Raw genomic sequence first — 55,059 nt, forward strand, 5'->3', positions numbered from 1 at the left:
GATTATCGAAGGCAGGCGGGCCACGCACCCGCTCCATTCTGGCCGGCCGCCAATGAAGAAAAATAGCCGCCGGTCGCCAACAGAGAGGATCAAAATGCGCATCTCCACTCGTCTTTTCGCCGCTGCATCGCTTGCCGCGATGTCGCTTTTCGCCGGGGCAGCGCTTGCTGACGGCGATTCGATCGTCATCGGCACCGACGCAACCTATCCGCCGTTCGAATCGCTCGACGCCGCCGGCAAATTCGTCGGCTTCGACATCGATATAGCCAATGCGCTTTGCGATCAGATGAAGGTCAAGTGCACCTTCGTGAACCAGGATTTCGACGGCATCATTCCGGCTCTGCAGGCCAAGAAGTTCGACGCCATCGTATCGTCCATGTCGATCACGCCGGAGCGTCAAAAGACCATCGACTTCACCAACAAATACTACAATACGCCGCCGGCCATCGCCGTGCCGAAGGATTCGACCATAACCGAAGCAACCGATGCGGCCCTGAAGGGCAAGACCATCGGCGCGCAGTCCTCGACCACGCACGCAAACTACGCCACCGCGCATCTGAAGGATGCCGAGCTGAAGCTCTATCCGTCGCCGGATGAATATAAGCTCGACCTCGCTAACGGCCGTATCGACGCTGTCATCGACGACGTCGTGGTTCTCTCCGAATGGGTCAAGTCCGATGCCGGCAATTGCTGCAAGATGCTCGGCACGCTGAAGGTCGATCCGGAAATCAACGGCGTCGGCGCCGGCATTGGCCTCCGCAAGGGTGACACCGCCCTTAAGGACAAGTTAAACGCCGCGATTGCCGCGATCCGTGCCGACGGCACCTACAAGAAGATCCAGGACAAGTATTTCGACTTCGACGTCTACGGCGAGTGATCGCCGTCGATTCCTTGGGAAAAGACGACGGCGGAAGCTTGCTCTTCCGCCGTTTTTGTTTGACATATAATATAAGAATAAGAGAAACGCGGCAAAAGCTGCGAGGGGAAATACGGTATGGGCGGATTGTTTTCCGCGTTTGGTTCCTTGTGGGCCTGGATAGATAACGCTTTCGATCCGCTGTGCGGCCCCGTCGGGCTCTTCACCGTGTTCTTCCAGAACACCTCTATTGCCTGTGGAGACACCGGCTGGGGCGACGAGATTGCCGGCGGCCTCAAAGTCACGATAACAGTAGCCGTCCTGACATTGCCGCTCGGCTTGGTCGTCGGCTTTCTGGTGGCGCTGGCACAGCAATCCGAAGAAAAGTCGCTGCGGCTGGCAGCCGGCGTGTTCACCACCATCTTTCGCGGCCTGCCGGAGCTCCTGACGCTGTTCATCATCTATTACGGCATACAGATTCTGCTGCAAACGGCCCTCGCTTACGTGGGCTACACCGGACAGGTCGAGATCAACGCCTTCGTCGCCGGCATGGTCGCCCTGTCGATCGTTTTTTCCGCCTATTGCTCGGAAGTTTTGCTGTCGGCCTTCAGGGCGATTCCCAAGGGCCAGTATGAAGCGGGCGACGCTCTTGGCTTTCACCGGGCCCGCACCATGCGTCTGATCATCCTGCCGCAATTGATCCGCATCTCGCTTCCCAATCTTGGGAACCTCTGGATGAACTTGCTGAAGGATACATCCTACGTTTCCGTCATCGGACTCGCTGACATCATCCGCCAAACGGGCCTTGCCGTGCGCGCGACCAAGGAACCATTCTTCTTCTATTTGGTTGCCTGCGGACTCTATTTGACGCTCGCCGTCATCTCCTCGGCCGGGTTGTCTTACCTCGACCGTTGGGCCAAACGCGCGGAGTTTCGCCGATGAGCTATGCAGAAGTCTTGATCCCCGCGCAGCCGGCACCACCGGAGACGATGAAGCGCCTCTCCAAGGCCCGCATTGCCGGTTATTTCTTCCTGGCCCTCTGGGCGCTGCTAGGCATCGCGCTGATCACGATGATGATCACCAATTGGGACAACGCAAAATTCTTCAAGTTCGGTCCACGCTTTCTGCACGGCCTCTGGATCACGGTGAAGCTGGTCGGGCTTTCCTTCATCCTTGGCGGGATACTCTCCGTTCCGCTCGCCTTTGCGAGAATGTCGAAGAACCGGATTTTGAAGAGCCTGACCTATGGCTATGTCTATCTCTTCCGCGGCACGCCGCTGCTGGCGCAGATCTTCATGGTCTACTACGGCTTTCCGCAGGCGCGCGGCTTCATTGACAGCATCGGTCTCTGGTGGTTCTTCCGCGATCCCTTCAATTGCGGTCTGTTTGCCATGACGCTAAACACGGCGGCCTATCAGACCGAGATTGTCCGCGGCGCCATCCAGAGCGTCCATCACGGCCAAAGCGAGGCTGCGGCCTCGCTCGGCCTTCATAAGCTCGTCACCTTCTACAAGATCATCTTGCCGCAAGCGTTGATCGTGGCGCTGCGGCCTTACGGCAACGAGATCATTCTCCTGATCAAGAGCTCGGCGACCGTATCGATCATCACCGTCTACGATCTGATGGGTGAGACGCGCTATGCCTTCTCGCAGACCTACGACTACCAGACCTATCTCTGGGCAGCGATCTTCTATCTTTCCATCGTCGAGCTGATGCGTAACCGCTGGGCTTGGATCGAGGGCTACCTGACGCGCCATCTGAAGCGTTGACCCTTGCCATGGCAGGCGTCTCCTTGCGCCTGCCGCCTGCACCTTGGCAGCACTCACCTATAGAGGCTGCTATCATATTGATTTTCGAAAAGAAATTTCTTTTTTGCAACACTTTTGTAAAGCTTGGGTTTACCATGAGGTGTTTCCATTTTCCTGTGACATCCGCGTCACGAAGAACAATGGGAACAGAAAGAGAGACCTCATGCACAATGACATGCAAAAGCAGTTGCAAGGCTATGGGCTCACTACGGCGCAGATCCTCTATCGCCTGCCCGATCATCCGCAATTTCTGCAGACCTACATCTGGCAGGACTATGATCTCGCCCCGAATTTCCCGGAGATGCGCGGCTTCCTGAAATTCTGGCAGGAGAAGCTCGACGGGCCGTTACATTCGGTGCGCTATGTTCACCGTCGGCTGATCTCGGCGACCGAGTGGCGGGCAGTGAAGGGAGAGTTCATCCTGCACTAAAACGCATCGCGATCTCTGGGATTCGCTCCTTGCGTTTTAGGCCCTTGATTTTGCGCGTGTCGTTATCGCAAAACCGCTGCGCACTTTTGCGCGACATGCTTTAGTCTGGCTTTGCCAAACGATCAGACATGCGCTTCGCCATGGGTGAAATCGCCGTCATCCGGCCCGCGACGTAATGCGCTATAGAGAATGACGGCATAGAACACGGCCACGATTGCGATCACCGGCCAACCGGGGATCGGTCCGAGCGTTGCATTGTCGGCAATATAGCTCCACGAATGCGCCAGTTCTTGCGGCGCACCATTCGCTTGCAGTTTCGGCGTCGAGATCTTCAAAACCCAGGCCAGCAGCAGGATCACATACATCCAGCAATAATTCCGCCGCAGGCGTCGCTGCATCGCTTCGGAATAATTGAGCAGAAAACGCGGTGCGCGCAGGCTTTTGGCAATCGACACCGCCCAATCGGGATTGAGATTGGCTTCGGGCGCCAAGATCTGCGCAAAATAGCTGCGTTCCAATTGCCGCACCCGCGCCCGATAGACGTCGAAGAAGCGATAGCGCCGCGCCTCGATCATCAGCAGCAAGGTGATCAGCATCATACCAAACAGCAACACGCCATGATGCGACGTCGGCGTCGACAGCGATACGGAAAGCAACGCCGCAACGACGGTGATCGCCCAGTTTGACGTCCGGTCGATGCGATCGCGCCAACTGGTCATCCGCGCGAGCTCGCCGCGGTAGTAATGGGTCAACGTGTTGGTGATCTCCCCCGTCGTCGAAGGCATAGGCGGCGGCTTCCGATCCGTAGCGCTGTTGATGAGATGCGACGTGGTGAGCTCGGTGGCCATGGTTTTTTCCTCCATTTCTCTTTTTTTGCGCAACGGCCTTATGGCCCGCCGCTGCCGCAGACGAATATTTTGCTCCTTCAACGCAGCCATTGCAAAAGCCATTCAAGCGCCTTAATGCCTCCTTGACGAATGAAGGACTGATCGCTCATGGCAAAGAAAAAGATAGACGAAGACGCGCTGGCGGACGCCTACAACCGCGCCCTTGCGCTCGAAAAAGCCGGCGATATCGACGCCGCGGTCAAGGCCTATGAGGATGTGCTGGCGATCGATCCCGAGGATCATGGCGGCGCAGCCGTGCGCATCGCCTCGATGGGCCGCGGCGAAACGCCGGTTAAGGCGCCGGACGCCTATGTCGAAACCCTGTTCGATCAGCATGCTGAAGTTTTCGAAGACGTGCTTGTCGAGCAGCTCGGCTATCATGTTCCGGTTCTCGTGCGTCAGCGGCTGCAGGCACTTGGTCTCGGCCCCTTCAAGCGCATGCTTGATCTCGGCTGCGGCACGGGCCTGACCGGCGGTACGCTGCGAGACATCGCCGAGGACATTACGGGTATCGATATTTCCGAAAACATGGTCGAAGTCGCCCATGAGAAGGATCTGTATGAAACGCTGTTCGTCGCCGAGGTTGAGGATTTCCTCGACGATAATGACGAAGAGCCGTTCGACCTGATCACCGCCACCGATGTGCTGCCCTATCTCGGCGCGCTGGAGCCGTTGTTCTTCGGCGCCGCTGAAAACATGACGCCGGGCGGCCTCTTCATCTTCTCCTCGGAAACCCTGCCCGACAGCGCTATGGCAGGCCGCGCCTACATGGTCGGTCCGCACCAGCGTTTCGCCCATTCGGAAAGCTACGTGCGCGAACGCCTGACCGCGACCGGCTTCGAGCTGATCGAAATCACCGACATCAATGTCCGCATGGAAGAGGGTCATCCGACCCCGGGCCATCTGGTTATCGCGCGCCTTGCGTCGTGATCTGATTTCTCCTGCAGCCAATCCGAATAGTTACCCAATTGGGTAACTATTCATTGCATTCGCTGGCACGATCTGTTACTTAGCCATTTAGGTAAGTTTTGGCATCGCCTCGATGTAGGAAAGGTCGCTGTATGTCTCTCATCCTTTATCAGCATCCCCTCGCCTCCTTCTGCCATAAGGTCCTGATGGCGCTTTATGAGAACGGTACGCCCTTCGAAAGCCGGGTCATCGATCTCGGCAATGAAGAGTCCCGCGCATCGCTGCTGCGCCTCTGGCCGATCGGCAAATTCCCTGTCCTGCGCGACGAGGCGCTCGATAGCACCGTTCCCGAAACCAGCATCATCATCGAATATCTCGACCGGCATTATCCCGGCGCGACGCCGCTGTTGCCGCTCGATCCGACGGATGCGCTCTGCGTCCGCCTCTGGGATCGCTTCTTCGATCTCTACGTTCAGGAACCGATGCAGGCGATCGTTGCTGACATTCGCCGTCCGGAAGATGAGCGCAACCCCAAAGCCGTCGCGCAGGCGCAGGCATTGTTGCGCACCGCCTACGGCATGATCGAGCAGCAACTGGGCGAAAAGCTCTGGATCGCCGGTGACGCCCTGACGATGGCGGATTGCGCCGCCGCCCCGGCATTGTTCTACGCCGAAACGCTCGTGCCCTTTGGAGAACAGCAAGTCCGGCTGCAGCAATATTATCAACGCCTGCTCGATCGTCCGTCCTTTGCACGCGTGCTCGAAGAGGCGATGCCCTACTTCCATTTCTATCCCTATAGCCAGAAGCTGCCCGCCCGTTTCCGCCCGGAACGATCGGATGGTTGAGGATTCCATAGCGCTCGACCGAATGTTCCAGGCCCTGTCGGACCAAAGCCGCCGCGGCATGATCGACCGCCTCGGCCGCGGTCCCGCCTCGGTGATGGAACTGGCCCAGCCGTTCGCCATGGCACTGCCGACCGTGATGAAACATCTGCATGTTTTGGAAACCAGCGGTCTGGTGCGCTCGGAAAAGATCGGCCGGGTGCGGACTTACCAGCTACGGAAAGAAGCGCTGGAGCAGGTCGAACGCTGGATCGCCGAGCGTAGGGCGGGGTGGAACAGGACCTTCGACCGGCTCGATCAGTTTCTGGCCGACAATTCCGAGGAGACGGCGGTGAAATGACCGAGAGAACGACGGAACATACGACGCTGACCATAGAGCGTCATTTCAAGGCGCCGCTGCAGCGCGTCTTCGGCGCCTGGGCGGTGGCCGAAAACAAGCGCCAATGGTTCGCCTGCCACGGGGATTGGACGCCGCTGGAATTTCAGCTCGACTTTCGTCCTGGCGGCAGCGAGAGCAACCGCGTCGCCTCGACGGATGGCGTGGTACACGCCTATCAGGCTCGCTACATCGATATCGTGCCGAACGAACGCATCATCTATGCCTTCGACATGATGCTCGCTGACAAGCGCATCTCGGTATCGCTGGCAACCGTCACCTTCGCGCCGGAGCCTAGCGGCACCACGATGCTCTTTACCGAGCAAATGGTTTTTCTCGACGGCTATGGCGACAATGGTTCCCGGTTGATGGGCACCGAAATCGGCTTCGACAACCTTCGGCTCTATGTCGAAGGCGACGAAAGCAGGCCGAACTAGCCCGCGCGAGCCAGCCAGGATCGTCGCCAACAACTGGCTTTCGAGCTCGGCCGCTACCACTCGCCGACAAATCGGTCTTTCGTCCCCCTCGCCTTTCCGCTAAGCCTTCAGGCAAATTCTTGGAAGGAGTCTCGCGAATGGCAAAGGTCGCTTTCATCGGCATGGGCGTCATGGGCTATCCCATGGCAGGGCATTTGAAGGTCAAGGGCGGTCATGACGTCACCGTCTATAACCGCACCGTCGCCAAGGCCGAAGCCTGGGCCAAACAATTCGACGGCAAGTTCGCCCCAACCCCCGCCGCTGCGGCCGAAGGCGCCGATTTCGTCTTCACCTGCGTCGGCAATGACGACGACCTGCGCGCGGTGACGATCGGCCATGACGGCGTGCTCGCCGGCATGAAGGCGGGCGCAGTCCTGATCGACAACACGACGGCAAGCGCCGAAGTCGCCCGAGAACTTTATGCCGCAGCCAAGGAAAAAGGCGTGGACTTTATCGACGCTCCCGTCTCCGGTGGCCAGGCGGGCGCGGAAAACGGTGTGCTGACCGTCATGTGCGGCGGTGACGAGGCAGTGTTCGAAAAAGCAAAGCCCGTGATCGATGCCTATGCCCGCATGGTCGGCCTGATGGGTGCCGTCGGCGCAGGCCAGCTCACCAAGATGATCAACCAGATCTGCATCGCCGGTGTGGTCCAGGGCTTGGCCGAAGGCATCCATTTCGGCAACCAGGCCGGCCTTGACATCGAAAAGGTGGTGGAAGTCATCTCCAAGGGTGCGGCCGGTTCCTGGCAGATGGAAAACCGCCACAAGACCATGAATGTCGGAAAATACGACTTCGGCTTTGCCGTCGACTGGATGCGCAAGGATCTGGACATCGTATTGTCGGAAGCCCGCCGCAACAAGGCAAAGCTGCCGCTGACCGCCTTGGTCGATCAGTTCTACGGCGACGTCCAGGCCATGGGCGGCAACCGCTGGGACACGTCGTCGCTGTTGGCGCGACTGGAGCGGAAATAATCCGTCCTAGTCCAGCTCGATGAGGGACGCCGCCGGCTCGCCAAACGAGGCGGCGCCTGCTTCCTGCAAACGATGATCGAAGGCAGTTTCACAAACCGGCAACCTTCGCTACGTTTAGCGGCATTTTGCTGCCGGCTGACAAGAACAAGCCGGTGAAAAGAGTTGCGGAGGCCTGGTGTTTCAAATTTCGGATAATTATTCCGCCTTTCCCCAACGCGATATCGTCCGACGCGACGGAGCCGGAATGACGGCATGTATCATCCAAAGCACGCGCCTGCTCTGCAAGCGCCTTGCGTCGCCTGCTCCGGGCGTGGTGCTCGTTCAAAAAGGTCAGAAGATCATTCTCGATCGGGTCGCCGACATGAAGGCTTGCGCCGGCGATCTCGTACTGATCCCCGAAGGCGCCACCTCCGATATCATCAACGAGCCCGATGGCTCTGGCGGCTATCAGGCGCTCGCCCTGCAGTTCGCGCCAAATTTGATCGCTGATTTCGCAGTCGGCGATGCCAGGCCGGTGCAGGAGATCCAGGTTCTCACCGGCATGCAGCCGGCTTTCGAAGAAGCTTATGGCAAGGCAATCGAGGCGATCCGAAGCGGCCCTCTCCTGCCGGACAGCATCGCAGCATCTCGTGTCAACGAAATCCTGTTGTGGCTCGGCGCGCTCGGCCACCGGTTTGCGCCGATCACGAACCCTGGCCCGATCGAACGCCTGCGCCGGATCATCAATTCCGATCCGGCCTACCCCTGGCGCGCTCCGGAGCTGGCGAAAACTATCGGCATGAGCGAGGCCAGTTTGCGGCGCAAGTTGGCAGCGGCGGAAACGAGCTTTTCTGAGCTTTTGGCTGATATCCGGATGACGACTGCACTCACCCTTTTGCAAACGACCGAGAAGTCCGTGACGCAAATCGCTCTGGATGTCGGCTACGACTCGGCCTCCCGCTTCACCGCACGCTTTCGGACGCGGTTCGATTTCGCGCCAAGCGAAATTCGCGGCCATCAGCGTGAAGTTGATCGAAACGGCGCAAAGACTGATCGAAACAGCGCAGCGCTCATCGCCGCAGAATGACAATCTCCCGCCGTCGACGCTGCGGACAGCGTCGCTCTAACGGAGATTGTCATGAAATATTCTATCGCCGCGGCCCTGGCTGCCACGTTGCTGGCATCGGGCCAAGCCTCAGCCTTTGAACTCGCCAGCCCCGACATGAAGGACAGCGGCACGCTCAAGATCGAACAGGTGGCCAACGTATTCGGCTGCAAGGGCGGAAACGTATCTCCCGCGCTAAGCTGGAAAGATGCACCGGAGGGAACCAAGAGCTTCGTGGTAACGCTCTATGATCCGGATGCGCCCACAGGCTCCGGCTGGTGGCATTGGACCGTATTTGATATCCCCGCATCCGCCAAGTCGCTGCCATCGGGTGCGGGATCGACTGGGGGAACCGGTCTGCCTTCCGGAGCCATCCAGGGAAGAACCGACTTCGGCACCTCTGGTTTCGGCGGCGCCTGCCCGCCTCCAGGCCCGGCGCATCGTTACAAGCTGACCGTAACCGCGTTGAAAGTCGATAAGCTCGGCCTCGACAGCAATGCCAGCGGGGCGCTCGTCGGCTATATGACGCAGGCAAACGCCCTCGCCTCCGCTTCCATCACCGCCACTTACGGCCAATGATGGCGCGCTGACAAAGACGCAACGCCCTTACTGCGAAGTTCACGCAGCGGGCGTTGCCCAAACATATCGCTTGTCGATTAATCGTCGCTCGATTTCGCGTTTTCCAGGATCATGTAATCCAGCGGTAGCTCCGTCGAATACTTGATCTGCTCCATTGCAAAGGCCGAGGAGACGTCGCGGATTTCGATCTTGGCGATCATGCGCTTGTAGAAGGCGTCATAAGCGGCGATATCCGGCACGACGACGCGCAGCAGATAATCGACATCGCCGCTCATGCGATAGAATTCAACCACTTCCGGGAAATCGGCGATCACTTCGGAGAAGCGCTTCAGCCATTCGATCGAGTGACTATTGGTGCGGATCGAGACGAAAACGGTGACCTTGGTGTTGACCTTTTCGGGGTCGAGCAGGGCGACACGACGGCGAATGACGCCATCCTCTTCCATCTTCTGGATGCGGCGCCAGCATGGTGTCGTCGACAGTCCGACCTTTTTGGCGAGATCGGCCACGGCCAGAGTGGAATCCTCCTGCAGCAGGCGCAGGATTTTGCGGTCAAGACGGTCCATTTCGAGTGCCCTTTCGAATTATATTCTCTCTATAGCGCATTTTTGCCGGAGGAAAAGAAACTTGTTTCACGAAACAAGGATTTTCACACGTTCTCGCAACACGGGCAGCAGCTCCATCTCGAACCAGGGATTGCGCTTCAGCCAGCCGCTGTTGCGCCAGCTCGGATGCGGTAACGGCAAGACGGCGGGCGACTGATTGGTAAGGAGATAACGCCGCCATTGCGAAACGGTTTCCGTCATCGATGCCATACGCGCCGGCCCGAGATGCCACGCCTGAGCATATTGCCCGACGGTAAGGACCAGCTCGATTTGCGGCATCGCGTCGATGGTCTTTTGCCGCCAGAGCGGCGCGCATTCCCGGCGCGGCGGCAAATCGCTGCCGGCGGCATCGTAGCCGGGAAAGCAGAACCCCATCGGCACGATGGCGAAATGATCTGGATTGTAGAAACTATCGCGGTCGACACCCAACCATTGCCGCAGGCGGTCGCCGGAGGCATCGTTGAACGGCAAGCCGCTCTCATGCACACGCAGCCCCGGCGCCTGCCCGGCAATCAGGATACGCGCCGTCGCCGATAACACGGCAACCGGCCGCGGCTCATGCGGCAATCGGTCCCCCTCGCCCCGCAGCGGTGTGTCCCGGCAGATACGGCAGGCGGCAATGGCCTTGCCCAGCGCCTGCAACTCTTCCTCCCACGCCATCAGCGATCCCATCCGACAAACTGTCGCAAATAATCGCCGAGCCCGGCCAACGGATCACCATTGCGAGCCATACGCTCGTCGCGCCGATAGTCGCGCGGCCGCTCGAACTCGCCCGCCCAAAGCCCTGCTTTCGCCTGACGCGCGGCCGCCTCTTCGCTCGCATAGCCACCATAAGAGACCGCCATGCCGCTGCGCACCATCGCGCCATTAATGTCAACGCCGTCGGCTTTGCAGGTCACCAGCAGCCGACCGTAACGGTCATGTTCACTTCCCCGACATTCCGCCCGACCCGTCTTCATAAATTTATCAAGGGCCTTGCGCGCCTCTTCGCCGCAGGCCCAATCCACGTGAGCGCGCTGACATTGCTGCCGATACTCCGGCGCATCGATGCCAAGCAGGCGCAAACGATCACCGTTTCGGGCGAGCGTATCGCCGTCAACGACATAAAAGTTTCCAGTTTGAATGAGTTCCGGGCGATTGTTCATCTTTAAAGCCAGCAAACCGAGCAGTGCCAGCAACGCGAATGTGGTCACGCCGTCACGAAAAAGGCGGCGGGGCCGCGTCACGCTTTTGCCTCCTTAAAGAACAAACCCTTGGCAAAGATGGCAACAAATCATTTCTGAGCAGCATCTTCTTAAGGTTTGGCCGCTAGTCTGTAGCCCTCGGCAGGCCAAATTTCAACGTATCTATGAGCACCGGCGTCAGCACATCGACAGATAAGATCATCGTCGACCGTTCGCGCAGTCACCGTAACCGGGCTGTGTCGAAGACGGTGCGGCAGACGCGCGAGCGCCTGCAATCCGGCCACAGCCGCAGCTTCGACCGCGAAGCCATGATGATGCATGTCGACAGCCTTTTGCAGGGCGCCTCAGTCATGCCGATCTTCGTCATCATCGTCGCAGCGCTCGGCGTCTATCTCGCCGGCGACGCGCAAATCTTCATCTGGGCGATCCCCACCCTGTCGGCACATGCCCTCAACATGCTGCTCGGCCGCCGCGCAAAAAAACGCGAAATGACCGCCGAAAGCGCCAGAAAATGGCGCCAAATGCTGTTGCTCGGTCAACTCCTCATCGGCTTTTGCTGGGCATACTTCGCCATGCAGAACTGTGCCACCTGCGGCGGCGATGGCTTCGCGCTCTATAAGGGCGCGACGCTGCTGGTGGGGATCTGCGTCACGGCGATGGCGAATTTCATGCTGCCGCGCGCCGTACCCTTCTCCTTCGCGCCGGCAATCGTTGCACTTGCCGTCAAAGCGGCGCTGACGCGCAATCCGGTCGATATTGCCTTAACCGCAACCGTTGCCGTGGCGGTCGTCTTCTTCACCTTCATTACCAACCGCATGTTTCAATCGAATCTGAAGATCCTTTCGTTCCAGTCGGAAAAGGACGATCTGATCGCCGAGCTGGAAGTCGCAAAATCCATGTCGGATGAAGCGCGACGGCGTGCCGAAGAGGCGAACCTCGCCAAGTCGCGCTTCCTGGCCTCGATGTCGCATGAGCTCAGAACGCCGCTCAACGCCATCCTCGGCTTCTCCGAGGTCATGTCGGCGGAGGTCATGGGGCCGCTGAACAACGCCACCTATCGCGAATACACCACCGACATCCACCGCTCCGGGCAACACCTCCTCAACCTGATCAACGAGATCCTCGATCTATCCCGCATCGAGGCCGGCAAGTATGAGCTGAGCGAGGAAGCAATCTCGCTGCTGGATGTGTCGGAGGATTGCATCGGCATGGTGCAGTTGCGCGCACGTGGCAAGAACATCTCCATTTCGTCGCAGTTCGAGCCACAGCTTCCTTCGGTCTGGGCCGATGAGAAATCCATGCGCCAGGTGATCCTCAATCTTCTCTCGAATGCGGTAAAGTTCACGCCGCAAGGCGGAGAGATCACCGTCAAGGTTGGCTGGACCGCCGGCGGTGGGCAATATGTGGCAATCAAGGACAATGGTCCGGGCATTCCCGAGGAGGAGATACCCGTCGTTCTTTCCGCCTTCGGCCAGGGCTCGATCGCCATCAAGAGCGCCGAACAGGGGACTGGTCTCGGACTGCCGATCGTTCAGGCGATCCTTGCCAAGCATGACGGCCAGTTCATGCTGAAGTCCAAGCTGCGCGAGGGAACGGAAGTCATCGCCATCCTGCCGGCCAAACGCGTGCTGCAAAGTCTGCCGGCCATCGAGGACGCGCCCTTGGTCGAGCGTCGCAAGAAGAGCTTTGCCTGACGCTCAGGCCATACGGCGCTTCAGCGGAAAAACAGATGGCTGGCGATCGTATAAAGAAGATAGAGGCCGGAAGCGACCAGCATGCAGAGGACAGCGAAGGAGCCGAGATCCTTGGCATGCTTGCCGACGTTGGAAATCTCGGGCGAAATCCGGTCAATGACTTCCTCGACCGCCGTATTCATCGCCTCTACGGCGAAAACGCCGAGAAACAGCACGACGGCAATCATGATTTCCGCAAGGGTTGCCCCGACGACGACGAGCAGGATCAATCCGGCGGCTGCGAACAACAGCTCTTGCCGGAAGGCCGATTCTTGCAGCAGGCGTTGAAAGCCACCCCAGGAATAACCGGCGGCGGCAAAGAAATGCCGGATCCCCGTTTCCTTGGTTACCGCTGATTTCGAAAACTCGGCCATTCCTGCCCCGCTTGCAACGTCTTAACCGCAAAATTAGCAGCCTTGCGAATACCGTTTCGCTATTCCCAAGGCAAGCCGACAACCGCGTCGGCCAAAGAAATCATTACAGTTTTATGACATAGGTCGAAAGTCGGTCGGAATTTTGAAGGCGGGGCGCTTAATCGCGGCGCTCCGCCGTTTTATCCGTCAATGCTTGTTAGCGACGCCGGCGCTCTCGAAGGTCGCCATGCCGGAATGGCAGGCAGCGGCGGCCTTGACGATGCCAGCAGCGAGCGCTGCACCCGTGCCTTCGCCGAGCCGCATGCCGAGCGCCAGCAGCGGCGTCTTGCCGAGCTTATCGATCGCCTTGAGATGCCCCGGCTCAGCCGAGACGTGACCGATCAGACAATGATCGAGAGCGGAGGGGTTGGCAGCCTTGAGGATCGAAGCGGCGGCAGTTGCGACATAGCCATCGATAATCACAGGGATGCGCTCCATACGGGCGGCGAGGATGGCGCCGGCCATGGCCGCGATCTCACGGCCGCCGAGGCGGCGCAGCACTTCCAGCGGATCCGAAAGATGGTCGCGATGCAGCGCCACAGCCTTTTCGACGGCAGCGATCTTGCGCTGCAGCATCTCGCCTTCCGAACCTGTGCCGGGTCCAACCCACTCCGCCGCTGTGCCGCCATAGAGCGCATAGTGGATGGCAGCCGCGATCGTCGTGTTGCCGATACCCATTTCGCCAACGCAGAGCAGATCCGTCCCGCCGGCAATGGCTTCCATGCCGAAGGCCATGGTTGCGGCGCAATCGCGTTCGCTGAGAGCCGGCTCTTCGGTGATGTCGGCGGTCGGGAAATCCAATGCCAGATCGAAAACCTTCAGGCCGAGATCGTAGGCTACACAAATCTGGTTGATCGCAGCGCCGCCGGCGGCGAAATTCTCCACCATCTGCTGCGTCACGGCCGGCGGAAATGGCGTGATGCCCTGCTTGGTAACGCCGTGGTTGCCGGCAAAGATCGCCACGAGCGGCCGGTTGACGGCCGGCTGACGGCCGGTCCAGGCGGCGAGCCAGAAGGCAATCTCTTCCAGACGGCCGAGAGCGCCCGGCGGCTTGGTGAGCTGGGCGTCACGCTCGCGAGCGGCGACAAGCGCTCGGGAATCCGGACCGGGAAGGTCGCGCAGCAGCGTGCGGAAATCGTCGAATGGCAGGCCGGTAACGCTCATGAATGCCGTTCCTTGTCTTTTGGTCTCAAATCAGGTTCTTTGCGTGCGACTCTATTAGTCTTCGGCACAGGCGCGAACAACTCCAAAAACGCCCGATGCTGTCGCAGGAATATCGGGGAGAGGATGAATATTCGGGAATACACAGGCGACACCGCGCGCGCCGTTGCTTTCTTGAGCCGCATTCCCGTGCCGCCGTCCTTCTTTGAGAGCTATGACGGCAAGCTTGCCCGCGTCTCGCGTACCTTCCCCCTCGCCGGCCTGCTGATTGCCCTGCCCGCCGCCATCGTCTTCGGCGTGCTGCTTGCCTTCCACGCCGACCCATTGATGGCGGCGCTGTTGGTACTTGCTGTCCAGACGATGACGACAGGCGCTCTGCATGAGGATGGTCTGAGCGACATGGCAGATGGCCTTGGCGGCGGCAAGGATCGCGACAAGGCGCTCGCGATCATGAAGGATAGCCGCATCGGCACCTACGGCGCGGTGGCGCTGATCCTCTCTTTCGGACTACGCGCCGCAGCGCTTGCCGCCATCGCCCGTGGCCTTACGCCCTTTGCCGCAGCCCTTGCCCTACCGGCTTCCGCCGCGCTCAGCCGCGGCGCCATGGTCTGGCACTGGTATATCCTGCCCCCCGCGAAGCAGGACGGCGTTGCCGCCTCGGCCGGCAAACCGGATTACAGCGCAATGCAAATAGCGCTCATCACCGCGCTGGTGCTTTCTGCTCTTCTGCTCTGGCCGGGCCTCAGGCTTCCCGCCTTTATCCTGTACCTCTTTGTCACCGCAGCCGCGGCATTTCTCCTCACCCGCCGCGTACGCCAAAGGCTTTCCGGTCACACCGGCGACACCATCGGTGCGACGCAGCAGATTTGCGAGATCGCCGCCCTCTGTACCCTTGCCATGTGCGTTTGAAGCATCGATATATGCCCTTATGCTAACACCCTGCATTCTTGTCTGCTCCATTGATATGAATACCGGCTATTGCTTCGGCTGCGGACGCACGCGCGAAGAAATTGGCGCATGGACGTCCTACAGCGATGATGAGCGCCGCGAGATCATGCAGGTTCTGCCGGAGCGCCTCGCCACCGTCGAACGCAAGCCGCGCCGCGAAACCCGTCGCCAGCGGCTGGCGCGGGAGCGCGGCGCAGTATGAACCGCCTGAACGTCGCCCTCGCCATTATCGGCATCGGTCTCGCGCTCCTCGTCTTCAACAATAGCAGCGGCACGACCTTCGGAATCGACAATGACGACTTTGCCGGCATCGTCTATCTGGTGCCGCTCGCACTGGTCATGGCGGCAGGCATTTGGGCGAGCCGCCATACGGCGAGCCAGTCATTGCGCAATCTGCTGATCTGGCTAGTCATCATCATGGCGCTGGCGACTGGCTACATTTACCGCCGCGATGCCCAGCAGGTTGGCGACCGGTTGATGGCCGGCCTTGTGCCCGGACACGCCGTCGTCGTCACGACAAGCGAAGGTGGCCAGGAAGTCATTCTCCACAAGCTGCTGAACAGCCATTTCGAGGCACAGGTGATGATCAACGGCCAGCCTATCGACATGCTCGTCGATACCGGCGCCAGCACCATCGCATTGTCGCAAAAGGACGCCGAGCGCGTCGGCATCAATCCGGAAAACCTCACCTATTCCATGACGGTCATCACCGCCAACGGCAGGGCCAGGGCCGCTCCCGTCGAACTCGGCTCCGTCGCCATCGGTCCGATCCTGCGCCGCGATGTCCAAGCAACCGTCGCCGAAGATGACAAGCTCGATCAGAGCCTGCTCGGCATGAGCTTTCTGGAAACGCTGGGCTCAATGCAGATGCAGACGGATGAGCTGCGGCTGCGGGATTGAAGGCTTTACATCAACAACGACAAATCGTCCCAAACGAAGATGATGTTGTCCGATCGCCAAACCGGGCCGGGATCGACGTAACGGCCTGATATCCGTCCGCCCAGCGACCGGTAAAATGCGATTGCCGGATCGTTGCCGACAACAACGCCGAGGGCAGCGCCGGGATAGTGGAGATCGGCAAGATGGCGCGCCAGTTCCCGCATCAGGCGACGGCCGAGACCCTGGCGTTTGAGCGAGGGATCGACGTAGAGAGATCGTATTTCCCCTCGCCCTTCGAAGACGGGCTGCGATGGCGCACCGACCGAGCCGATGCCGACCAACCGATCGCCCTGCTCCGCAAGAAGCACCAATTGATCACGACCGGGCTTCTCCAATGTCGCCGCCCATCTGGCTTGCCGATGGGCTTCGTCGAGGCTGCGAAAAGCTTCGGGAGACGCCAGCGTTCGATAGGTTTCGCGCCAGACGGTAACATGCAGATTGGCCATGGCCGCCGCATCGTCGGGAAGAGCCGATCGAATATTGATGTCCATCCTCGATCAGCCGCCCTTCAACACGACGCTTCGCAGCGCTCCGACAAGATAAAGCGACCCGGTCACCAAAACCCAGCCATTATTCCGCGACGCCATCGCGGTGGCACGGTCCAACGCCTTTCGCGCATCGGGTTCGGCTTCAGAGGCCATCCCCATGGATGATCCCAACGCTTGCAGCTCATCGGCCGGATAAAACCGGCCGGAGCCAGCCGCTTCCGTAAAAAGCGTATGGACAGCGTAGTGAGACAGCACCGTCAGGAACCCGAGCGCATCCTTGTCGGACGCCAGTGCAACAATGGCGATACACCCGCTGTCGAACTCGCGGTCGCGGCTGATATCCCGCAAAACGGCCTCGATATTGAACGGAACATGCGCGCCGTCCATCACCATTGGCACCATTCGCGGAGCCGTATTTGGCGCTGCGGGCAGTTCGAAGGTAAGCCGCTCCATCCGTCCCGGCAGATGCGCGCTATCCCTGACCGCCTGGTCAAGCAGCCATGCGCCGATCGCGACGCCTGCTCGAGCACCCTCGCGCGCACGTTCGCCATGCTGTCCCAAATAGTCGAGGACCAAGCCAGCCAACGCGGCATTCTTGTCCGCTATCGTGGCGTCATCGGGAAAGTCGGTGCGCAATACGCGACAACCGAGCTCATCTGCGCGTTGCTGCAAAACCCGGCCCGCAGCATCTGAGATCGGAAGTGTCGTCGCGATAGTTGCGCCGGACTTCAATATACCCACCTTCTCGCCCGCGATCGCCTCGCGCGTACTGCCGAGGATTTCCGTATGTTCGAGCTCGATATTCGTGACGACCGCAACTTCGCCGAAGACGACATTCGTGGAGTCCAGTCGGCCGCCAAGCCCGACTTCCACAACCACCCAGTCGAGACCGGCGTGCTGGAATACAAGAAAGGCAGCAGCCGTTATCATGTCGAACCAGGTGGCGTCTTCGCCGGCCGTCGCCTCCCGCTTTGCCGACTCGTAGCTGTCCAGCGTCTGTTCCAATGCCCTTGCCAGCGCCTCGTCTTCGACCGCTTGGCCTGAAACGCTGATCCGCTCATTCACACGATCGACATGCGGCGAGCCATAACGACCGGTCCCCAGCCCCGCCTGCAGCAAGGCCGCTTCGATCAGCGCAGAAACGGAACCCTTGCCCTTGGTACCGGCGACATGGATGACACGGAAGCTTCGATGAGGATTGCCGAGCCGCTGCATGAGATCGAGCATCGGATCGAGGCCGACACGCATCTCTCCGCGAGGCTTGCGCTCCCAATTGGTTAGCAGGTCAAGGCGCGACAGGACATCGGACAGTGAACGAGGCTGAGGAACTGTGGGCATGAAACACCTGCAACAAGGCTCGGGTCGGTCGCCCAGACGCGCGGCTTGATCGTCATCTCACCCGCGCTTCCCCATGGCTTGCAATTTGCTTGGCCGGGGGGCGTGGACATCGAATGTATGAACCGCAGGGAGAGCGATTGCAACCGGTGTATTTGCGGGAAAGTGCCAGCCAATCAGTTCCTTAACCGATATCCGGCCTTGAAAATCCACGCGAGGGTCCCAAGGCAGATCAAGAGGAAAAGCGTGATCATCGCGAGGCTCAGCGCCGGGTTGACGTCGGCGATGCCATAGAAGCTCCAGCGGAAGCCGCTGACAAGATAAAGGACCGGATTGAGGTGACTGACGGCCTGCCAGAAGGGCGGCAACATGTTGATGGAATAGAAGCTGCCACCAAGGAAGGTCAGCGGCGGCACCACCAGCATGGGAATGAGGTTGAGCTGCTCGAAATTCCCCGCCCAGATGCCGATCATGAAGCCGAACAGGCTGAAGGTCACCGCCGTCAACACGAAGAACAGGATCATCATGAAGGGATGTTCGATGGTGATATGCACAAAGAAATTCGCCGTCAGCAGGATGATCAGCCCGATCAGCATGCCCTTGGTCGCGGCAGCGCCGACATAGCCGAGAACGATTTCCGTCATGGCGACGGGTGCAGAAAGAACCTCGTAGATCGTGCCAGTAAACTTCGGGAAATAGATGCCGAAGGAACCGTTACTGATGCACTGCCCAAGCAGCGTCAGCATGATCAGGCCCGGCGTGATGAACGCGCCGTAGGAAACGCCTTCCACCAGTTGGATGCGCGAGCCGATGGCGGCGCCGAAGACGATGAAATAAAGCGAGGTGGAAATGACCGGCGAGACGACGCTCTGCAGCAGCGTGCGGCGCGTACGCGCCATCTCGAACGCATAGATGGATTTGATCGCCTCGAAGTTCATTTATTTTCTCCTACCAGCGATACGAAGATGTCTTCGAGCGAGCTCTGCCGCGTCGACAGGTCCTTGAAGTGAATGCCCTCGGCGGCCAGACGCGACAAAAGGGCCGCGATGCTCGACTGCTCGTGCTCGGCGTCATAATCGTAGATCAACGTCGTGCCATTCGGCCCCAGCGACAGGCCATTGCCGTCGAGAGAATGCGGAACGGCGTTCAGCGGCTGCAGCAGGTCGAGGATGAGCTGTTTGCGGCCGAGCTTGGCCATCAACGCCTTCTTCTTCTCCACCAGCAGCAGCTTGCCGTCATTGATGACACCAACGCGGTCGGCGATTTCCTCGGCCTCTTCGATGTAATGCGTCGTCAGGATGATGGTGACGCCGGAAGCCCGCAGCCGCTCAACGACATGCCACATATCTTTCCGCAACGTCACGTCGACGCCCGCCGTCGGCTCGTCCAGGAAGAGGATCTGCGGCTCGTGCGACAGCGCCTTGGCGATCAGGACACGCCGCTTCATGCCTCCGGAGAGCTGGCGGAGCATATTGTCCCGCTTGTCCCAGAGCGACAGGTCCCGCAGCACCTGCTCGATATGCGCGGGCTTCGGTTTCTTGCCGTGCAGGCCGCGCGAAAAGCTGACCGTGTTCCACACGGTCTCGAACTGATCGGTCGTCAGCTCCTGGGGCACCAGCCCGATCATGGTGCGCGTGGCGCGAAACTCCTTGACGACGTCATGACCGCCGACGGTCACTGTACCCCCGCTCGGATTGGTGATTCCGCAAACGATGGAAATCATCGTCGTCTTGCCCGCGCCATTCGGCCCGAGCAGCGCCAGAATCTCGCCCTGCTCGACGTCGAGATCAATGCCCTTTAGTGCCTGAAACCCATTGGAATAGGTTTTGGTGAGATTACGGATAGAAATGATCGGGGCCATATGGAGGCGAAGTCCGGCTTTTCTGATTAGTTTTGCGGCGTTTGCCCGCTAATATAGTTGGTCAGCGGCTTTTACCACCCAGCCTAAATGAAACAGTGTGTTCGCCTGAGGGAAAGAAACCACACCGCAGGCTGTCATTAAACCGTGACCTTCCTCGGTCATATCTTCCCCAGGTGAGCAACGACTGTCGCACTCCGCCCAACGCCTCTTGGCGACAGCGTCGGCGCCGATGATATTTGCAGATTGATTGCCTTCACATCCATATTGCAGTGCCATTGCGACATGAAGTTTCTTTTCTGGGGCCAGCAAAGATCCCCTGTCGTTGCTGTGCCCCACTCCAGCCGGCCCCCGCGCCGGCTTTTCTTTTGCCGGCAATCGATCCCCAACTACCAGTTGCCGTTGACGCCGCAGCCTGCCGGCGGCAGCGTCTTGTTTTCGAAGCGCGCCTTCAGCATCGCACAACCCTTTTCACGGATCGCGCCCGGCATCATCGAGTTGAGGCCGATGCCGACCTCATCGAATGGATCATCGGCATAGGCAACATAGGCGTACCAACGCCCGCCGATGACGAGAACGATCGCAACGAGAGCGGCAACCAGGGCCTTCCCCAACCCTCTCTTCCTTCTCGGGGCTTCTTCCATTGAACAGCTCTCCCACCTTGGCTGGCACAGTTATAGGGAAGTACAAGAAAGCGCGTAAATGCAACTTTTTGCTCACACGATTCCGCAATGATCCATTGCATTCATTCCCGCGACGCTCCTTACGCGCTCTTTGGTTTCTTCTGAGAGCGGGCCGGGCGAGCAGCGGTATTGAGTGCCACAGCGGCGCGAATGAGTGCCTTCAATGCCTCTTCATCGATGTTGTCACCCTTATGGAAATCGATGGCGCGCCTGGTGTTGCCTTCCAGGCTGGAGTTGAAAAGGCCCGAGGGGTCCTCCAACGAGGCGCCCTTGGCGAAGGTCATCTTCACGACATTCTTGTAGGTCTCGCCGGTGCAGATGATCCCGGCATGCGACCAGACCGGAACTCCTCGCCACTTCCACTCCTCGATCACTTCAGGGTCGGCCTGCTGGATGAGAGCTCGGATCCGGGCGAGCGTCTGGCCCCGCCAATCGTTCAGCTCCTTGATTCTCCCATCTATCAGATGAGAGGCAGAGTCCTCTGTCTGCCCTTCCTTCGGCTCACTCTCGGTCATGCTTGTGTCGCTTTCTTCACGGTTATAGTTGCGCTGCACTGGCGTTCACATTCGTTCGCCGGGCAATTGGCTGGCTTGTTTTATCCAGGCGGTAAGCTGAGCTTCGTCGAGCGGATCACCTTCATGGATATTGAGATAGCGCGTGTCCTTGCTTTTGGACTCGCCAGAAGGGATTGGCTTCAGCGACGTACCACGAAAGAAGGCCACCTTGACGTACTTCGTGAAGCAGTGGATGCCCAGGAACCAGCCTTCGCCTTCCATCCCATAGAGCGGCGAGTTCCATTTGACCGCCTTGCGGACCTCGGGAACCGTGCGCACGATGAGCGCGTCAAGGCGGCGGCCGATGTCGCTTTTCCAGCCCGGCATGGCCGCGATGTAGGCTTGCACGGGAGCGTCGCCATCGCCCTTCGCGATCTGCGGGTTGCCACCCGTAAGAAGGGTCGGGGCTGCATTGCTCGGTTTGGCTCCCTTCTTTGCCACCTTCGGCGACGTGACGGGCGTCTTTTCAGCCATTGCGTTCACTCCACGGATAGACGGACAACTATCAGAATAGCTGATTTTGTGATGTCGACCTACTCCCCGGCCAACACATTGCCGCCGCTGGCGCTCGGCAAATTCGGCATCACAGGCTGCAGTAACGACGCCCGCCCCTGCGATCCCTGAGGTCGAAGTGGAAATGGTTCCAGTGCTCGGCGTTGCTGCCCGGGCCAAGCACTGTGTCGAAATAATTGCAGCTATCGCTGCGCACTGCCTTCAGCAGCCGGCCTTCACGGAAGGAGAACAGCCCCTTTTTGCGCACATCGATGACGTGGCCGTTTTTCAAAACGAAGGTGCCGACGTCGATGGCATTGCCATGGGCATGTTCCGACATCGGATTGTAGCGCTGCCGGCTATTGTTCATCCGGCGGCAGGAATAGCCACCGAGCGGCACGATCGTGCCGACGCCCGTCCAATAGCGCGTGCGAGCCGCCGGCGCCAATTCGTTCTTCACCCATTTGGCGAAGGCAAGCGTTACCTGACAGTTCAGCGTCACCGCCGGCCTGACAGCGATGTTGCCGGAAAGCCCGCTCAGGGAAACCGGATAAGGAACCTGGCAGGCCGGACCATCGTTAATCGGCGGCTTGTCGTTGTAGACGACCCCCATACGCTGCAATTCCTGCCGGCAGGCAATTTCCGAGGTAGGCATGGCGCCACCAGGCGACGATTGCGGCGCCTCCTCCTGCTGTTCGATCCGCGGCATCGGATTGCCAACGCGTGGCAACATGGCGACCTGTGTATTCGGCATCTTGCGGCGGATCGGCGACTGATTGAGTTCAGCCTGTGCGGCCGGGCGTTGAATGATGGAGCGGTTGGCCTGCACCGGCGTGTCCGAGCCGATCCCGTCGACAACGGGCTGATCGGTTTCGCCCTCCGCAATGTTCTGCCCTTCCTCCTGCGCCAGCCCGACGACCGGTCCGGACTGCGCTTCCTCGCTCGGCCCTACACCAAGTTCCGCGTCCATATTGACGCCCTGAGAAGGCACATCCGACTGCTGCGCCAAGCCCTCCTGGACATCTGTGGTCGTTACGGCCTCATTGGCACCAGCCATCGGCAGGCGGCCTTGTTTGGCGGCTGCAGAGGCAGGCATCGGCGCGGCGCTCTGCCGGCTGCCAGAGAGATTATAGCTGTTGGCGTAGTTGGCCGAGGCGGAATTAACGGGCGCTTGGTCACCCTGGTAGGTGAACTGCCTCTGCGGCATGCTGCGATGGGGCTTGATCGAACCGACGCGGGCGCTGCTGTCGATGCTCGACGGTGGTATGAGGCTATCAGCCGTGCAGGCGACCAGCGCCGACGACACGAGCAGCGGCAGGACAGCCCGCCGCAGAAAGGACAAATACGCCATACTCCAGATCCGCTCCTGCTGCCCCAGCCACGGTCGGCAACTATTACGAATCTTAAATAAAAACGGTGAATGAATGCTTACCGCCCCACGAAAGTGGGACATCCGGAATGGCCTGAAGAGGCGCGAAGTATGTCTAAAAAGCTCCTCTTCAATCGACAGAGCTGTTGTCGAATACAGACGACGTCTTTCCCATCGAGATTCGATTGCGTAGGCTGAACGCCGGAATCAAAGCCTTTATCGATTGGAGCGAGTAAATGAACGACAGCGTCAAACCAAGAGGCGAATTGACCCTGCGCACGCTGGCCATGCCCGCCGACGCCAATCCTGCCGGCGACATCTTCGGCGGCTGGGTCATGGCACAGATGGACTTGGCGAGCGGCATTCGCGCCGCCGAGCGGGCCCGCGGTCGCGTCGTCACTGCCGCCGTCAAGGAAATGGCATTCGAGCTGCCCGTGAAGATCGGCGACACGTTGAGCGTCTACACCGATATCGAACGCGTCGGCCGTACCTCGATCACGCTCATCGTCGAAGCATGGGCGCATCGTTCTCGCTATGCCAAGTTGGAGAAGGTGATAGCCGGCACATTCATCATGGTGGCGCTGGACGAGACCGGGGCCCCGAAGCCGGTTCCAGCGGAAAGCTGATCGGATGGAAGCTGCCCGTACGCCCGAGGTTTACGTCTATATCAGGACGGTCATGAGCATGGTCATCGGCCTTTCGCTCGCCCAGCTCCTGATGCGCCTCGCCGGCTTCGTGCAATCGCCTGGCAAGCACCGCGTCTATCTGGTCCATCTCGGCTGGATACTGTCGATGTTCCTCTTCATCATTCATTTCTGGTGGTGGGAATATCGATTGCAGTCGGTGGCAGAGATCAGTTTCGGCGTCTATCTTTTCCTCATCTGCTTCTGCTGCCTGTTCTATTTCCTCTGCGTGCTGCTGAACCCTCCGTCGATCGAGGATTATGGCGGCTTCGAAGAATATTTCATCTCGCGCCGGCGCTGGTTTTTCGGCCTTCTTGCCGTTACCTACGCCGTCGATCTCATCGATACGCTGTTGAAGGGCGAGACCTATTTCAGATCGCTCGGCTGGGAATATCCGATCCGCAATCTCGTTTACATCGTCCTCTGCATCGTAGCCGCCATCACTGCCAATCGCCGCTTCCAGGCGGCGTTCGTGTCGGTCGGGTTGATCTATCAGATTAGCTGGATCTTCCGGCTGTATGACGTGCTCCCGGGATAGAAACCACCAGCCATGCAGGGAGCGACGCCGATATTTTGTTGCAGACCACGCATGAAAACGGCAACGGCGTCGACCGGAACGATGTCGGTAAAACGGCTGCCATTTCCATACTGTACAACCCTTGACCAGAACTACCCCGCATTGTTCAGTGCGGCCGAATATTAGCTTGCGGACGGGAGGCGCGCTTTTGAAGATCACCAGCCTTGCATTTGGATTGGCGCTAGCTCTTTCGCTCGCTCCCTTTGCTTATGCCGATGATCCCGCGCCAGGTCCCGGCGATACCACGATCGCGCTGAAATATTGGATACAATACGCACGGGATGGCAATCCGGCCGCCCAATATGGCCTCGGCTATCGCTACGCCAACGGCCAGGGCGTCGAGCACGACGATGCGAAGGCGGTCGAATGGTACCAGAAGGCGGCGGCACAGGGGAATGCCAAGGCTGAATACGCCCTCGCCTACATGTATTCCAATGGCCGCGGCATCGACAAAGACCAGCAACAGGCAAATGCCTGGTACCGCAAAGCCGCCGAACAGGGCAATGCGGATGCGCAATATGCCATTGGCTATTCCCTCGCCAACGGCCGCGGGCTGGATGTCGACAACGAGCAGGCGGCCGGCTGGTACCAGAAATCCGCCGCACTCGGCCAACCCCAGGCGCAGTATGCCCTCGGCTATATGTATGCACACGGCATCGGCGTTCACGAGGACGATACGATGGCGCTTGCCTGGTATCGCAAGTCGGCGGATCAGGGACGCAGCGATGCACAATATGCGCTCGGCTATATGTTTGATAACGGCCTCGGCACAGCCGCAGATCAAAGCCAGGCGATAGAGTGGTATCAAAAATCAGCAGATCAGGGCGATGCCCAGGGCGAATATGCGCTCGGCTATGCCTATGCCAACGGCCACGGTGTCGATCAGGACGATGCCCAGGCCTATTCCTGGTATAAGAAATCCGCCGAGCAAGGCCGCGCCGACGCGCAATATGCGCTTGGTTACAGCTTCGCCAATGGCCTCGGTGTTCCCCAGGACTATAAGCAGGCGCTGCAATGGTACCGCAAATCGGCCTCCCAGGGTCGTGCCGATGCGCAATATGCAGTCGGCTACTTCTATGCCAATGGCCAGGGCGTTCCGGTCAATGATGACGTCGCGGTCGAATGGTATCGCAAGGCAGCCGATCAAGGCGACGCCCAAGGCGAATACGCTCTCGCCTTCATGTATGCCTGCGGTCGCGGCCTCGCGAAGGATTATGGCAAGGCCTTGCAATGGTACCGCAAGTCCGCCGATCAAGGCGGCGCGGATGCGCAATATGCGCTCGGCTATATGTACGACAATGGTCAGGGCACAGCCCCGGACAAGAGCGAGGCGGTGGCCTGGTACCGCAAAGCCGCTGACCAGGGCAATGCGGACGGCCAATATGCCCTTGCCTACCTCTATTACAATGGCGACGGTGTTCCCCAGGATTATAGCCAAGCCGCTGACCTTTTCCGCAAGGCCGCCGAGCAAGGCGACGCCCGTGCCCAATACGGGCTGGGACATATGTATTACAATGGCTACGGCGTGGCGAAGGATATGAACCAGGCCTCCGATTGGTTCCATAAGGCAGCGGATCAGGGGCTACCGGAGGCGCAACACGGCCTGGGCGACATGGCAGCCGACGGCGGTGGTCTTATCAAGGATGTTGGCCCGGAGGGTGGAGAACTCGCCAAGACGAACAGCCGGAGCGAAGCGCCGGGCTGGCTTGTCCTCCGATTGCTGACGACGCTGTTGCCATAATTTATAACTTATACGTGCAAGGCGCCTTGCGCCCTCGCCCGTCGCGCTTTTAGTATTCACACATGAAGAGATCAAAGGTTGAGGAGCAGATCGTGCGTTTCAAGAGGGTGGCCGTCGGATTGCTTTTTGCGTTGGCATCCATCGGCGTCGCGCATGCCGATCGCGGGCAGAACGCCTACGACCGAGGCGACTACAAGGCGGCGCTTGACTATTGGCGCCCGCTCGCAAACAAGGGCGACGCCGCGGCGCAACTGAAACTCGGCGAAATGTATGAGGAAGGCGACGGCGTCGCGAAGGATCTCACGCAGGCGCTGAGCTGGTATCGCAAGGCAGCCGACCAGGGTAATGCCGAGGCTGAGTTCAACGTCGGCACCATGTATGACGAAGGCCAAGGTGTCGCGACGGACGACGCCAAGGCCGCCGTCTGGTACCGCAAGGCCGCGGAACAAGGCTATCGCGATGCGCAATACAATCTCGCTTTGATGTACGACAATGGCGAGGGCGTGACGAAGGACAGCGCGCAAGCTTTCGTCTGGTACAGCAAGGCAGCCAAACAGGGCGACGCGGATGCGCAGTTCAATGTCGGGGTCATGTACGACAACGGTGACGGCGTAAATCAGGACAAGAGCGAGGCTGTTGCCTGGTACCGAAAATCCGCCGATCAGGGCAATGCCGACGCGCAATACAATCTCGCTATCATGTATGACGAAGGCGACGGCGTGCCCCGAGATGACGCCCAGGCTTTAGCCTGGTATCGCAAGTCCGCTGACCAAGGGAAAATCGAGGCGGAATACAATCTCGCCGTCATGTATCGCGACGGCGAAGGTGTGCCCAAGGACGGCAATCAAGCCGTCTCATGGTTCCGCAAGGCGGCAGACCAGGGCGATGCCGAGGCACAATATAATCTCGGCGCCATGTATGCGGACGGCGACGGAATTGCCGAAGACGACGCCGAGGCCATGGTCTGGTTCCGCAAGGCGGCGGATCAAAATGACGTCGAAGCCGAGTACAATCTCGGCGTCATGTATCGCGACGGCGAAGGCGTTGCCAAGGATGGCCGCCAAGCCGTCGATTGGTTCGAAAAGGCGGCCGCACAGAACTATGCCGACGCTGCCTTCAACCTTGGCGTCATGTATCGTGACGGCGACGGCGTGCCGGTGGATTGGGCAAAATCCTTCGAATGGTTCCGCAAGGCCAAAGCCATGGGCCGCAACGACAATGAGCCCGGTGATAATGAGGAGACGCCTCCGCAGAATAGGACCATCCCGATTTGAGATAACCGAGGCCCCTGCCTTGCGCCGACGGTCCGCTATGCTTAGCTCTTGCCCGAACGGGAATCATGGATGGGAGATCGCCGGATGCGGCTCAGACAGATAGGCTTCGGACTGGCGCTGGCACTCTCGATCGCCTTTCAGGCCCATGCCGACGACGGGCAAGCCGCCTATGACAAAGGCGATTATGCCGGTGCACTCGCCCATTGGCAGCCTTTGGCGAACAAAGGCGATGCGGCGTCGCAGGATGGCCTCGGCAGCCTCTATGCGCTCGGAAAGGGCGTTCCTCAGGATTACGCCGAGGCCATTGCCTGGTTTGCCAAAGCCGCCGATCAAGGCCTGCCCAAGGCGCAATTCCATCTCGGCTATGCTTATCTCCGCGGCGACGGCGTCACGAGAGACCGCAACATGGCGATAGGCTGGTTCCGGAAAGCCGCCGCCCAGGGCTATGCGCCGGCACAGAGCATTCTCGATCAGATGAAGTGAGCCGAGGCGCTCCTGTTTAGAGCATATCCCCCAAGCTCCAGTGATTGCCCCAGCGGACGTCGATTTCGTCCTCGACATTCTGATACCGGATGTCGGTCGACAGGCGCAGACGGCCCTTCGGATCCCGATTGGTCGTGGATGCGTGGATCATGTAGGGACTGTGCAACATGATATCGCCGGCCTCATAGTCGGCGGCGAGCCAGCGTGTCTTGAAGCGCTCCGCCATGTCAGGCAGGTCTTTGGAGACCCAGCCACCTTCGGTCATGTTCTTGTTGAAGGCGCTGATACGTTCCTCCGGCGAGAGCGAGGCGCTCTTGATCGCGAACTCCTTCTCCATATCGGCGCCGATCCGGTGCGATCCCTCGAGATAGACGAGGCCGCCCATATCGACCGGAATATCGCCGATCGGAATCCAGGCAGTGACGATGCGGTTCGTGCCACCGCGCAGATAGACAAGATCATAGTGCGCGGGCGTGACGACGCTGGTGCCCGGCCGGGTGAAACGCATGATCTTGCGCTTGTGCAGATAGGAGATGCCCTGCAGGAATTCGTCCATGAAGGAGGCCAGCCGCGGCTGGGTACAGAAGCCCTCATAGGTCACCGAACGCACCAGCGACATCAACCGCCGGTCGGCCAGCGACTTGTCGGCTTCCGCCTTGGCGGCAAGACCGACCATGGGGTCCGAGCCGGGCTGCAGAAGCCCGGTGTCCATCAGATGCGCGAACACCCAGGCGCGGAAATCGAGCACATCCTGGCGCTTCAGAAATCCCTTGAGCCAGAGATAGCCATGCTCCTGATATTGCTCGCGCAGCGTCGCAATGTCGGTCGCGGCATCGGTGGGTTCGAGATAGCCGAAACGGTCTGGCGCCATCGACAGAATCTTGCCGTTCGCCTCAAGCGGCGCCCGCCCGGGCGTCGTTTCATCCAGCACGGAATGCAGCGAACCCGACATCTCAGCCCTCCCGAAATACGCCACTCGCCGGCAGCCTCTCCTCAAAGACTGAACCGGCATGCGAATCATAGGACGAATGGCGATCGCTGCCTAGCGGCCTATGCCCGCTTCATCCCCGGAAAATGAAGGAGGCGCCGACAGCGATAAGCGCGAAACCGATGGCGTGGCCCCAGGTCAGGTTTTCGCCCAGCCAGAAGACCGAGAAGCCGGAGAACACGATCAGCGTGATCACCTCCTGCATGGTCTTCAACTGCGCCGTCGAATAATAGCCAGAGCCGAGGCGGTTGGCGGGCACGGCCAGGCAATATTCGAAAAAGGCTATGGCCCAACTGCCAAGAACGGCGATCGTGATGGCCGTGCTCTTGTGCTTGAGATGGCCATACCAGGCGAAGGTCATGAAAATATTCGATGCAAACAGCATGATGACCGGCCAGACCGCGGCCGGGTTGAGGATGGAGGGCATGGTAAATCCTTTGGCCATTATGAATCGCCCACACCTTTGACCCCTCAAGGCCCGAAAATTCAAGAGCGGAGCGCTGCGCCTAAATGCAGCAGTCACGTGAATATGGAAATGGGCCGAATTGAGGCCGGCTGGAGAGTCGTGCGTTCACATGATTGCGGGGATTGCTTCACCAGCCGGAGACATGGAAGAGTGCGCGCATATTCTCCTATTCTATCTGCCAAGGAACCGACCGCCGTGATCAAGACATCCGCTGCACTGCCCGCCTCGCTCCTTCCGTCGCTTCGCATGGGATTATTCGCCATCGCCTTCGCCGTGCCGCTGTCCCCCTTGCCCATGGCATCCGCGCAGGCCCAGAGCGCGCCCGGCTCCTGTTGGTCGCTGCTGCAGAGCAAGTTCGGTCCGCAGATCGAGAAGTCGGTGAACGAGGCCGATCCCTGCAAGAAACTGCCGGGCCTCGATCACAAGGAGAAATTCGAAGTCAAGTCGCTTGACCTCTGCAGCGCGGCCGGCGGTGTGCAGGTCAACGCCCGCGCCGATCTCGCCTGCAAGTCGCATGGCATCGTCCAGGCGACGGTCAAAGGCCAGTTGGAAGCTTCGGTGACGGTCGATGTGGGCGCCTGCAAAATCACCGATTCCCATGTCGGCGTCAGCGGCCCCATCGGCGACCTGATATCCTCGGTCGGCGGGATACAGGAGCTTGCCCGCAGCTTTGCGCAGGCGAAAATTTCCGAAATCTGCGGCAAATAGGTTGGAGGCCGGCGGCTTTGAGCCGCCGGCCGTGCTCCGGCGAGGGCGCGGCGATTAGATCGGTATCGCGCTCTGGGGTTCCTCCGTCCCCTTATCGCCGAAGCGGATATCCTTCTTTTCAAAACCGAAACCGGAAAATAGCGCCACCACGGCCGCGACGATCACCAATACAATCAACAACGCAAAAGCGTAGTCGCCGTTCCAACGTGCCGCCAGGCCCGCCTGAATCGTTGCGTTGCCGGATGCGAGCAGGTTGCCGAGCTGATAGGCGAAGCCGGGGAATGTGCCGCGCACTTCATCGGGCGACAGCTCGTTGAGATGCACCGGCACGATGCCCCAGGCGCCCTGCACGAAGAATTGCATCAGGAAGGCGCCGACAGCGAGCAGCACCGGTCCGGGCGCATAGACCCATAACGGGGCGACCGGGATTGCCAGCACCGAAGCGATGACGATCGCCCGCCGCCGCCCGATGCGCTGCGACAGGGCCCCGAAAAACAAGCCGCCAATCATCGCACCAATATTGTAAACGATAGCGATAGCGCCGACGGTATAGCTGTCATACTGCCGCTGTGTCTGGAGGAAGGTCGGGTAGAGATCCTGCGTCCCGTGGCTGAAGAAGTTGAAGGCGGTCATCAACAGCACAGCCCACAGGAACAGTGGGATATTCTCGCGCAATACGGTGACGAAAGGCCTTTGCGGCGTCGCCCGCCGCTGCACGAAGGCCGGCGATTCCTGTACGTTGCGGCGAATATAGAGCACCAGCAGCGCCGGCAGCGCACCGACCATGAACATGCCGCGCCAACCGATGATCGGGAAGAGCAGGAAGAACAAGATCGAAGCCAGCAGATAGCCGGAAGGATAGCCCGCCTGCAGAATGCCGGACACGATGCCGCGCGACTCCTCGGGCACCGTCTCCATCGTCAGCGACGCGCCGACACCCCATTCACCGCCCATGGCGATGCCGAAGAATGCCCGCAATATCAGGAACATCGTCAGCCCGGTCGAAAAGCCGGTCAGGAACTCGAAGATCGAATAGAGCAGCACGTCCGCCATTAGCGTCACGCGCCGGCCGAAGCGATCGGCGGCAAGCCCGAAGATCAGCGCCCCGAGCGCCCGCATGGCGAGCGTCAGGAAGATCGCCACCGAGACAGCGGGAACATCGGTATGAAACTCCTCGGCGATATATTTGAGAACGAAGACCAATATGAAGAAATCGAAGGCATCGAGCGTCCAGCCGAGATAGGCGGCGATGACGGTGTTGCGTTGTTGCGGGGATAAAGAGCGTAAACTATCCAATGCTGACATCATGGTCCTCCGACCGGATGGCGGCGGCGAGGCGGGCAATTCCGGATGCCGTCGAAGCAAGGGGGAGCCCGGCACCGGCCGGGCGGTTCGACGCTGCGGCGGGCTTTTCCTCCAGCGCTTACGAAATTAGCTGGCGGATGTCTGGAGCAGCGTCCCGCCAACGCCTTCGTCGCCTTTCGGTTCCATCACATTTTGTGTGATCGGAAGTAGAAAAATCGACGTCTGTTTCCCTTTTGTACTCTTTCCCCCTTCACATCGGCGCTGACTCCCTCCATATTCCGCCCATGGCAAAATCACCGAAAAATTCCTCCGCCCCGACCGGTTTCGAAGAGGCGCCGCAGGCACCGTTTGAAGGTGCGCCGTTGAGCGGCAGCGTCGCAGATTGGGTCAAGCGGCTCGAGGCGGAGGCGGAAGCCAGCAGCGTCGAGAGCCAGCGCGAAATCGCCTCCAAGGCAGGCAAGCACCGGAAGAAGGTGGAGATCGCTGCATCGAAATCGGCGCGCGGCACCTCCATGGGCGGTTCGACCGACCCGAAAACACGTGCCGCTGCCGGGCTCAATCCGGTGGCCGGCATGGACACAACGCTGGAGGAGGCCGTCAATGCCGGCACGGCCGTCACTGCCACGGTCGAAGCGCTGTCGGCGCTGATCGAGAGCGGCAATCCGCTGCACAAGAACGGCAAGATCTGGACGCCGCACCGCCCTGCTCGGCCGGAAAAATCCGAAGGCGGCATCAGCATCCGCATGGCCTCGGAATACCAGCCCGCCGGCGACCAGCCGACGGCGATCCGCGACCTCGTCGAGGGCCTGGAAAACGGCGATCGCAGCCAAGTGCTGCTCGGCGTCACCGGCTCCGGTAAGACCTTCACCATGGCGAAGGTGATCGAGGAGACCCAGCGTCCGGCCGTCATCCTGGCGCCGAACAAGACGCTGGCGGCGCAGCTCTATTCCGAGTTCAAGAACTTCTTCCCGGACAATGCGGTCGAGTATTTCGTCTCCTACTACGATTACTACCAGCCGGAAGCCTATGTGCCGCGCTCGGACACCTATATCGAGAAGGAATCCTCGATCAACGAGCAGATCGACCGCATGCGCCACTCGGCGACGCGTTCGCTGCTGGAGCGCGACGACTGTATCATCGTCGCTTCCGTCTCCTGCATCTACGGTATCGGCTCGGTCGAGACCTATACGGCCATGACCTTCCAGATGAATGTGGGCGATCGGCTGGACCAGCGCCAGCTCCTGGCCGACCTCGTGGCGCAGCAATACAAGCGCCGCGACATGGATTTCATCCGCGGCTCCTTCCGCGTGCGCGGCGACACCATCGAAATCTTCCCGGCCCACTTGGAGGATGCCGCCTGGCGCATCTCCATGTTCGGCGACGAGATCGACGCCATCACCGAATTCGATCCGTTGACCGGCCAGAAGACCGGCGACCTGAAATCGGTGAAGATCTACGCCAATTCGCACTATGTTACACCCCGGCCGACGTTGAATGGCGCCATCAAGGCGATCAAGGAAGAGTTGAAGCTCCGCCTCGCCGAGCTGGAAAAGGCCGGCCGTTTGTTGGAAGCGCAGCGCCTGGAGCAGCGCACCCGCTACGATGTCGAGATGCTGGAAGCCACCGGCTCCTGCCAGGGCATCGAGAACTATTCGCGCTATCTCACCGGCCGCAATCCCGGCGAGCCGCCGCCGACGCTGTTCGAATATATTCCCGACAACGCCATCATCTTCATCGACGAAAGCCACGTCACCGTGCCGCAGATCGGCGGCATGTACCGCGGCGACTTCCGGCGCAAGGCGACGCTCGCCGAATACGGCTTCCGCCTGCCCTCCTGCATGGACAACCGCCCGCTGCGCTTCGAGGAATGGGACGCCATGCGCCCGGACACGATCGCGGTGTCGGCAACGCCGGGCGGCTGGGAGATGGAGCAATCCGGCGGCGTCTTCGCCGAACAGGTCATCCGCCCGACCGGCCTGATCGACCCGCCGGTCGAAGTCCGCTCCGCTCGCACCCAGGTCGACGACGTGCTCGGCGAAATCCGCGAGACCGCCGCCAAGGGCTACCGTACCCTCTGCACCGTGCTGACCAAGCGCATGGCCGAGGACCTGACGGAGTATCTGCATGAACAGGGCGTGCGCGTCCGCTACATGCACTCCGATATTGACACGCTGGAGCGCATCGAGATCATCCGCGATCTGCGCCTCGGCGCCTTCGACGTGCTCGTCGGCATCAATCTGCTGCGTGAAGGCCTCGACATTCCCGAATGCGGCTTCGTCGCTATCCTCGACGCCGACAAGGAAGGGTTCCTGCGCTCGGAAACGTCGCTGATCCAGACGATCGGCCGCGCCGCGCGTAACGTCGACGGCAAGGTCATCCTCTATGCCGACACCGTTACCGGCTCGATGCAGCGGGCGATGGAGGAAACCAGCCGCCGCCGCGAAAAGCAGATGGCCTATAACGAGGAAAACGGCATCACGCCGGAATCGGTTAAGGCGAAGATTTCCGACATCCTCGACAGCGTCTACGAGAAGGACCACGTCCGCGCCGATATCGGCGGCGCCTCCGGCAAGGGCTTTGCCGATGGCGGCCATCTCGTCGGCAACAACCTGCAGGCCCATCTCAACGCGCTGGAAAAACAGATGCGCGACGCCGCCGCCGACCTCGACTTCGAAAAAGCCGCCCGCCTGCGCGACGAAATCAAACGCCTCAAAGCCGCCGAACTCGCCGTCATGGACGACCCGATGGCCCGCGAAGAGGCAAGGAACATTGAAGGCGGCAAAATTGGCCGCCCCAATCCTTCGAGGCCCCGGTCCCCTTCGACAAACTCAGGAGCCTCCGCACCTCAGGATGAGGACGGAGCAGGCGCCGCATCGGGAGGTAGAGGCAACCCTCATGGTGAGGAGGCCCGCAGGGCCGTCTCGAACCATGAGGAGGAAGCGCAGCGCTCTTATTTCGCCAAGCCCACCCTCGACGAAATGGGCCCCGGCAGCGACGCCGGCACGCCCCTCTTCCGCAAAAAAACCAGTTCGGACGCCTTGTCCGGCACAGCCGGGCAAGATAGCGAATCCGAGCAAGCAAGAACTCGAGGCTATTTCCGAAGGAATAGCCTCGACGAAATGACCGTCGGCAGGACGGAAAAGCCGGTCCTCGGCAAGGTGCCGGACAAGCCGATCATCCGCGCGAAGCCGGGCGTCGGCTCCTATGAGGATGCGGTGGATGAGAAGCAGCGGAAGGGCCGGACCAAGGGCAAGACGGGGCGGCCTGGGAGGTAAGCGGATTTCAGTTTTCCAGTGGCAACTTGCGGCTCATTGCGGTCATCGCATGGACTACCCGCAGCACTTGGCAGCAGCCGCCGATCCGCAGCAGGCCGCCACTTGAGCCTGTTCAGCCAGCCACCGGTCACGCGGCTTACAACTCGCCGCGCGGGGAACGAGTTCGACATATAGCGCACCATCGCAGATGACAGGAGTCGATGCGCAATAGAGCCGCATCGGCTGCACACCATCGCTTACCTCAAAGGTCAGCTTCGCCGAGCCATCAAGCTGAACATGCTCGGAAACCTTGCGAATGATGGCAGCGAACTTGCCCGCAAGCATATAGGTGCGGTTGCCTTCCTCGATATCCCAGAGCTGCACGAAAATCTCTGCCCATGCTTCCGGATTGGCCCCGCAGTCCAGCGCTGAAAACTGCCCCGCCTTGACTTCGGTGACATGATAGCCCGGCTTCACCGACCGGCCCTCATAGCGGAATACAAGGGGCAGATCGCGGGAAGCTGCCAATGTCTCAAGCAAAAGGCCAAGGTTGATATCCGAAGATTGGACCTTGTCGATCGCATTCATTTGAGATACCCATCGTTTCAACATTTCAAGGATTATTGAATTATGGATGAACGTCAAGCTCTCGCTTCGTTCGGTGCGCTCTCGCAGGAGACCCGACTACAGATCATCCGCATGCTCGTCGTTGCCGGTCCGGACGGCATGTCGGCAGGAACAATTGCGGAAAAGCTCGAAGTATCGCCTTCGAACATCTCGTTCCATCTTAAGGAACTGGATCGAGCCGGCCTCGTCAACCAGCAGCGTGAAGCTCGCTCCATCATCTACACCGCCAATTACGATGCGCTGAGCGGCCTCGTGCGTTTCCTGATGGAAGACTGCTGCGGGGGCAATCCCGAAATTTGTGCACCAACGGCCAAGGTTGCCGCCTGCTGCGCGCCCGCAGAGGAAAAAGTTCAATGAACGTCCCGATTTGGTCTGTGGTCTGAAGCTATGACTTTGTTTCCTCTCTCGCGCCGCCTTGCCTCGGAAGCCCTCGGCGCGGCACTTCTGGTTGCGACCGTCGTCGGTTCGGGCATCATGGCGGACAGGCTGACGACTGATACGGCGCTTGCATTGCTCGCCAACACGCTTGCGACGGGTGCGATCCTTGTCGTGCTGATTACTGTGCTGGGGCCGGTTTCCGGGGCTCACTTCAACCCGGTCGTATCGCTGGTTTTCGCGCTCCGTCGCGGACTGACCGCAATGTCGGCTCTGACCTATATCGTCGCGCAAATCCTTGGTGGCATTGTCGGAACCATTCTTGCCCATGCCATGTTCGAATTGCCCTTGCTTCAAACCTCGACCACCATCCGTGCCGGCGGCGCGCAATGGCTTTCTGAAGTAACGGCCACGTTCGGCCTCATCTTCGTGATCCTCGCTGGCCTGCGATTTCGGTCCGAAACCGTGCCCTGGCTGGTCGGTCTCTATATCACCGCCGCGTACTGGTTCACGGCTTCCACTTCATTCGCCAATCCCGCCATCGCTATCGCCCGCTCGCTGACAAACACCTTTTCGGGCATCCGTCCGGTCGATCTGCCAGGCTTTATCGTCGCGGAAGTCCTGGGCGCATTGCTGGCATCGATGCTCGCTAGCTGGCTGTTGATGGAAGCCCGCAATCCTCAAACTCCTACAGAAACGGAATCCGCCCCATGAGCATGGACGTCACCATCTATCACAACCCGCAATGCGGCACGTCGCGCAACACGCTGGCGATGATCCGGAATGCCGGCATCGAACCGACTGTCATCGAATATCTGAAAAATCCGCCGACCCGCGAACAGCTCGTCAAGATGATTGTGGATGCAGGTTTGAGCGTCCGCGAGGCAATGCGCGACAAGGGCACGCCCTACGCCGAACTCGGCCTCGACAATCCGGGCCTGACCGACGATCGGTTGCTCGATGCCATGTTGAAGGATCCGATCCTGATCAACCGCCCATTTGTCATTACGCCGATCGGCACACGCCTTGCCCGGCCTTCCGAGATCGTTCTGGATATCCTGCCCGACACCCATAAAGGCTCCTTCACCAAGGAAGACGGCGAGCAGGTACTCGATGCCCAGGGCAAACGCCTTGTCTGAACGCGTGCTGCTTCCCGCCGTGCTGGCCGTCGATGCCGTCAAGCCCTCTTCCGCAAGAACACGCTAGACGAAATCACCGTCGGCAGAACGGAGAAGCCGGTACTCGGCAAGGTGCCGGACAAGCCGATCATCCGGGCTAAGCCGGGTGCCGGGTCCTATGAGGATGCGGTGGATGAGAAGCAGCGGAAGGCCCGCACGAAGGGGAAGACGGGGCGGCCTGGGAGGTGAGCCGAGTTAAATTCAAAAAATACGCACATACGGTTTGCCGCATGCGATCAAAATTAACTTAGCTGAAGTACGTAAGGGCCTATATCAAGAACGGCTTGATTTCAATAACCCTTTGTTTTTCAAAGACTCTTTGATTTGCACGTGTCGCTTATCTGATGTCGCAGATAAACCTTTTGAAGCACGCTCATCTACAATAAGAGAAGCGTTGTTCAGACGCGCATTGCTGATTGGTAACAACATCGAAAGCTGCTGTTCCTTTTTCATTTTATATCCCCTCCTTTTCTAACACAGGCTGCAGAACCAATTGCTCGCGAGTTACAAGAGAGTCTAATGGTGGCGATGCCAGCGGCCTAGCGGTCTTAGGTATAACATTCTTTAGCTTACCTGATTCTTTACGTTCAAGCTTGCCACCAAAAACTCGCGAGAAGCTGGAAGGTGACACACCGGCATACTGCAGAAACGCAACTTTCCCTTTCTCATTGGGATTGGTAGTTATAGCATCTGAATGCAGCGTCAATGCCAAACTTTTGGGATATGGGTCGATATAAATAACCGCGTCGATCCCGCTTGCCACGATGTGACGAGCGCAATTGTGGCAAGGAAATGTTGTCGTAAATAATTTAGATCCAACGATCCCACCCTTGCCCAATCTGGCGACGGAGATAATGGCCTCCATCTCAGCATGGACCGCCCTGGAAAATTCTATAAGGTTTTTGACGTCCGTGTTTCTAAGACTTTGCCTAATGTCAGATGATTTTACGGAATTCCCAACCTTCGCACTAATTTGGTCGAAAAGTTTATTCTTATGGAAGTCATTCCAACACTGGCACGCCTTCCACTTATAGCATCGATTATCTCCGGATCCGTCGTCAATATTGTAGGTCCCACCCCCAAATTTTGGCACATCGTTAGCACCTTGACCGATTACCTCGCCCGTCTTTGACACAATTACGGCACCGACCTGCCTGGATAGGCAAGCCGAATTCAAAGAAATACCGGAAGCAACCTGCATCGCATATTCATCACGCGTAGGGGTTTGAACGCCAATTCCGAAGACCAAATTTAACAAACGATCCACTGCAATCCCGACGTTATCAGTATTATCTTCGTCATTTCGGAAGAAGACATCAGCATAGTTCATCGTTTTACGAACAGATTGGCCGAAGTCCAGACCTTCATCGTAGTCAGCGTCTTTGATCTTGGAGAGATAAGAGGAGTTTGAAACATTACTCTCCAATCTCGAAATTCTCTTATCCTCGGGAGAAAATACACCTATTAACCAAAACAAATCACCGTAGACCTTTCGCAATACTGCAACTTCCTCTGGATTCTTCAAAGAATCTATTATCGCGCAGAATCGCCTGTCCTCGCCATTTTCAACATCTTTTCTGGATTTATTTATTTGATCTATACTTAAAATGGCAAGAACGTCGTTTGAATGCTTCTCTCTAAGTTTGTTGCCGATATGTTGAAGCTTTTCAACTCTCTCCGAATCTGACGCATCAACTGTGACAGAACCGACACTCTCAGCACGTTCATTAATTATGTCGCTAATCTTTATAACGTTAGTTTGGTAAGAGAAATTCTCCTCTATTTTCTTTTTAATAAGACTTGCCACCGTCGACGCACCGGATCCGATAGGCGCAACCATAGCGAAGACAAGCTCTTGCGTTCTCCGTTGATCTAAAGTGACAGGTTCTTCTTGCTCACCGCTGGCGAATGTCACAGCGGATTCTTCAATTGCTTCGCTTTTTTTATTAAGAATAATTGCCATCTACACCACCAGAATGGTTCGTTGAGTCTATCTATGCGAGCATAGTTGCATAATGTAATTCCGCGAGACAGCTAAATCCAAGATAGAAATTTCGAATTAATAATGCGTCGTGAGCGACACAATCCGTGTTAAATTGCGATATTGGATTATTTTCTAAGCCGCTGTGGGCAAGGATTGTCGCTGAACTCACCACAACAGAAAGGCTGAGTCCTTCCCCATTTGACCCTCAGCGGACGTATGCCCCATTCTCTGCTATACTCTCAAACAACCAAGACAACTCCCAAGGCATGGCCAAACCTGATCGATAGCTGAAGCGCAGGTGCCACATGACTGACGTTCAGGAAAGGCTCCTTGAAAGCAAGATCATCGAGATCGAGCAGGCCCGGTCTTGGAGTCCGCGGATCATCTCCAAATTAGAAGCGCTGATCCGCAGCGGTGACGACTTGTCCCTCTATCGCATCAATCCCCTGGCCTTCGCTCGCGACCGTGCCATCGCGGAGGCGGAAAGTATTGATCTGTTTCTCCATGCCACCCGAAACGGATTGTTCGAGATGAGCTGGGATGTGGTGTGCCCGCAATCCGGCATGGTGCTCGACAGTTTCGGCGCGCTGCGAACGTTGAAGACCCACTATGTCTGCGGTCTGTGCGACGTCAGCGGCGAAACCAACCTAGATGACTTCATCGAGGTCACCTTCACGGTGTCGCCGCACCTCCGCCGGCTGCCCTTTCATGATCCCGGCTCGCTCTCAGTCGAGGATTTTCACTGGAAGGCGCGATTCCTGAGCGACGCGCGAATACCCGGCCAACAGGTCCGCTTTCTCGATGTCCTGCAGGGACTGGTTCGTGGACTCTCTTTTCTGCCGCCTAGCTCGGTCACGACGTTGAGGGCGGAGCTCGGTCCCGGCGCCCTGGCGGGCATCAATGTCCAGACCCAGGCGAGTTTTGCATTGCCGGTCGTAGGCGAGCCGGTAACGGAGCCGACGCGCTTGCGGATCGGATATGACGGGCAACGGTTTTCCGCTTCGCTGCCGGCAGCGCCGCCCGGCCCTGTCATCATCGACGTGCAGAACTCCGGTGCCGTGCGTGGCTCGTTGCTGCTGATCAATTGGCCGCCGGAAATCCTCGCGCAGACAATCAAGCCGGCCCTCGACTTCGATCCTTACATGTCGGGCGGGATGCTGCTGGCCCGACAGACATTTCGGCGCCTGTTCCGCTCGGAAAACGTCGATGAGAAGGAAGGTCTGGGTATCCGTCAGGTGACCCTCCTGTTCACGGACATCAAGGGGTCGACCGCCATGTATGAGCGGCTTGGCGATCTCAATGCCTATGCGCTGGTTCGCGAGCATTTCGCACTGCTCGGTGCGACGGTGCAGGAGCACTCAGGCGCGATCGTCAAGACAATCGGCGACGCCGTGATGGCTGCCTTCTCTCGTCCGGCGGATGCTGTCTCGGCTGCGCTGCACATTCTGGGGGTCATCGAGCGCTACAATGCCGCGCATGGCGACCCGAGCCCTATCCTGAAGATCGGAGCCCATTGCGGCCCCTCGATCGCCGTGAGCTTGAACGAAAACCTCGATTATTTCGGCCAGACCGTCAATGTTGCCGCACGCGTGCAGTCGCTGGCTGACGCGGGGGAAATATGCATTTCCGAAGCGCTGTTTGCGGCGCCCGGTGTCAGCCAACTCCTCGCCGGTCAAAGACTGGTCGCCTTCGAAGCTCCTCTCCGGGGCGTCGAGGGAATTGCATGCGTATACCGCGTGATGCCCAATTAGACATCGCTGGAGGCACCGCCGATACCCTAAGTCCGCCGGTCTCGCCTCCCCTCAAAACCGCAAACTGTCATCCAGCCAGACCCGGAAACCACCGCGGAAGGCGTTGTCATTGTTGCCGCGCCGGCACTTCGAGGGCAATTCCTTGAGCTTTTCGACATTGCCGCCGCCGATGACGATGTAGCTCGGCAGCAGAGCCTTGTCCAAGCGCTCGGCGACGTCGAATACCGATTTTCGCCACTTGCTCTTGCCCCGTCGCTCCAGGCCGCGTTCGCCGACATAGTCCTCGAAGGTCGCCTTTCGGTAGGGCATATGCGCCAGTTCCAGCGGCATGCAGACGTTGTCGGCGATCATGGCCGAGCCGAGGCCGGTGCCGAGACCGAGGAAGAGCATGCGGCCCGCCTCGTAGCTGCCGATCGCCTGCATCAGCGCATCGTTGACCATCCGCACGGGCTTGCCGAGCGCTGCCTCGAAATCGAAATCCTTCCATCCCGGTCCAAGATTGAACGGATCGGCTGCGGCGCGGTGGGCGACCACGGGTCCGGGGTATCCCATGGTGACGAGGTCGTAGTGCCAGTCGGATGTGAGATCGCGCAGCGCGTCCACCATCTTGGCCGCCGTCATTTTGTTCCCCGATTCGACTGCTCGCCGCTCGCCGCCGCTACTGAGTTCCACCTTCACATGCGATCCGCCGATATCGACGGCAAGCACGGTGCGGCGGGCAGGCGCCGCATGCGCCTTCGGCTTGCTGTGGTGACGTGTTTGCTCTGCTGCGGGTTCTTCCGTCATGTCATCCATGTCTAGCGCTCCTCCCTAAAGCATGCCGCGCAAAAGCGCACAGCGGTTTTGCGATAACGACATGCGCAAAATCAAAGGCCCAAAGCGCAAGGAGCGAATCCCAGAGATCGCGATGCGCTTTAGACCCTGCCCTTCGTCGCTCCCACGCCTATGGGGCGCAAGATCGGCACTCGCTGTCAAGTCCGGGGCGTATTGCGGATCGCTTAAATTCAATCCAGGATGGCTCCGAAGAGGAACGCATACTGAGCGGAGGATCGACACTTGGCCTATCCGACACTGCCACCCGGTTCCATAGACCCGCCCGGGGCCCCGGGCATCGAGCCTCGCTGGACCTCGAGCGACAAGAGCGCGGTCGGCACTGCCGTCAGCACGGCGAGCAGCGTTTGGTTCACGGCGAGCCATGGCATCCTCAACGAGATCTACGCGCCGCGGCTCGATATGGCCTGCGTCCGTGATTTCGGCTTCATCGTGACGGCCGACGGCTATTTTTCCGAGGAGAAGCGCGATGCCGATCATCGCGTGCAGGCGATCGAGGATGGCGTTCCGGCTTTCCGCCTCGTCAATACCGCCCGCGACGGTCGCTATCGCATCACCAAGACCATATTTTCGGACCCAGAGCGTGAGGTGGTGCTGCAGAAAGTCTACTTCCAGGCGCTCATCGGCGATCTCTCCGACTACCGACTGCATGCCCTCGTGGCGCCGCATCTGGTCAACGGCGGCGCGGACAACACTGGCTGGTACGGTGACTTCAAAGGCAGGCCGATGCTCTTCGCCGAGGGTTCCGGGCGGGTGCTCGCCGTCGCCGCCTCGGTGCCCTGGCTGGCGCGCTCCGTAGGTTATGTCGGCTTCTCCGACGGTTGGCAGACGTTGTCGCGCGGCCAAGGGCTGAAGGAGGAGTACCGCTACGCTGCATCCGGCAACATCGCGCTGTCGGGGACGCTCGATATCCAGGCGAACGAAGGGCGCGCGCTGATCGCCATCGGCTTCGGCACGCAGCCGGAAGAAGCTGCCTTCCGCGCTGTCCTCAGCTTGGAACAAGGCGTCGAGCCGGCGCTGAAACATTATCGCAGTGGCTGGCGGGAGTGGCAGGCCAGCCTGCTTGCCCTGGACGAACCCCACGATCCCAGCCAGCTAAACCGCTACCGCGTCAGTACCGGCGTGCTTGCCACTCACCGCGACGATGCTTCCGGCGCCATCATCGCCAGCCTTTCCATCCCCTGGGGTTTCAGCAAGAGCGACGACGACCTTGGCGGCTATCATCTGGTCTGGACGCGCGATCTCGTGGAAACGGCCGGCGGGCTGCTTGCCGCCGGCGCCAAGGCCGACGCGCGCTCCGTGCTCGACTATCTCTCGGCGATCCAAGAGGCGGATGGCCATTGGGTGCAGAATGCATGGCTCGATGGCCGGCCCTATTGGTACGGCATCCAGATGGACGAGACGGCCTTTCCCATCCTGCTCTACGACATGCTGCTGCGCGCCGGCGCGATCGACGCGTCGGAGAGCGGCCGGTACCTGCCGATGATCGAGGCGGCTGCGGCCTATATTGTCAGAAACGGCCCTGCTACCCAGCAGGATCGCTGGGAGGAGGATGCCGGCTACTCGCCGTTCACGCTCGCCGTCGAGATCGCCGGCTTGCTCGCGGCGGCCGATGCGGTGGAAGCAGCCGGCCGGCTGGCGGCGGCGCAATATCTGCGCGAGGTGGCCGATGGCTGGAACGAGCGCATCGAGGAATGGACCTATGCCACCGATACGGAACTATCGCGCAGCCTCGGCATCGAAGGCTATTACGTGCGCATCGCCTCGGTCACGGATGGCAGCTCGTCACTGAGGCGTGACTTCATCCCAATCCGCAATCGCGATGACGCCAGCGAAGTCTTGGAGGCGGACCTGCTTATCAGCCCGGACGCGCTGGCGCTGGTGCGCTTCGGCCTCAGGGCCGCCGACGATCCGCGCATCCTCGGCACCATCGCCGCGATCGATTCGGAATTGCGGCGCGACCTTCCCGCCGGACCCTACTGGTACCGCTACAATGACGACGGCTACGGCGAGCGCACCGGCGGCGCGCCCTTCGCCGGCAGCGGTGTCGGCCGCCTATGGCCGCTGCTGACGGGCGAGCGCGCGCACTATGAGCTCGCCGCCGGGCGGCCGGATGAGGCGAAGCGCCTGCTGGCGGCACTGGAAGTCTCGGCAAGCGAAGGCGGGCTCCTGCCCGAGCAGATCTGGGACAGCAAAAACGTGCCCGAACGCGAGCTTTTTCTCGGTCGCCCCTCCGGCAGCGCCATGCCTCTGGTCTGGGCCCACGCGGAACACATCAAGCTGCTGCGCTCGATCCGTGACGGCGTAGTCTTCGATATGCCGCCCCAGACCTTCGCCCGCTACGTCGGCGCCAAGCCGGCACCCGCGCCCTTCGCCTGGCGCCCGACGAACAAGCGCGCGCGTATGCCGGCAGGCCGCGCCCTGCGCATCGAACTGCCGGAACCAGCGCAGGTGCACTGGTCCACCGACGGCTGGTCCAGCTTCACCGACAGCCAATCTCACACTACGGGTTTCGGCATGCACATCTGCGACATACCGACGAAGGCGCTCGGCCCGGGCACGATCATCTTCACACTCTTCTGGACGGATACGCAGCGGTGGGAAGGCGCGGATTTCAAAATCGAAGTGGTTTGAGAGCGGCCCGGCGTGCGGAAAGCTGCGGCGCAATTGGCGAAGATGCTACCATTGAGGGACCGAGCCCGCCGGTCGTTGACAACTCATCGTTTTCCAGCCAGTTGAGGTCATCTCAATTTTCCCGACCGGTGTCCTCATGTTGCCTTTGCACTCCCTTGGCGAGCGCGTTGTCGTTGTTGGCCCTTCCAATGCGGGGAAATCGACGTTGGCGGTCGCCCTTGCTAAAAAGCTTGGTTTTCCGGCCGTCCATCTCGATCAACTTCATCATCTGCCCTATACGGATTGGCAGCCGCGCCCCGAAGCAGAGTTCGCCGCGCTTCACGATGCGGCAATTCTGGGAGAGCAGTGGGTTATGGAAGGCAACTACTCGCGCCTGATGCCGCAGCGTTTGGCCCGTGCTACCGGCGCCATTCTCCTAACGTCCAATCACTGGCTACGCTTTTCCCGCTATCTCAAGCGCACGCTGATCAACCGCTCGGACCGCGCGGGACATCTCGAAGGTGCCCAGGACAGCATCAAATGGGAAATGATTCACTGGATTCTCGTGAAGACTCGCGACAGTGGCGTCAAATATGCAAAAATTCTCCAGGAATCCGGTTTGCCAGTCGTCGAATGCCGCACAGCGGATGCGCTCAATAACCTCTATCGGGTTTGGGATTTGCCAGCGCGGCGATAATCCGCGCCATTTCATTTCGAGTGACTCATCGCAAATAGTTGTCATCGAAGCTACGTCATTGATCGGTATACGGGTAATTTTCGCCGTATTGTAGTGTCAAAATGAAACAATAACGGCCATTACCGGCATAAGCATCACCTCCCCAACCCCTTGAAATCTCCCCCCTATCCGGCCTCATTCCCGCTTCGCCCCAATATTGCCCCTTGCCTTTTGTCGCAAATCCTGTCACCCATACACCCGCTCGGGCATTTGCATGCCGGTGACTGGACTGATTTGGCAATGCCGACTGCGCGAGGCAGCCTACAGAGGTTTATCCTCTGCGTAGACGTTCTTTCCCCGTACGTGACTTCTCGACTGGTCTTTGCGTAGGGCAAAGGCTAAACCGCTCGGGGCAGCTCGGGCAGACATCAGACTGTAGGGAAAAGGACTATCCCAATGGCCACCAAGGGCATCGTAAAATTCTTCAACCAGGACAAGGGTTTTGGTTTCATCACCCCGGACGGCGGCGCTAAGGACGTTTTCGTTCACATCTCCGCTCTTCAGGCTTCTGGCATCCAGTCGCTGCGCGAAGGCCAGCAGGTCACCTTCGACACCGAGCCGGATCGCATGGGCAAGGGCCCGAAGGCTGTCAACATCAAGGCTTCCTAAGTCTTAGTTGAGAAGCCGGATAAGGTTTCGAACGGCGCGGTGAAAACCGCGCCGTTTTTTTGCGTTTGCAGGCAGATCGGGCACCCTCGTCCTTCGAGGCTACAGCCTACGGCTTCCGCATCTCAGGATGAGGGTAGAGCAGGCTTCGTAATTGTTCCCAAGATCACTTGCAATTGCCGCAAGACCCAATCGATCAGCCCTCACCTGAGGTGGGAGCATAAGCGACCCTCGAAGGACGAGGGCGGGTTGGCATATTCCCAGGGCGCTAAGCGCTCACTCGCTCGCCCTCGCCGGCAAAATCCACTGCTGCAAATGCCGCTGCAATCACCTCCGCCCCCGCCCCCGGCTTGTTGGCGTCGGTGGAGAGAATCTGACGGTAGCGGCGGGAGCCCGGTAGGCCGGTGAAGAGGCCGACCATGTGGCGGGCGACATGCTGCAGGCGGCCGCCGTTGGCAATGTGGCGCTCCGTATAGGCCATCATCCGGTCGCGCAGGTCGTTCCAATCCGGCTCGACGGACGGTTCACCATAGAAGCGATGATCGACATCGGCGAGGATAGCAGCGTTCTGATAGGCGGCGCGGCCGAGCATGACGCCGTCAACATGGGCAAGATGCGCTTCGGCCTGATCCAGCGTCTGGATGCCGCCGTTGATGCCGATGAAGACGTCCGGCCAACGCTCTTTCATCCGGTAGACGATGTCGTAATCCAGCGGCGGGATCTCGCGGTTTTCCTTCGGCGACAGGCCCTTCAGCCAGGCCTTGCGGGCATGGATCCAGATCGCATCGGCGCCGGCCTCGAGCACGCGGGTGATCAGCTCCGGCAACGCCAGCTCCGGCTCCTGCTCATCGACACCGATCCGGCATTTCACCGTCACGGGCGCCTTGGAAACCCTCTTCATCGCCACAACGCATTCCGCCACCGTCTCCGGCGTCAGCATGAGGCAGGCCCCGAACGTACCGGACTGCACGCGATCCGAAGGACAGCCGACGTTCAGATTGATCTCGTCATAATCATAAGCCCCGGCAATCTGCACCGCTTCCGAAAGCTTGGCCGGATCGGAGCCGCCGACTTGCAGCGCCACGGGATGCTCGGAGGTATCATGTCCCAGCAGCCGGTCACGCGGCCCATGGATGATCGCATCCGCCACCACCATCTCGGTATAGAGCAGCGCATGCCGGCTGATCTGCCGATGCAGATACCGGCAATGCCGATCCGTCCAGTCGATCATCGGTGCGACGGCGAAAACGGGCTTGCGGCTATAAGGGATATCCGCCGGCACTCCGGGCTTTTCTGCCGATTTTGTCATGTCTTGTCTGCTCGCATAAACTTTGTTCTGGCCCGCTCCAATCGTCTATTGCCGCGTCTAAGCGACCTTAAGCGGCGCGCAGCAACAAAATGGGGCACGATGTCGAGAGGCGATATACAGCACAGATAGGAATAAAGCGAGACGGCGTCAAAGTTCAAACGCGGCAGCAAATCTTCGTCCCGCAATGTATCGCGCTGAGATGACCAGCAACGCCACTAGCGCATTAGGGCTTTGCCGCCGCGGTTTCGGTCTTCGGCTTCAGCAGGGTGACAAGCAGCAGGCCGACGACGATGATCGCAGCGCCTTCGAGGTGATAGGACTGCAACTGTTCGCCGAGAATCAGGTAGGCGAGTATGGCGGTGAAGATTGTCTGCAGGTAGAGCATCATGCCGGCCCGGGCCGCACCCAGCGCCTCGACGCTCCGATTGAAGAGGTAATAGGTCATGGCCCCGCCGGGGATCGCCACATAGGCGAGCGCGATCAGCCCGTTGCCGTTGAGCGTCGAGCGCTCGTCGGACGCAAGCTCCCAGAGATAGAACGGCAACGCCGTAAGCACCGCGGCGCCAAGAAGCAGCACCAAAAGCGGAAGGCGCTCTATATCGAATTTCGCGCGGCGGAGCAGGACGGTGTAGAGACTGAAGCAGAAAGAGCCGGCGACGATCCACAACTCCCCTGGATTGATATCGAGGCGCATCAATGCCGCCGGGCTGCCTTTGACGACGATGGTTACGATGCCGAGGAAAGCGATGATCGATCCCGTCACCTGCCAGGTTCCCATTGGCTCCCCCAAAATCAGGCGGGCAAGGATCATCGTGAGAATGGGGATCAGAGCCATGATGATGCCGGCCGTCGTGGCATCTGCATGTTCGAGGCCGATGAAAAGCAGCCCCTGACAGATCGCGAGCCCGGTGCCGCCAATACAAAGTAATTCCAGCGGACGAGCCCGCACAAGCGCAACCATGGCGCCAAAATGCCCGCGCACGATCGGCAGCAGGATGGCCCAGGCGATCAGCACGCGCCAAAAGCAGAGCGCCCAGGGCGGCATTTCATGAGAGACCCACTTCGCGGCAATATAGACGCCGGACGACAGCACCCAGCAGAAGACGGCCACAGAATAGGCGGCTGCAAGCGAATTGCCCGACGCCTGTTCCGTCCTGACCTGATCGGTGTGGACCCCCAAGACATTTATAGCCATGGCCTAGTTATGCCACAGTTCCCATCACCTGCACAGATGAGCGAATCTAAGGCTTACGGCGGATATCCGGGCATCGCTTTCGAGAGTGCCGGTGAATACGGAAAACGCCTCCGCCCACGCTTTACACCAAAACGTTTCCATTGGTCGGTTTTCCCCTCCGCTCCATTGATGCTAGGCTGACACTGGAGTCGGAAGACAGCGTTCTTCTGGCAGCAGACGAATTTTGCGAAGAGATTGTCATGACCGAACAATTTGCCACCGTCATTCCCCTGCCCGCACCCGTCCTATTGCCGATCGAAGGCGAAACCGCATTCTTCCCCGTGCGCCGCGTCTATTGCGTCGGCCGCAACTATGCCGACCATGCGATTGAGATGGGCCACGACCCCAGCCGCGAACCGCCCTTCTTCTTCCAGAAGAACCCGGACAATCTGTTACCATCAGGCGATTTCCCCTATCCGCCGCTGTCGTCGGATGTGCATCATGAGGTCGAGCTGGTGATCGCGCTGAAAAGCGGCGGCGCCGACATTCCGGCCGAGAGAGCGCTAGACTGCATCTACGGCTATGCCGTCGGCATCGATTTCACCCGCCGCGACCGGCAGGGCGAAGCCAAGAAGCTCGGCCGCCCTTGGGAAGTCGGCAAGGCCTTCGAACACTCCGCCCCCATTTCCCCTCTCGCCCCGGCAACTAAGGTTGGTCATCCCGACAAGGGTGGCATCTGGCTGATGCGCAACGGCGAGTCGGCGCAGAGGGGTGACCTCTCGCAGATGATCTGGAAGGTACCGGAAATCATCGCCGAGCTCTCGAAGCAGTTCACGCTGGCGCCTGGGGATGTCATCATGACCGGCACGCCGGCCGGCGTCGGACCGGTGGCGCGCGGCGACAGGATCACCTGCGCCGTCGATGGCGTCGCGACGCTGGTGCTGAACGTCATTTGATCGAGGAGAAGCGAGATGCCGCTCTATGCCCTTTCCGGCTTGGTGCCGAAGACGCCAGATCCCGGCCGCTATTGGATCGCGCCCGACGCAAGTGTGATCGGCAAGGTGGAGATCGGCGAGGATGTCGGTATCTGGTTTGGCGCGGTCCTGCGCGGCGACAATGAGCCAATTGTCGTCGGCAAAGGCACCAATATTCAGGAAGGGGCGATGGTGCATACCGATCCTGCCTTCCCGACCACGATCGGTGAAGGCTGCACGATCGGTCACCATGCCATCATCCACGGCTGCACCATCGGCGACAATTCGCTGATCGGCATGGGCGCGACCGTGTTGAACGGCGCAAAGATCGGCAAGAATTGTCTGGTCGGCGCCAACGCGCTGGTGACAGAGGGCAAGGAATTTCCCGACGGCTCTTTGATCGTCGGCGCTCCCGCAAAGGCAATCCGCACACTGGACGAGGCTGCCATCGAAGGCCTGCGCCGTTCGGCCCGCAACTATGTCGCCAATTGGCAGCGTTTTGCCCGCGACCTCAAGAGGCTGGATTAGGCGGCATTTTTCAAAAGTGCGCGCGGCTTTAGAATCGCGCCACGCCGACATTCAAGCGGCACAGCTCGCGCAATGACCGCGAATCTCGATGGTCGACTTCTCGGCCTTGAACTTCTGCGATTTCAGCCAGTCCATCAGCCGGTGATCCACTTCATGATCGTGGAATTCGATCACCTGGCCGCAGCTTTCGCAGATGGCAAAGGCGACGAGGCCGTGGCTATGGCAATTCTCATCCGGATGGGCACAGGCAACGAAGGAGTTAATGCTCTCGAGACGATGGACGACACCATATTCCAAGAGCTTGTCCAACGCCCGGTAGACCTGCAGCGGTGCGCGGAAACCATGGTCACGCAGCTTGTCGAGAATGGTATAGGCGCTGAGGGGCGCCTCCGCCTTGGTCAGGACATCGAAAACGAGCGACTGGTTCTTGGTCAGTATCGGAGTGGTCATGATCCCTGTCCTCCTTGTTGCGCCGCCGGCGCGCCGGCCCTACGGGCAAGGGGCAGCAGACTGATGATAAACAGAACGAGCGCCGCCACCACGATCGACGGGCCGGAGGGCGTATCGTAACGCAGCGAGCCGAACAATCCGCCGACGACGGCAACAGCCCCAATCAGCGATGCGAAAACCGCCATCATCTCCGGCGTCGCGGCAAAGCGGCGTGCCGTGGCGGCCGGGATGATCAGCAGCGCGGTGATCAGCAGGATGCCGACGATCTTCATGGCAATGGCGATAACGACGGCCATCAGCAGCATGAAAAACAGCTTCGCCCGCTCCGGCTGCAGTCCCTCCGCCTCGGCCAACTCCGGATTGACGGTGGAGGCGAGCAGCGGCCGCCAAAGCCAGGCAATGGCCGCCAGCACCAGAATGCCGCCGCCCCAGATCAGGGCAATATCCGAACGATTGACGGCAAGAATGTCGCCGAACAGGAAAGCAATGAGGTCGATTCTTACCCAGCTCATGAAAGCGACGATCACCAGGCCGATCGCCAGCGTTGCATGCGACAGAATGCCGAGCAAGGCGTCCGCCGACAGCGCCTGACGGCGCTGCAGGAACAGGAGCAGGATCGAAACGGCCGCAGCGACAGCGAAAACGGAGAGCGTCAGATTGAGCTGGAAGAGCAATGACAGCGCCACGCCGAGCAATGCCGAATGTGAGATCGTATCGCCGAAATAGGCCATGCGCCGCCAGATGATGAAGCAGCCGAGCGGCCCGGTGGTCAGCGCCAGCCCGACGCCCGCGATGACGGCGCGCAGGAAGAAATCGTCAAACATGGCGTTCTCCTGCGGCATTATGATCATGATCGTGGTGGGCATGATCATGGTCGTGATGATCGTGATGGCCATGGCCGTGATGACCGTCATCGGCACGGCAATCATCGGTGATCGAGCCGTCGGCATGCTGCACACGGCCATCAGGCAGATGCGTATGGTCGTGATGATGACTGTAGATCGCCAGCGATTGTGCTGCCCGCGTGCCGAACAGCCTGACATATTCCGGGCTCTGGGTCACCGCCTGCGGCGTACCGCGGCAGCAGACGTGGCCATTGAGGCAAACAACGGTGTCCGTCGCGGCCATGACGACGTGCAGATCATGTGAGATCAACAGAATGCCGCAACCTTCGGAATTGCGGATCGATTTGATGAGATCGTAAAGCGCGATCTCGCCACTGAAGTCGACGCCTTGTACCGGCTCGTCCAGCACCAGCAAGTCCGGCTTGCGGGCAATCGCACGCGCCAGCAAGGCCCGCTGGAATTCGCCGCCGGAGAGATGCTGCACCTCAGCCTTGGCGAGATGGGCGATGCCCACCGCCTCCAAAGCCGCCTTCAACTCCGCTTCCGGCAAGGGTCCGGTCAATGTCATCAAACGATGCACGCTCAGCGGAAGGGTCCAGTCGATGGCAAGTTTCTGCGGGACATAACCGACCTTGAGCCCGGCGATGCGATCGACGCTGCCCTCATCCGGCTTCAACACGCCGATGGCGGTCTTGGCACTGGTGGATTTGCCGGAACCGTTCGGGCCGATCAGGGTGACGATTTCGCCGCGGCTCACCGAAAAATCGACGCCGCGCACCAGCCAACGGCCACCACGGCGGACGCCGACATCATGGAGCGACACGAGGGGCCGGCTCTTATTGTCCACGGAAGAAAGCATGAAATTTCCATTTGCGCTGTTGCGTCCTGCTATCGCACACGTTATAGCATAACGCAATTGATGTAATAACATAACAGAACCCATTCAAGGGCAATATCGCATGATCCCGCCAAAGACCCTTCTCCCCCTCGCCGCTTCCTTATTGCTCTCCGGGCTTTTCGCCGCCCCGGCATTCGCGGGCGATCCGCCGGAAGTGGTGGTGTCGATCAAGCCGGTTCATTCCCTCGTCGCCGCAATCATGCAGGGCGTCGGCACGCCGGATTTGATCGTGGAAGGCGCGGCCTCGCCGCACACCTATGCGCTGAAGCCTTCGAATGCGCGGGCGCTGGAAGGCGCCAAAGTGGTCTTCTGGGTTGGTCCCGGCATGGAGGCTTTTCTGGAAAAACCCCTCTCGGCGCTCGGCTCGAACGCCCTCGTGGTCGAACTCGACAAGGCGCCTGGCATCACTAAACTGAAATTCCGCCAGGGCGGCGCTTTCGAAGCGGATGACGACGGCGACGAACCGGCTGCGGACGCAGGTGATACACACGATCACGGCGCGTTCGATACGCATCTCTGGCTCGATCCGCACAATGCCAAGGCAATGACGGCTGAGATCACCACCACATTGGTCGCGGCCGATCCCGCCAATGCGCTAACCTACGAGGCGAACCAGAAAGCGCTGGACGACAAGCTGGACGCGCTCGACTCGGAAATCGCCTCGACCGTCGCGCCGGTAAAGAACAAGCCCTTCATCGTCTTCCACGATGCCTATCAATATTTCGAGCGCCGCTACGGCGTGCATGTCGCGGGTTCGATCACGGTCAGCCCGGAAAGCATCCCCGGCGCGGAGCGGGTGGCGGAAATCCACGGCAAGGTCGCCGGTCTCGGCGCAACCTGCGTCTTCGCCGAGCCGCAATTCGAACCAAAGCTGGTCAATGTCGTCATCGAGGGCACATCCGCCAAATCGGGCGTGCTCGATCCGGAAGCGGCGACGCTGACGCAAGGACCGGATCTCTATTTCGACCTGATGCGCAGCATCGCCAATTCCCTGAAAACCTGCCTTTCCTGAAGCGGCAATAGATCGACGAAGAGAGCGAGCCATTTGCTCGCTGTCACGGCTTTCGACGATGGTAGGGAAAAGACAAACGAATTACGCCCGCACAATGCGGGCGTTATCGAAAGATTATCGTTTGGAACCAAAACGGCCGATCAGGCCACCAGCATGTTCGCCGGAACGACGCTGACTTCATGCACCACCACCAGCGCGCCGATTACTTCGCCTCTCGACTTGGTGGCGCGTAGCGGCGTCATTCGGCAATGCAAGGTCTTGTTGGCCTCCTTCGGACGATAGGCCGGATAGAGGCAATCGACTGTCTCGCCGGCAAAGCAGGCATCCAGCTTGGTCTTGAAGGTGCTTTCAAACAATTCGGAACCGGTGAATTCTGCAATATGCCGGCCGACCAGCTCGATCGGCTTAGACCCCAGAAATTCGGAATTGGCCGCGTTGCTATAGAGATAGCGATAGTCGCGCGTAATCACCGCGACACGATCCGGCAGGCTATCGAGGATAACGTCGTTCAGAACATTGTCCTCGTCGAACCCGGCGACCTCGGCTTCGTGCTGGTTCTTTCCTGTGGAAAATGCCATCAGCACCTCCGCCGCGGCCTCACTGGCGCCGCCGAAATAGCGATCGATCAGTGACGATAGCGACGCGGAATTGCGCATTACTCGTGAGCGGTCATCCGATTCCTCGCGGATGAGATTGCTCATAAATTGCAATTGCATATACATTTCGAGAAGGCTGGTGGCTTTATAAGCCAGGATCGCTGTAACGAGCGGCTCCAACTCGCGATCGAGCGAACCGACAAGTTCATCGTCACCCAGCTTGATTGCCCTTTGAATCTGGGGGCATTTCATGGAGAAGGCATGAAAGAGTGCCAGCAAATTGCCCTCCTGTCCTTGCCCATGGTTCAGCTTCGGGCCTCATTCCCGACGCTACCATAAACAAGGATATTCAGCCTGGCGCCCGCTATCTCACCAAGCTTTCTTGCAAATGCAATAACATGACTTACCCTCACATTCAATCCGGGTGAAATGAAGTTCTCGGTAAAGGCGAATTTTTCGAAAGGCAGGACTTACCGAAGGTCTAATTTTGAGCCTAAGAAGGCTTAAGATGGTTCATTCTGCTACGAATTGTTTTATTTAAGTAATTACTTAGAAAAGAGTCTTTTTGATATTCCAGCGGTCGTGATACCACAGCCATTGCTCGGGATATTCCCTCACCCAGCTCTCTACCTTGTCGTTCAGAAGCTGCGCCGTCGCAGGCAGATCCAGATTGCCGCGAGCATCGCGCGGCATCTCCAGTCTCGGTTCGATCTCCAGTCGATAGCGATTATCGGGCAGCCGGATGCAACGAGCCGGATAAACTTCGCAATTAAACTGACGAACCAGCTTCGGCAGCAGCGGATTGGTTTTGACGTCGCGACCGAAGAACAGCGTCTTCAGTCCCTTTCGGAACTTCTGATCGACCAGAACGCCAACCCCGCCGCCGGCTTCCAATTGCCTGGCCAAGGTGAAAGACGATCCCGCATGCGAGGGTACGAGATTGCCCATGCGCTTGGCGCGAAAATCGAAAACCTTCTCTGCCACATAGGGATTGTTCGGCGGACGGAAGAGCACGGTGACCTTCAGCCCGAAGGCAGCGCCTGCAACCGGCAGCAATTCGAAATTTGCCGTATGTCCTGTAAAGACGATGAACGGCCGCGGATTGTCCCTGAGGTCGAGGAAGATCGGAATGCCGGATACCTCGACGCGGCCCGGCTTCTCGCTAAACGGATCGAAATCAAACAGCCGATCGAGGAAGACATACTCCGCCGCCAGCCGCCCCATATTGCCCCAGCTCGCCAAGGCAATCTCCGCGATCTCCGCCTCGCTCTTCTCAGGAAAAGCGTTGCGCAGATTGGTCAGCATCAGCTTGTGGCGGCTCGTATGCGGCCCGATTTTCCGGGTCAGCCAGTCGGCGAAGTTGATGCCGCCATCGGCGGGGAACAGCTTCAGGAAATTTAGGAAGCCGAAGATGATCTGCGCAATCAGCCATTGGCGGAAATGCCTGACGGCAAGCACGATCCGGGTGAGGACGAGCTTCACGCCGCTCAATCCATCTTGAGGATGATCTTGCCGAAGATCTGGCGCGATTCCATCCGCTCCAGCGCCCGGTCGATATCGCCAAAGCTCACTTCAGTGTCGATGACCGGATATACCAGCCCACGCGCCATCTTCTGCATGGCGTTCGCCATGTTCTCCATCCGGCAGCCGAAGGAGCCGAGCAGCTTTAGCTGCTGCTGGAACAGCATCATCAGGTTCATGTCGGTGGAGACGCCCGAGGTCGAGCCGCAGGTGACGAGACGCCCGCCACGCTTCATACACAGCATCGAGCCGGCCCAGGTATCTTTGCCGACATGTTCGAAGACGACGTCGACGCCCTTCTTCTTCGTCAGCTTGCGCACCACGCCTTCAAAACGGTCGGTGCGATAGTTGATGACGTGATCGGCGCCGAGCGCCTTGGCCTTCTCGATCTTGTCGTCGGAACCGACGGTGGTGATGACAGTGCAGCCGATCTTCTTGGCAAGCTGGATTGCCGCCGTGCCGATGCCGGAGCCGCCGGCGTGGACAAGGATCGTCTCGCCGGGCTCCAGCTTGGCATTGTCGAACAGCATATGCTCGACCGTGCCGAAGGTAACGGGTGCTAAAGCAGCGCCAATCGCATCGACACCGGGAG

General features: G+C 59.5%; 61 protein-coding genes and 1 pseudogene (1 of these 62 only partly in view). 33 read left to right on the top strand and 29 right to left on the bottom strand.

Annotation, left to right across the window (positions count from 1 at the left end):
* Positions 1 to 94 precede the first annotated feature (94 nt).
* The 4 genes from N2601_RS08020 to N2601_RS08035 all read left to right on the top strand — a co-directional run bounded on the left by N2601_RS08020 (position 95) and on the right by N2601_RS08035 (position 3,094).
* Positions 95 to 877 (top strand): ABC transporter substrate-binding protein, encoded by a 783-nt coding sequence (locus tag N2601_RS08020; RefSeq protein WP_260303881.1) that lies wholly within the window; start codon positions 95 to 97, stop codon positions 875 to 877.
* Positions 878 to 994: 117 nt separating this feature from the next.
* Entirely contained in the window at positions 995 to 1,798 is an 804-nt protein-coding gene (locus tag N2601_RS08025) for an ABC transporter permease (protein WP_104823309.1), read from the top strand.
* Entirely contained in the window at positions 1,795 to 2,625 is an 831-nt protein-coding gene (locus tag N2601_RS08030; protein WP_104823310.1) for an ABC transporter permease, read from the top strand. The genes N2601_RS08025 and N2601_RS08030 overlap by 4 nt, the downstream gene beginning before the upstream one ends.
* A 202-nt stretch (positions 2,626 to 2,827) precedes the next feature.
* A complete protein-coding gene (locus N2601_RS08035; protein ID WP_104823311.1) occupies positions 2,828 to 3,094 on the top strand; it encodes an usg protein in 267 nt (88 codons plus the stop codon).
* Between the two features lie 122 nt (positions 3,095 to 3,216).
* Here the strand turns inward: N2601_RS08035 and N2601_RS08040 are convergent, their stop codons facing one another.
* On the bottom strand, positions 3,217 to 3,942 hold the full coding sequence (locus N2601_RS08040; protein ID WP_104825118.1) for a DUF2270 domain-containing protein: 726 nt from the start codon (positions 3,940 to 3,942) through the stop codon (positions 3,217 to 3,219).
* Positions 3,943 to 4,089: 147 nt separating this feature from the next.
* Between N2601_RS08040 and N2601_RS08045 the strand changes: the two genes are divergently transcribed.
* The 7 genes from N2601_RS08045 to N2601_RS08075 all read left to right on the top strand — a co-directional run bounded on the left by N2601_RS08045 (position 4,090) and on the right by N2601_RS08075 (position 9,218).
* On the top strand, positions 4,090 to 4,911 hold the full coding sequence (locus tag N2601_RS08045; RefSeq protein WP_104823312.1) for a class I SAM-dependent DNA methyltransferase: 822 nt from the start codon (positions 4,090 to 4,092) through the stop codon (positions 4,909 to 4,911).
* Positions 4,912 to 5,042: 131 nt separating this feature from the next.
* Complete coding sequence (locus N2601_RS08050) at positions 5,043 to 5,735, top strand: glutathione S-transferase family protein (RefSeq protein WP_104823313.1); 693 nt, start codon at positions 5,043 to 5,045, stop codon at positions 5,733 to 5,735.
* Positions 5,728 to 6,072 (top strand): ArsR/SmtB family transcription factor, encoded by a 345-nt coding sequence (locus tag N2601_RS08055; RefSeq protein ID WP_104823314.1) that lies wholly within the window; start codon positions 5,728 to 5,730, stop codon positions 6,070 to 6,072. The genes N2601_RS08050 and N2601_RS08055 overlap by 8 nt, the downstream gene beginning before the upstream one ends.
* On the top strand, positions 6,069 to 6,545 hold the full coding sequence (locus N2601_RS08060; protein ID WP_104823315.1) for an SRPBCC family protein: 477 nt from the start codon (positions 6,069 to 6,071) through the stop codon (positions 6,543 to 6,545). Before N2601_RS08055 ends, N2601_RS08060 begins: the two co-directional genes overlap by 4 nt.
* Before the next feature lie 137 nt (positions 6,546 to 6,682).
* Positions 6,683 to 7,555, top strand: coding sequence for an NAD(P)-dependent oxidoreductase (locus N2601_RS08065; RefSeq protein ID WP_260303882.1), 873 nt, complete (start codon positions 6,683 to 6,685; stop codon positions 7,553 to 7,555).
* A gap of 244 nt (positions 7,556 to 7,799) precedes the next feature.
* Positions 7,800 to 8,621, top strand: a complete 822-nt coding sequence (locus N2601_RS08070) for a helix-turn-helix transcriptional regulator (RefSeq protein ID WP_158704457.1) — start codon at positions 7,800 to 7,802, stop codon at positions 8,619 to 8,621.
* A 51-nt stretch (positions 8,622 to 8,672) separates the two neighbouring features.
* Complete coding sequence (locus N2601_RS08075) at positions 8,673 to 9,218, top strand: YbhB/YbcL family Raf kinase inhibitor-like protein (RefSeq protein ID WP_104823318.1); 546 nt, start codon at positions 8,673 to 8,675, stop codon at positions 9,216 to 9,218.
* Positions 9,219 to 9,295: 77 nt separating this feature from the next.
* Here N2601_RS08075 and N2601_RS08080 read toward each other — a convergent pair whose 3' ends face one another.
* The 3 genes from N2601_RS08080 to N2601_RS08090 form a co-directional block, all read right to left on the bottom strand.
* Positions 9,296 to 9,784, bottom strand: coding sequence for an Lrp/AsnC family transcriptional regulator (locus N2601_RS08080; protein WP_104823319.1), 489 nt, complete (start codon positions 9,782 to 9,784; stop codon positions 9,296 to 9,298).
* A 66-nt stretch (positions 9,785 to 9,850) separates the two neighbouring features.
* On the bottom strand, positions 9,851 to 10,483 hold the full coding sequence (locus N2601_RS08085; protein ID WP_104823320.1) for a uracil-DNA glycosylase family protein: 633 nt from the start codon (positions 10,481 to 10,483) through the stop codon (positions 9,851 to 9,853).
* Positions 10,483 to 11,049 carry a thermonuclease family protein gene (locus N2601_RS08090; protein WP_104823321.1) on the bottom strand — a complete coding sequence of 189 codons (567 nt, stop codon included), beginning with the start codon at positions 11,047 to 11,049 and terminating at the stop codon, positions 10,483 to 10,485. The genes N2601_RS08085 and N2601_RS08090 overlap by 1 nt, the downstream gene beginning before the upstream one ends.
* A gap of 122 nt (positions 11,050 to 11,171) precedes the next feature.
* On the opposite strand from N2601_RS08090, the gene N2601_RS08095 reads away from it, so the two are divergent.
* Positions 11,172 to 12,701: a sensor histidine kinase gene (locus N2601_RS08095; RefSeq protein WP_104823322.1), complete on the top strand. Its 1,530-nt coding sequence runs from the start codon at positions 11,172 to 11,174 to the stop codon at positions 12,699 to 12,701.
* Between the two features lie 20 nt (positions 12,702 to 12,721).
* On the opposite strand, the gene N2601_RS08100 is transcribed toward N2601_RS08095, so the two are convergent.
* Together N2601_RS08100 and cobT are read right to left on the bottom strand one after the other, a co-directional pair.
* Complete coding sequence (locus N2601_RS08100) at positions 12,722 to 13,114, bottom strand: diacylglycerol kinase (protein ID WP_104823323.1); 393 nt, start codon at positions 13,112 to 13,114, stop codon at positions 12,722 to 12,724.
* 186 nt (positions 13,115 to 13,300) lie between these two features.
* Complete coding sequence (gene cobT, locus N2601_RS08105) at positions 13,301 to 14,317, bottom strand: nicotinate-nucleotide--dimethylbenzimidazole phosphoribosyltransferase (protein WP_104823324.1); 1,017 nt, start codon at positions 14,315 to 14,317, stop codon at positions 13,301 to 13,303.
* Between the two features lie 123 nt (positions 14,318 to 14,440).
* Here cobT and N2601_RS08110 point away from each other — a divergent pair, with 123 nt between their 5' ends.
* From N2601_RS08110 to N2601_RS08120, 3 genes are read left to right on the top strand one after another with little or no spacing between them, the layout of a single operon-like run.
* Entirely contained in the window at positions 14,441 to 15,223 is a 783-nt protein-coding gene (locus N2601_RS08110) for an adenosylcobinamide-GDP ribazoletransferase (RefSeq protein ID WP_104823325.1), read from the top strand.
* 19 nt (positions 15,224 to 15,242) lie between these two features.
* Positions 15,243 to 15,464 carry a DUF1289 domain-containing protein gene (locus N2601_RS08115; protein WP_104823326.1) on the top strand — a complete coding sequence of 74 codons (222 nt, stop codon included), beginning with the start codon at positions 15,243 to 15,245 and terminating at the stop codon, positions 15,462 to 15,464.
* A complete protein-coding gene (locus tag N2601_RS08120; protein WP_104823327.1) occupies positions 15,461 to 16,162 on the top strand; it encodes a TIGR02281 family clan AA aspartic protease in 702 nt (233 codons plus the stop codon). The genes N2601_RS08115 and N2601_RS08120 overlap by 4 nt, the downstream gene beginning before the upstream one ends.
* A 5-nt stretch (positions 16,163 to 16,167) precedes the next feature.
* Here the strand turns inward: N2601_RS08120 and N2601_RS08125 are convergent, their stop codons facing one another.
* The 8 genes from N2601_RS08125 to N2601_RS08160 all read right to left on the bottom strand — a co-directional run bounded on the left by N2601_RS08125 (position 16,168) and on the right by N2601_RS08160 (position 22,962).
* Positions 16,168 to 16,692 (bottom strand): GNAT family N-acetyltransferase, encoded by a 525-nt coding sequence (locus tag N2601_RS08125; protein ID WP_104823328.1) that lies wholly within the window; start codon positions 16,690 to 16,692, stop codon positions 16,168 to 16,170.
* A gap of 6 nt (positions 16,693 to 16,698) precedes the next feature.
* On the bottom strand, positions 16,699 to 18,027 hold the full coding sequence (locus tag N2601_RS08130; protein WP_104823329.1) for a bifunctional folylpolyglutamate synthase/dihydrofolate synthase: 1,329 nt from the start codon (positions 18,025 to 18,027) through the stop codon (positions 16,699 to 16,701).
* A 173-nt stretch (positions 18,028 to 18,200) separates the two neighbouring features.
* Entirely contained in the window at positions 18,201 to 18,962 is a 762-nt protein-coding gene (locus tag N2601_RS08135; RefSeq protein WP_104823330.1) for an ABC transporter permease, read from the bottom strand.
* The gene (locus N2601_RS08140) at positions 18,959 to 19,885 is read right to left on the bottom strand and encodes an ABC transporter ATP-binding protein (RefSeq protein ID WP_104823331.1); all 927 of its coding nucleotides are present in this window, start codon (positions 19,883 to 19,885) and stop codon (positions 18,959 to 18,961) included. Before N2601_RS08140 ends, N2601_RS08135 begins: the two co-directional genes overlap by 4 nt.
* A 386-nt stretch (positions 19,886 to 20,271) precedes the next feature.
* Positions 20,272 to 20,496: a hypothetical protein gene (locus N2601_RS08145; protein WP_445944994.1), complete on the bottom strand. Its 225-nt coding sequence runs from the start codon at positions 20,494 to 20,496 to the stop codon at positions 20,272 to 20,274.
* Positions 20,497 to 20,645: 149 nt separating this feature from the next.
* A complete protein-coding gene (locus tag N2601_RS08150) occupies positions 20,646 to 21,080 on the bottom strand; it encodes a DUF1801 domain-containing protein (protein ID WP_104823333.1) in 435 nt (144 codons plus the stop codon).
* 45 nt (positions 21,081 to 21,125) lie between these two features.
* On the bottom strand, positions 21,126 to 21,593 hold the full coding sequence (locus tag N2601_RS08155; protein WP_104823334.1) for a DUF1801 domain-containing protein: 468 nt from the start codon (positions 21,591 to 21,593) through the stop codon (positions 21,126 to 21,128).
* Between the two features lie 109 nt (positions 21,594 to 21,702).
* On the bottom strand, positions 21,703 to 22,962 hold the full coding sequence (locus tag N2601_RS08160) for an extensin-like domain-containing protein (protein ID WP_104823335.1): 1,260 nt from the start codon (positions 22,960 to 22,962) through the stop codon (positions 21,703 to 21,705).
* A 254-nt stretch (positions 22,963 to 23,216) separates the two neighbouring features.
* On the opposite strand from N2601_RS08160, the gene N2601_RS08165 reads away from it, so the two are divergent.
* The 5 genes from N2601_RS08165 (at position 23,217) to N2601_RS08185 (ending at position 27,738) form a co-directional block, all read left to right on the top strand.
* Positions 23,217 to 23,606 (top strand): acyl-CoA thioesterase, encoded by a 390-nt coding sequence (locus N2601_RS08165; protein WP_104823336.1) that lies wholly within the window; start codon positions 23,217 to 23,219, stop codon positions 23,604 to 23,606.
* 4 nt (positions 23,607 to 23,610) lie between these two features.
* Positions 23,611 to 24,201 carry a hypothetical protein gene (locus tag N2601_RS08170; protein WP_260303883.1) on the top strand — a complete coding sequence of 197 codons (591 nt, stop codon included), beginning with the start codon at positions 23,611 to 23,613 and terminating at the stop codon, positions 24,199 to 24,201.
* A gap of 187 nt (positions 24,202 to 24,388) precedes the next feature.
* Positions 24,389 to 25,981 (top strand): SEL1-like repeat protein, encoded by a 1,593-nt coding sequence (locus N2601_RS08175; protein WP_104823338.1) that lies wholly within the window; start codon positions 24,389 to 24,391, stop codon positions 25,979 to 25,981.
* A 92-nt stretch (positions 25,982 to 26,073) separates the two neighbouring features.
* Complete coding sequence (locus N2601_RS08180) at positions 26,074 to 27,255, top strand: SEL1-like repeat protein (RefSeq protein WP_104823339.1); 1,182 nt, start codon at positions 26,074 to 26,076, stop codon at positions 27,253 to 27,255.
* 84 nt (positions 27,256 to 27,339) lie between these two features.
* Complete coding sequence (locus tag N2601_RS08185; protein WP_104823340.1) at positions 27,340 to 27,738, top strand: tetratricopeptide repeat protein; 399 nt, start codon at positions 27,340 to 27,342, stop codon at positions 27,736 to 27,738.
* A 16-nt stretch (positions 27,739 to 27,754) separates the two neighbouring features.
* On the opposite strand, the gene N2601_RS08190 is transcribed toward N2601_RS08185, so the two are convergent.
* Together N2601_RS08190 and N2601_RS08195 are read right to left on the bottom strand one after the other, a co-directional pair.
* Positions 27,755 to 28,690: a phytanoyl-CoA dioxygenase family protein gene (locus N2601_RS08190; protein ID WP_104823341.1), complete on the bottom strand. Its 936-nt coding sequence runs from the start codon at positions 28,688 to 28,690 to the stop codon at positions 27,755 to 27,757.
* Positions 28,691 to 28,799: 109 nt separating this feature from the next.
* Complete coding sequence (locus N2601_RS08195; protein WP_104825119.1) at positions 28,800 to 29,153, bottom strand: DMT family protein; 354 nt, start codon at positions 29,151 to 29,153, stop codon at positions 28,800 to 28,802.
* 234 nt (positions 29,154 to 29,387) lie between these two features.
* Here N2601_RS08195 and N2601_RS08200 point away from each other — a divergent pair, with 234 nt between their 5' ends.
* Positions 29,388 to 29,900, top strand: a complete 513-nt coding sequence (locus tag N2601_RS08200) for a hypothetical protein (protein ID WP_245463839.1) — start codon at positions 29,388 to 29,390, stop codon at positions 29,898 to 29,900.
* Between the two features lie 54 nt (positions 29,901 to 29,954).
* Here N2601_RS08200 and N2601_RS08205 read toward each other — a convergent pair whose 3' ends face one another.
* Positions 29,955 to 31,205, bottom strand: coding sequence for an MFS transporter (locus tag N2601_RS08205; protein WP_104823343.1), 1,251 nt, complete (start codon positions 31,203 to 31,205; stop codon positions 29,955 to 29,957).
* Between the two features lie 284 nt (positions 31,206 to 31,489).
* Between N2601_RS08205 and uvrB the strand changes: the two genes are divergently transcribed.
* Entirely contained in the window at positions 31,490 to 34,480 is a 2,991-nt protein-coding gene (gene uvrB / locus N2601_RS08210; RefSeq protein ID WP_104823344.1) for an excinuclease ABC subunit UvrB, read from the top strand.
* A 54-nt stretch (positions 34,481 to 34,534) separates the two neighbouring features.
* On the opposite strand, the gene N2601_RS08215 is transcribed toward uvrB, so the two are convergent.
* Entirely contained in the window at positions 34,535 to 35,047 is a 513-nt protein-coding gene (locus N2601_RS08215; RefSeq protein WP_104823345.1) for a DUF6428 family protein, read from the bottom strand.
* 42 nt (positions 35,048 to 35,089) lie between these two features.
* Between N2601_RS08215 and N2601_RS08220 the strand changes: the two genes are divergently transcribed.
* The 4 genes and pseudogenes from N2601_RS08220 to N2601_RS08235 all read left to right on the top strand — a co-directional run.
* On the top strand, positions 35,090 to 35,443 hold the full coding sequence (locus tag N2601_RS08220) for an ArsR/SmtB family transcription factor (RefSeq protein WP_104823346.1): 354 nt from the start codon (positions 35,090 to 35,092) through the stop codon (positions 35,441 to 35,443).
* 30 nt (positions 35,444 to 35,473) lie between these two features.
* A complete protein-coding gene (locus tag N2601_RS08225) occupies positions 35,474 to 36,175 on the top strand; it encodes an aquaporin (RefSeq protein ID WP_104823347.1) in 702 nt (233 codons plus the stop codon).
* A complete protein-coding gene (gene arsC, locus N2601_RS08230) occupies positions 36,172 to 36,600 on the top strand; it encodes an arsenate reductase (glutaredoxin) (protein WP_104823348.1) in 429 nt (142 codons plus the stop codon). The genes N2601_RS08225 and arsC overlap by 4 nt, the downstream gene beginning before the upstream one ends.
* Positions 36,601 to 36,639: 39 nt before the next feature.
* A pseudogene (locus N2601_RS08235) lies at positions 36,640 to 36,828 on the top strand (hypothetical protein); the annotation flags it as partial.
* A gap of 84 nt (positions 36,829 to 36,912) precedes the next feature.
* On the opposite strand, the gene N2601_RS08240 reads toward N2601_RS08235, so the two are convergent.
* Positions 36,913 to 37,092: a hypothetical protein gene (locus N2601_RS08240; RefSeq protein WP_158704458.1), complete on the bottom strand. Its 180-nt coding sequence runs from the start codon at positions 37,090 to 37,092 to the stop codon at positions 36,913 to 36,915.
* Position 37,093: 1 nt separating this feature from the next.
* The gene (locus tag N2601_RS08245) at positions 37,094 to 38,602 is read right to left on the bottom strand and encodes an anti-phage dCTP deaminase (RefSeq protein WP_104823349.1); all 1,509 of its coding nucleotides are present in this window, start codon (positions 38,600 to 38,602) and stop codon (positions 37,094 to 37,096) included.
* A 326-nt stretch (positions 38,603 to 38,928) separates the two neighbouring features.
* On the opposite strand from N2601_RS08245, the gene N2601_RS08250 reads away from it, so the two are divergent.
* A complete protein-coding gene (locus tag N2601_RS08250; RefSeq protein WP_104823350.1) occupies positions 38,929 to 40,374 on the top strand; it encodes an adenylate/guanylate cyclase domain-containing protein in 1,446 nt (481 codons plus the stop codon).
* A gap of 51 nt (positions 40,375 to 40,425) precedes the next feature.
* Here N2601_RS08250 and N2601_RS08255 read toward each other — a convergent pair whose 3' ends face one another.
* Complete coding sequence (locus N2601_RS08255) at positions 40,426 to 41,169, bottom strand: ROK family protein (RefSeq protein WP_104823352.1); 744 nt, start codon at positions 41,167 to 41,169, stop codon at positions 40,426 to 40,428.
* A 261-nt stretch (positions 41,170 to 41,430) separates the two neighbouring features.
* Between N2601_RS08255 and N2601_RS08260 the strand changes: the two genes are divergently transcribed.
* From N2601_RS08260 to N2601_RS08270, 3 genes are all read left to right on the top strand, one after another.
* Positions 41,431 to 43,839 carry a glucan 1,4-alpha-glucosidase gene (locus N2601_RS08260; RefSeq protein ID WP_104823354.1) on the top strand — a complete coding sequence of 803 codons (2,409 nt, stop codon included), beginning with the start codon at positions 41,431 to 41,433 and terminating at the stop codon, positions 43,837 to 43,839.
* 136 nt (positions 43,840 to 43,975) lie between these two features.
* Complete coding sequence (locus N2601_RS08265; protein WP_104823355.1) at positions 43,976 to 44,515, top strand: AAA family ATPase; 540 nt, start codon at positions 43,976 to 43,978, stop codon at positions 44,513 to 44,515.
* A gap of 435 nt (positions 44,516 to 44,950) precedes the next feature.
* The gene (locus N2601_RS08270; RefSeq protein WP_028752932.1) at positions 44,951 to 45,163 is read left to right on the top strand and encodes a cold-shock protein; all 213 of its coding nucleotides are present in this window, start codon (positions 44,951 to 44,953) and stop codon (positions 45,161 to 45,163) included.
* A 265-nt stretch (positions 45,164 to 45,428) separates the two neighbouring features.
* On the opposite strand, the gene dusA is transcribed toward N2601_RS08270, so the two are convergent.
* Positions 45,429 to 46,469 carry a tRNA dihydrouridine(20/20a) synthase DusA gene (dusA, locus tag N2601_RS08275; protein WP_104823356.1) on the bottom strand — a complete coding sequence of 347 codons (1,041 nt, stop codon included), beginning with the start codon at positions 46,467 to 46,469 and terminating at the stop codon, positions 45,429 to 45,431.
* Positions 46,470 to 46,692: 223 nt separating this feature from the next.
* Positions 46,693 to 47,664: a DMT family transporter gene (locus N2601_RS08280; RefSeq protein WP_104823357.1), complete on the bottom strand. Its 972-nt coding sequence runs from the start codon at positions 47,662 to 47,664 to the stop codon at positions 46,693 to 46,695.
* Positions 47,665 to 47,903: 239 nt separating this feature from the next.
* Here N2601_RS08280 and N2601_RS08285 point away from each other — a divergent pair, with 239 nt between their 5' ends.
* The gene (locus tag N2601_RS08285) at positions 47,904 to 48,599 is read left to right on the top strand and encodes a fumarylacetoacetate hydrolase family protein (protein ID WP_104825120.1); all 696 of its coding nucleotides are present in this window, start codon (positions 47,904 to 47,906) and stop codon (positions 48,597 to 48,599) included.
* 15 nt (positions 48,600 to 48,614) lie between these two features.
* Entirely contained in the window at positions 48,615 to 49,145 is a 531-nt protein-coding gene (locus N2601_RS08290) for a gamma carbonic anhydrase family protein (RefSeq protein ID WP_104823358.1), read from the top strand.
* 51 nt (positions 49,146 to 49,196) lie between these two features.
* Here the strand turns inward: N2601_RS08290 and N2601_RS08295 are convergent, their stop codons facing one another.
* The 3 genes from N2601_RS08295 to N2601_RS08305 are packed head-to-tail and all read right to left on the bottom strand — an operon-like array spanning position 49,197 to position 51,299.
* Complete coding sequence (locus N2601_RS08295) at positions 49,197 to 49,595, bottom strand: Fur family transcriptional regulator (RefSeq protein ID WP_104823359.1); 399 nt, start codon at positions 49,593 to 49,595, stop codon at positions 49,197 to 49,199.
* Complete coding sequence (gene znuB / locus N2601_RS08300; protein WP_104823360.1) at positions 49,592 to 50,419, bottom strand: zinc ABC transporter permease subunit ZnuB; 828 nt, start codon at positions 50,417 to 50,419, stop codon at positions 49,592 to 49,594. The genes N2601_RS08295 and znuB overlap by 4 nt, the downstream gene beginning before the upstream one ends.
* Positions 50,412 to 51,299: an ATP-binding cassette domain-containing protein gene (locus N2601_RS08305; protein ID WP_199773474.1), complete on the bottom strand. Its 888-nt coding sequence runs from the start codon at positions 51,297 to 51,299 to the stop codon at positions 50,412 to 50,414. The genes znuB and N2601_RS08305 overlap by 8 nt, the downstream gene beginning before the upstream one ends.
* Before the next feature lie 100 nt (positions 51,300 to 51,399).
* Here N2601_RS08305 and N2601_RS08310 point away from each other — a divergent pair, with 100 nt between their 5' ends.
* Positions 51,400 to 52,350, top strand: a complete 951-nt coding sequence (locus N2601_RS08310; RefSeq protein WP_104823362.1) for a zinc ABC transporter substrate-binding protein — start codon at positions 51,400 to 51,402, stop codon at positions 52,348 to 52,350.
* A 140-nt stretch (positions 52,351 to 52,490) separates the two neighbouring features.
* On the opposite strand, the gene N2601_RS08315 is transcribed toward N2601_RS08310, so the two are convergent.
* The 3 genes from N2601_RS08315 to N2601_RS08325 form a co-directional block, all read right to left on the bottom strand.
* A complete protein-coding gene (locus N2601_RS08315; protein WP_260303884.1) occupies positions 52,491 to 53,225 on the bottom strand; it encodes a PAS domain-containing protein in 735 nt (244 codons plus the stop codon).
* A 270-nt stretch (positions 53,226 to 53,495) separates the two neighbouring features.
* A complete protein-coding gene (locus N2601_RS08320; protein ID WP_104825121.1) occupies positions 53,496 to 54,428 on the bottom strand; it encodes a lipid A biosynthesis lauroyl acyltransferase in 933 nt (310 codons plus the stop codon).
* Between the two features lie 5 nt (positions 54,429 to 54,433).
* Positions 54,434 to 55,059: the 3' portion of a zinc-binding dehydrogenase gene (locus tag N2601_RS08325; RefSeq protein ID WP_104823364.1), read on the bottom strand. The gene runs 403 nt beyond the window's last position; only the last 626 of its 1,029 coding nucleotides appear in the window; its start codon lies off the right edge, out of view — the gene reads right to left on this strand; the stop codon is at positions 54,434 to 54,436.

It is taken from the genome of Rhizobium sp. CB3060 (genome assembly GCF_025200735.1).
GTDB lineage: Bacteria > Pseudomonadota > Alphaproteobacteria > Rhizobiales > Rhizobiaceae > Rhizobium.

Coding starts and splice junctions, on each gene's coding strand:
- N2601_RS08170 (WP_260303883.1), top strand. CDS start 23,611: ATGGAAGCTGCCCGTACGCCCGAGGTTTACGTCTATATCAGGACGGTC.
- N2601_RS08110 (WP_104823325.1), top strand. CDS start 14,441: ATGAATATTCGGGAATACACAGGCGACACCGCGCGCGCCGTTGCTTTC.
- uvrB (WP_104823344.1), top strand. CDS start 31,490: ATGGCAAAATCACCGAAAAATTCCTCCGCCCCGACCGGTTTCGAAGAG.
- N2601_RS08185 (WP_104823340.1), top strand. CDS start 27,340: ATGCGGCTCAGACAGATAGGCTTCGGACTGGCGCTGGCACTCTCGATC.
- N2601_RS08225 (WP_104823347.1), top strand. CDS start 35,474: ATGACTTTGTTTCCTCTCTCGCGCCGCCTTGCCTCGGAAGCCCTCGGC.
- N2601_RS08025 (WP_104823309.1), top strand. CDS start 995: ATGGGCGGATTGTTTTCCGCGTTTGGTTCCTTGTGGGCCTGGATAGAT.
- N2601_RS08120 (WP_104823327.1), top strand. CDS start 15,461: ATGAACCGCCTGAACGTCGCCCTCGCCATTATCGGCATCGGTCTCGCG.
- N2601_RS08195 (WP_104825119.1), bottom strand. CDS start 29,153: ATGCCCTCCATCCTCAACCCGGCCGCGGTCTGGCCGGTCATCATGCTG.
- N2601_RS08135 (WP_104823330.1), bottom strand. CDS start 18,962: ATGAACTTCGAGGCGATCAAATCCATCTATGCGTTCGAGATGGCGCGT.
- N2601_RS08165 (WP_104823336.1), top strand. CDS start 23,217: ATGAACGACAGCGTCAAACCAAGAGGCGAATTGACCCTGCGCACGCTG.
- N2601_RS08205 (WP_104823343.1), bottom strand. CDS start 31,205: ATGTCAGCATTGGATAGTTTACGCTCTTTATCCCCGCAACAACGCAAC.
- N2601_RS08065 (WP_260303882.1), top strand. CDS start 6,683: ATGGCAAAGGTCGCTTTCATCGGCATGGGCGTCATGGGCTATCCCATG.
- arsC (WP_104823348.1), top strand. CDS start 36,172: ATGAGCATGGACGTCACCATCTATCACAACCCGCAATGCGGCACGTCG.
- cobT (WP_104823324.1), bottom strand. CDS start 14,317: ATGAGCGTTACCGGCCTGCCATTCGACGATTTCCGCACGCTGCTGCGC.
- N2601_RS08265 (WP_104823355.1), top strand. CDS start 43,976: ATGTTGCCTTTGCACTCCCTTGGCGAGCGCGTTGTCGTTGTTGGCCCT.
- N2601_RS08140 (WP_104823331.1), bottom strand. CDS start 19,885: ATGGCCCCGATCATTTCTATCCGTAATCTCACCAAAACCTATTCCAAT.
- N2601_RS08270 (WP_028752932.1), top strand. CDS start 44,951: ATGGCCACCAAGGGCATCGTAAAATTCTTCAACCAGGACAAGGGTTTT.
- N2601_RS08310 (WP_104823362.1), top strand. CDS start 51,400: ATGATCCCGCCAAAGACCCTTCTCCCCCTCGCCGCTTCCTTATTGCTC.
- N2601_RS08245 (WP_104823349.1), bottom strand. CDS start 38,602: ATGGCAATTATTCTTAATAAAAAAAGCGAAGCAATTGAAGAATCCGCT.
- N2601_RS08155 (WP_104823334.1), bottom strand. CDS start 21,593: ATGGCTGAAAAGACGCCCGTCACGTCGCCGAAGGTGGCAAAGAAGGGA.
- N2601_RS08070 (WP_158704457.1), top strand. CDS start 7,800: ATGACGGCATGTATCATCCAAAGCACGCGCCTGCTCTGCAAGCGCCTT.
- N2601_RS08285 (WP_104825120.1), top strand. CDS start 47,904: ATGACCGAACAATTTGCCACCGTCATTCCCCTGCCCGCACCCGTCCTA.
- N2601_RS08050 (WP_104823313.1), top strand. CDS start 5,043: ATGTCTCTCATCCTTTATCAGCATCCCCTCGCCTCCTTCTGCCATAAG.
- N2601_RS08100 (WP_104823323.1), bottom strand. CDS start 13,114: ATGGCCGAGTTTTCGAAATCAGCGGTAACCAAGGAAACGGGGATCCGG.
- N2601_RS08030 (WP_104823310.1), top strand. CDS start 1,795: ATGAGCTATGCAGAAGTCTTGATCCCCGCGCAGCCGGCACCACCGGAG.
- znuB (WP_104823360.1), bottom strand. CDS start 50,419: ATGTTTGACGATTTCTTCCTGCGCGCCGTCATCGCGGGCGTCGGGCTG.
- N2601_RS08020 (WP_260303881.1), top strand. CDS start 95: ATGCGCATCTCCACTCGTCTTTTCGCCGCTGCATCGCTTGCCGCGATG.
- N2601_RS08095 (WP_104823322.1), top strand. CDS start 11,172: ATGAGCACCGGCGTCAGCACATCGACAGATAAGATCATCGTCGACCGT.
- N2601_RS08035 (WP_104823311.1), top strand. CDS start 2,828: ATGCACAATGACATGCAAAAGCAGTTGCAAGGCTATGGGCTCACTACG.
- N2601_RS08240 (WP_158704458.1), bottom strand. CDS start 37,092: ATGAAAAAGGAACAGCAGCTTTCGATGTTGTTACCAATCAGCAATGCG.
- N2601_RS08295 (WP_104823359.1), bottom strand. CDS start 49,595: ATGACCACTCCGATACTGACCAAGAACCAGTCGCTCGTTTTCGATGTC.
- N2601_RS08055 (WP_104823314.1), top strand. CDS start 5,728: ATGGTTGAGGATTCCATAGCGCTCGACCGAATGTTCCAGGCCCTGTCG.
- N2601_RS08220 (WP_104823346.1), top strand. CDS start 35,090: ATGGATGAACGTCAAGCTCTCGCTTCGTTCGGTGCGCTCTCGCAGGAG.
- N2601_RS08040 (WP_104825118.1), bottom strand. CDS start 3,942: ATGGCCACCGAGCTCACCACGTCGCATCTCATCAACAGCGCTACGGAT.
- N2601_RS08130 (WP_104823329.1), bottom strand. CDS start 18,027: ATGCCCACAGTTCCTCAGCCTCGTTCACTGTCCGATGTCCTGTCGCGC.
- N2601_RS08190 (WP_104823341.1), bottom strand. CDS start 28,690: ATGTCGGGTTCGCTGCATTCCGTGCTGGATGAAACGACGCCCGGGCGG.
- N2601_RS08150 (WP_104823333.1), bottom strand. CDS start 21,080: ATGACCGAGAGTGAGCCGAAGGAAGGGCAGACAGAGGACTCTGCCTCT.
- N2601_RS08250 (WP_104823350.1), top strand. CDS start 38,929: ATGACTGACGTTCAGGAAAGGCTCCTTGAAAGCAAGATCATCGAGATC.
- N2601_RS08280 (WP_104823357.1), bottom strand. CDS start 47,664: ATGGCTATAAATGTCTTGGGGGTCCACACCGATCAGGTCAGGACGGAA.
- N2601_RS08255 (WP_104823352.1), bottom strand. CDS start 41,169: ATGGATGACATGACGGAAGAACCCGCAGCAGAGCAAACACGTCACCAC.
- N2601_RS08115 (WP_104823326.1), top strand. CDS start 15,243: ATGCTAACACCCTGCATTCTTGTCTGCTCCATTGATATGAATACCGGC.
- N2601_RS08080 (WP_104823319.1), bottom strand. CDS start 9,784: ATGGACCGTCTTGACCGCAAAATCCTGCGCCTGCTGCAGGAGGATTCC.
- N2601_RS08045 (WP_104823312.1), top strand. CDS start 4,090: ATGGCAAAGAAAAAGATAGACGAAGACGCGCTGGCGGACGCCTACAAC.
- N2601_RS08290 (WP_104823358.1), top strand. CDS start 48,615: ATGCCGCTCTATGCCCTTTCCGGCTTGGTGCCGAAGACGCCAGATCCC.
- N2601_RS08305 (WP_199773474.1), bottom strand. CDS start 51,299: ATGCTTTCTTCCGTGGACAATAAGAGCCGGCCCCTCGTGTCGCTCCAT.
- N2601_RS08160 (WP_104823335.1), bottom strand. CDS start 22,962: ATGGCGTATTTGTCCTTTCTGCGGCGGGCTGTCCTGCCGCTGCTCGTG.
- N2601_RS08125 (WP_104823328.1), bottom strand. CDS start 16,692: ATGGACATCAATATTCGATCGGCTCTTCCCGACGATGCGGCGGCCATG.
- dusA (WP_104823356.1), bottom strand. CDS start 46,469: ATGACAAAATCGGCAGAAAAGCCCGGAGTGCCGGCGGATATCCCTTAT.
- N2601_RS08085 (WP_104823320.1), bottom strand. CDS start 10,483: ATGGCGTGGGAGGAAGAGTTGCAGGCGCTGGGCAAGGCCATTGCCGCC.
- N2601_RS08075 (WP_104823318.1), top strand. CDS start 8,673: ATGAAATATTCTATCGCCGCGGCCCTGGCTGCCACGTTGCTGGCATCG.
- N2601_RS08215 (WP_104823345.1), bottom strand. CDS start 35,047: ATGAATGCGATCGACAAGGTCCAATCTTCGGATATCAACCTTGGCCTT.
- N2601_RS08060 (WP_104823315.1), top strand. CDS start 6,069: ATGACCGAGAGAACGACGGAACATACGACGCTGACCATAGAGCGTCAT.